This is a genomic window from Terriglobus sp. 2YAB30_2 (genome assembly GCF_052114765.1).
Lineage (GTDB): Bacteria > Acidobacteriota > Terriglobia > Terriglobales > Acidobacteriaceae > Terriglobus.
The window spans coordinates 1-57,671 of sequence record NZ_JBFRFJ010000013.1 but is presented as its reverse complement, the minus strand read 5'-3'; the positions used below and the strand labels follow the sequence as shown (position 1 = coordinate 57,671).

At 57.3% G+C, this 57,671-nt stretch carries 35 protein-coding genes (1 of these 35 running past the window's edge); 26 read left to right on the top strand and 9 right to left on the bottom strand.

The features are described from left to right. Positions 1-965, bottom strand: partial view of an alpha-L-fucosidase gene (locus AB4Y89_RS18130; RefSeq protein WP_442302348.1) — the 5' portion only. It extends 391 nt beyond the left edge of the window; 965 of the gene's 1,356 nt are visible here — the first part of the coding sequence; it begins with the start codon at positions 963-965; its stop codon lies beyond the left edge, outside the window. A 427-nt stretch (positions 966-1,392) separates the two neighbouring features. Here AB4Y89_RS18130 and AB4Y89_RS18125 point away from each other — a divergent pair, with 427 nt between their 5' ends. From AB4Y89_RS18125 to AB4Y89_RS18115, 3 genes are all read left to right on the top strand, one after another. Further along, on the top strand, positions 1,393-4,989 hold the full coding sequence (locus AB4Y89_RS18125; RefSeq protein ID WP_442302347.1) for a carboxypeptidase regulatory-like domain-containing protein: 3,597 nt from the start codon (positions 1,393-1,395) through the stop codon (positions 4,987-4,989). Between the two features lie 95 nt (positions 4,990-5,084). Further along, positions 5,085-6,275: a glycoside hydrolase family 27 protein gene (locus AB4Y89_RS18120; protein ID WP_442302346.1), complete on the top strand. Its 1,191-nt coding sequence runs from the start codon at positions 5,085-5,087 to the stop codon at positions 6,273-6,275. A gap of 136 nt (positions 6,276-6,411) precedes the next feature. Further along, complete coding sequence (locus AB4Y89_RS18115; RefSeq protein ID WP_442302345.1) at positions 6,412-8,016, top strand: rhamnogalacturonidase; 1,605 nt, start codon at positions 6,412-6,414, stop codon at positions 8,014-8,016. 53 nt (positions 8,017-8,069) lie between these two features. Here the strand turns inward: AB4Y89_RS18115 and AB4Y89_RS18110 are convergent, their stop codons facing one another. Then, the gene (locus AB4Y89_RS18110; protein ID WP_442302344.1) at positions 8,070-9,812 is read right to left on the bottom strand and encodes a glycoside hydrolase family 28 protein; all 1,743 of its coding nucleotides are present in this window, start codon (positions 9,810-9,812) and stop codon (positions 8,070-8,072) included. 133 nt (positions 9,813-9,945) lie between these two features. Here AB4Y89_RS18110 and AB4Y89_RS18105 point away from each other — a divergent pair, with 133 nt between their 5' ends. Both AB4Y89_RS18105 and AB4Y89_RS18100 read left to right on the top strand, forming a co-directional pair. Continuing rightward, positions 9,946-10,968 (top strand): LacI family DNA-binding transcriptional regulator, encoded by a 1,023-nt coding sequence (locus AB4Y89_RS18105; RefSeq protein WP_442302343.1) that lies wholly within the window; start codon positions 9,946-9,948, stop codon positions 10,966-10,968. Positions 10,969-11,266: 298 nt separating this feature from the next. Beyond that, entirely contained in the window at positions 11,267-14,449 is a 3,183-nt protein-coding gene (locus AB4Y89_RS18100) for a hypothetical protein (protein ID WP_442302342.1), read from the top strand. A gap of 41 nt (positions 14,450-14,490) precedes the next feature. Here the strand turns inward: AB4Y89_RS18100 and AB4Y89_RS18095 are convergent, their stop codons facing one another. Both AB4Y89_RS18095 and uxuA read right to left on the bottom strand, forming a co-directional pair. Further along, on the bottom strand, positions 14,491-15,240 hold the full coding sequence (locus AB4Y89_RS18095; RefSeq protein ID WP_442302341.1) for an SDR family NAD(P)-dependent oxidoreductase: 750 nt from the start codon (positions 15,238-15,240) through the stop codon (positions 14,491-14,493). 2 nt (positions 15,241-15,242) lie between these two features. Then, positions 15,243-16,448: a mannonate dehydratase gene (gene uxuA / locus AB4Y89_RS18090; protein WP_442302340.1), complete on the bottom strand. Its 1,206-nt coding sequence runs from the start codon at positions 16,446-16,448 to the stop codon at positions 15,243-15,245. Positions 16,449-16,735: 287 nt separating this feature from the next. Here uxuA and AB4Y89_RS18085 point away from each other — a divergent pair, with 287 nt between their 5' ends. The 5 genes from AB4Y89_RS18085 (at position 16,736) to AB4Y89_RS18065 (ending at position 27,652) form a co-directional block, all read left to right on the top strand. Next, positions 16,736-17,899 carry a substrate-binding domain-containing protein gene (locus AB4Y89_RS18085; RefSeq protein ID WP_442302339.1) on the top strand — a complete coding sequence of 388 codons (1,164 nt, stop codon included), beginning with the start codon at positions 16,736-16,738 and terminating at the stop codon, positions 17,897-17,899. Between the two features lie 310 nt (positions 17,900-18,209). Further along, on the top strand, positions 18,210-22,055 hold the full coding sequence (locus tag AB4Y89_RS18080; protein WP_442302338.1) for a carboxypeptidase regulatory-like domain-containing protein: 3,846 nt from the start codon (positions 18,210-18,212) through the stop codon (positions 22,053-22,055). 283 nt (positions 22,056-22,338) lie between these two features. Continuing rightward, the gene (locus tag AB4Y89_RS18075; RefSeq protein WP_442302337.1) at positions 22,339-24,615 is read left to right on the top strand and encodes a GH92 family glycosyl hydrolase; all 2,277 of its coding nucleotides are present in this window, start codon (positions 22,339-22,341) and stop codon (positions 24,613-24,615) included. A gap of 45 nt (positions 24,616-24,660) precedes the next feature. Beyond that, positions 24,661-25,860 carry a glycoside hydrolase family 27 protein gene (locus tag AB4Y89_RS18070; protein ID WP_442302336.1) on the top strand — a complete coding sequence of 400 codons (1,200 nt, stop codon included), beginning with the start codon at positions 24,661-24,663 and terminating at the stop codon, positions 25,858-25,860. A gap of 139 nt (positions 25,861-25,999) precedes the next feature. Next, positions 26,000-27,652 (top strand): alpha-L-fucosidase, encoded by a 1,653-nt coding sequence (locus tag AB4Y89_RS18065; RefSeq protein ID WP_442302335.1) that lies wholly within the window; start codon positions 26,000-26,002, stop codon positions 27,650-27,652. A 64-nt stretch (positions 27,653-27,716) separates the two neighbouring features. On the opposite strand, the gene AB4Y89_RS18060 is transcribed toward AB4Y89_RS18065, so the two are convergent. Continuing rightward, positions 27,717-31,037 (bottom strand): TonB-dependent receptor domain-containing protein, encoded by a 3,321-nt coding sequence (locus tag AB4Y89_RS18060; protein ID WP_442302334.1) that lies wholly within the window; start codon positions 31,035-31,037, stop codon positions 27,717-27,719. Positions 31,038-31,356: 319 nt separating this feature from the next. Between AB4Y89_RS18060 and AB4Y89_RS18055 the strand changes: the two genes are divergently transcribed. The 10 genes from AB4Y89_RS18055 (at position 31,357) to AB4Y89_RS18010 (ending at position 46,037) form a co-directional block, all read left to right on the top strand. Then, on the top strand, positions 31,357-32,796 hold the full coding sequence (locus tag AB4Y89_RS18055) for a sensor histidine kinase (RefSeq protein ID WP_442302333.1): 1,440 nt from the start codon (positions 31,357-31,359) through the stop codon (positions 32,794-32,796). Next, complete coding sequence (locus AB4Y89_RS18050; RefSeq protein WP_442302332.1) at positions 32,793-33,494, top strand: response regulator transcription factor; 702 nt, start codon at positions 32,793-32,795, stop codon at positions 33,492-33,494. Before AB4Y89_RS18055 ends, AB4Y89_RS18050 begins: the two co-directional genes overlap by 4 nt. A gap of 53 nt (positions 33,495-33,547) precedes the next feature. Further along, entirely contained in the window at positions 33,548-33,928 is a 381-nt protein-coding gene (locus tag AB4Y89_RS18045; protein ID WP_442302331.1) for a hypothetical protein, read from the top strand. Between the two features lie 92 nt (positions 33,929-34,020). After that, entirely contained in the window at positions 34,021-35,061 is a 1,041-nt protein-coding gene (locus AB4Y89_RS18040; protein ID WP_442302330.1) for a LacI family DNA-binding transcriptional regulator, read from the top strand. After that, positions 35,058-36,053 (top strand): carbohydrate kinase family protein, encoded by a 996-nt coding sequence (locus tag AB4Y89_RS18035; protein ID WP_442302329.1) that lies wholly within the window; start codon positions 35,058-35,060, stop codon positions 36,051-36,053. The genes AB4Y89_RS18040 and AB4Y89_RS18035 overlap by 4 nt, the downstream gene beginning before the upstream one ends. A gap of 146 nt (positions 36,054-36,199) precedes the next feature. Beyond that, positions 36,200-39,544 carry a carboxypeptidase regulatory-like domain-containing protein gene (locus AB4Y89_RS18030; RefSeq protein WP_442302328.1) on the top strand — a complete coding sequence of 1,115 codons (3,345 nt, stop codon included), beginning with the start codon at positions 36,200-36,202 and terminating at the stop codon, positions 39,542-39,544. A gap of 59 nt (positions 39,545-39,603) precedes the next feature. Continuing rightward, positions 39,604-42,402: a PIG-L family deacetylase gene (locus AB4Y89_RS18025; RefSeq protein ID WP_442302327.1), complete on the top strand. Its 2,799-nt coding sequence runs from the start codon at positions 39,604-39,606 to the stop codon at positions 42,400-42,402. 14 nt (positions 42,403-42,416) lie between these two features. After that, positions 42,417-43,769 carry an APC family permease gene (locus tag AB4Y89_RS18020; RefSeq protein WP_442302326.1) on the top strand — a complete coding sequence of 451 codons (1,353 nt, stop codon included), beginning with the start codon at positions 42,417-42,419 and terminating at the stop codon, positions 43,767-43,769. Beyond that, the gene (locus AB4Y89_RS18015) at positions 43,766-44,689 is read left to right on the top strand and encodes a carbohydrate kinase family protein (protein WP_442302325.1); all 924 of its coding nucleotides are present in this window, start codon (positions 43,766-43,768) and stop codon (positions 44,687-44,689) included. Before AB4Y89_RS18020 ends, AB4Y89_RS18015 begins: the two co-directional genes overlap by 4 nt. Continuing rightward, the gene (locus AB4Y89_RS18010) at positions 44,679-46,037 is read left to right on the top strand and encodes a family 4 glycosyl hydrolase (protein ID WP_442302324.1); all 1,359 of its coding nucleotides are present in this window, start codon (positions 44,679-44,681) and stop codon (positions 46,035-46,037) included. The genes AB4Y89_RS18015 and AB4Y89_RS18010 overlap by 11 nt, the downstream gene beginning before the upstream one ends. Before the next feature lie 313 nt (positions 46,038-46,350). Here the strand turns inward: AB4Y89_RS18010 and AB4Y89_RS18005 are convergent, their stop codons facing one another. The 4 genes from AB4Y89_RS18005 to AB4Y89_RS17990 form a co-directional block, all read right to left on the bottom strand. After that, positions 46,351-47,499: a glycoside hydrolase family 130 protein gene (locus tag AB4Y89_RS18005; protein WP_442302323.1), complete on the bottom strand. Its 1,149-nt coding sequence runs from the start codon at positions 47,497-47,499 to the stop codon at positions 46,351-46,353. A 117-nt stretch (positions 47,500-47,616) separates the two neighbouring features. Next, positions 47,617-48,474, bottom strand: a complete 858-nt coding sequence (locus AB4Y89_RS18000; RefSeq protein ID WP_442302322.1) for an inositol oxygenase family protein — start codon at positions 48,472-48,474, stop codon at positions 47,617-47,619. A 149-nt stretch (positions 48,475-48,623) separates the two neighbouring features. Further along, complete coding sequence (locus AB4Y89_RS17995) at positions 48,624-49,637, bottom strand: LacI family DNA-binding transcriptional regulator (RefSeq protein ID WP_442302321.1); 1,014 nt, start codon at positions 49,635-49,637, stop codon at positions 48,624-48,626. Between the two features lie 54 nt (positions 49,638-49,691). Continuing rightward, positions 49,692-50,594, bottom strand: coding sequence for a LysR family transcriptional regulator (locus AB4Y89_RS17990; protein ID WP_442302320.1), 903 nt, complete (start codon positions 50,592-50,594; stop codon positions 49,692-49,694). 119 nt (positions 50,595-50,713) lie between these two features. Here AB4Y89_RS17990 and kdgD point away from each other — a divergent pair, with 119 nt between their 5' ends. The 6 genes from kdgD to AB4Y89_RS17960 all read left to right on the top strand — a co-directional run. After that, entirely contained in the window at positions 50,714-51,628 is a 915-nt protein-coding gene (gene kdgD / locus AB4Y89_RS17985) for a 5-dehydro-4-deoxyglucarate dehydratase (protein WP_442302319.1), read from the top strand. 21 nt (positions 51,629-51,649) lie between these two features. Then, a complete protein-coding gene (locus AB4Y89_RS17980) occupies positions 51,650-52,993 on the top strand; it encodes an MFS transporter (RefSeq protein WP_442302318.1) in 1,344 nt (447 codons plus the stop codon). After that, positions 52,993-54,330, top strand: a complete 1,338-nt coding sequence (locus AB4Y89_RS17975) for an enolase C-terminal domain-like protein (protein ID WP_442302317.1) — start codon at positions 52,993-52,995, stop codon at positions 54,328-54,330. The genes AB4Y89_RS17980 and AB4Y89_RS17975 overlap by 1 nt, the downstream gene beginning before the upstream one ends. Before the next feature lie 18 nt (positions 54,331-54,348). Then, positions 54,349-55,929 (top strand): aldehyde dehydrogenase (NADP(+)), encoded by a 1,581-nt coding sequence (locus AB4Y89_RS17970; protein ID WP_442302316.1) that lies wholly within the window; start codon positions 54,349-54,351, stop codon positions 55,927-55,929. After that, positions 55,926-57,473, top strand: a complete 1,548-nt coding sequence (gene garD, locus AB4Y89_RS17965) for a galactarate dehydratase (RefSeq protein WP_442302315.1) — start codon at positions 55,926-55,928, stop codon at positions 57,471-57,473. The genes AB4Y89_RS17970 and garD overlap by 4 nt, the downstream gene beginning before the upstream one ends. Before the next feature lie 30 nt (positions 57,474-57,503). Next, positions 57,504-57,671 (top strand): hypothetical protein (locus AB4Y89_RS17960; RefSeq protein ID WP_442302421.1); only part of this gene is annotated, 168 nt, incomplete at its 3' end.

The following is a 57,671-nucleotide window of genomic DNA, read 5'->3' as shown; positions in this document are numbered from 1 at the left end:
GAGCCATCCGGCTTGGGGCCGATATTCAACAGGTAGTTTCCACCATCGCGGGCGCAAGTGATCAGGTTGCGGATGACGGTCTTGGAGGTCTTCCAGGCATCGTCGGCCCGCTGGTAGCCCCAGCTATCGTTCAAGGTCATGCACGACTCCCAGGCACGGCCACCGGTCTCCGCGACGATCTTCTGTTCCGGAGTGGAGAAGTCTCCATCGAGCTTGTTCCGGTTGTTGACCACGATCTCCGGCTGCAGTTTGAAGACCATCTCATTCATCCGCTTGGACTCCCATCCGTCAGCGTCCAGTGGCCAGGGAACGTCGTACCACAGGACGTCGATCTTCCCGTAGTTGGAGAGGATGTCATGGATGAGGCCGTGGGTATATTCCACGAACCGTTTACGGGCAGCCTCGTCGGTGGCGCAGTGGGCGCCGTCCGGATGGTGCCAGTCCATCAGCGAGTAGTAGAAGCCGACGCGGAGCCCTTCGGCCCGGGCTGCATCTACGTATTCCTTGACGATGTCGAAGCCGGGCCCTTGTTTGACCGCGTTGTAGTCCGTGAGCTTGGTATCGAAGTTGCAGAAGCCCTCATGGTGCTTCGTGGTCAGAACCATGTACTTCATGCCAGCGCGCTTTGCCAGTTTGGCCCACGCGCGAGGTCCGGTACGGGATGGCTTGAACGACTTCGCATGCGCCATGTACTCCTCGATCGGCGGGGCTTCGTTCTCCATGTTCCACTCGTGCCGCATGATGCTGCTGTAGACGCCGAAGTGGATGAACATGCCGAATTTTGCTTCGTGCCACCACTGCAGGCGCTGCGTGCGGGTTTCATCCCCGGGCTGCGTTTTTCCGGTGTAGGCCTGATTGGAGATGGTCTGCTGGGCGAAGCCGAATTTTGGAGCCGCGAGACCGGCGATCGAAGCAGCGGTCCCGAGCAGCGCCTGCCGGCGATCGAAAAGTTTCTTACTGAGCACGAAGGTTCCTCCTGAAGCAATGTAAGACGGTTAGCTGTGGGCGATTGGCGATTGTCAAATATGAAAAGCATTTTTCATGAACCATCGATCGATGGTCAACGAAATCCTTGTGCGGGGCAGATTTTTCTCAGGGGGAAGGAGGAAAGCCCCAAAAATGTATACGTGTGCAGGAAACAGTGTCAAGAAAGATTTGCTGCTTTCTGAGGGGCTGAAGGGCGTTCGGCATATCCTCCGGTAACCAGGCATTTCTGAGGCGATTCATTCCTGAAAGCCTGTTTTTACAGAGAAAATTTTCCATTGACAAAGGCTGAATAGATCACGCACGATGATGCCCGCTCCTCTGAATGCATAAATACGTTTCGCGAGTTGTATACGTATTCATACCCACTGGCTCTGACCGACATCTGGGGCGCGAAAGGAAGTTGTAATGATCAGATCGTTTTTGAGGCCATTTCTTCTGCTGGTGTTGCTCGCGACCACTGTCTCCATTTCCGCACAAAGCACCAGCGGCCAGATCAGCGGTCACGTTGTAGACCCATCTGGCGCCAACATTGTCGGAGCTACCGTACAGCTCCTTAACTTGCAAACCGGAGAGGTGCGCGAGGCTAAAACCGCCGAATCGGGCGATTTTGTCTTTCCCGCCGTCCAACCCGGTCAGTTCAAGGTCAGAATCGCCCTCATCGGATTCAAGGCCTACGAAAAAGAGAACCTGAACCTCAGCGCCAACGAGCGTCTCTCCGCCGGTAACATTACCCTGGCCGTCGGCGCACAGTCAGAGACGGTTGAGGTCCAGGCAGACCGGACGCCTGTGCAGACTGAGAGCGGCGAACGCTCGGCCCTGCTCGACTCGAAGGAGCTGTCCACCCTGATGACGGCGGGGCGCGACGTGACAGCGCTGCTTCGCGTTCTTCCCGGTGTGGTTAAGGATGGCGGCGGCGCAAGCCAGCTCGGAACACAGAGCGCGGGTACGATCAATGGCGTACGCGGCGACTACAACAGCCTGAGTATCGATGGAACCACGGGAAACACGCGTGGCGGTCCGAACCTTGACACACCGATGAACTATGACGCGATCGGCGAAGTAAAGGTGCTTCTGGGCAACTACCAGGCAGAGTACGGTCAGGCCGCCGGTTCAGTGGTACAGATTGTGACCAAGTCGGGTTCGAAAAGCTTTCACGGCTCGGCCTACTACTACAACCGTAATGAAGCCTTCAACGCCAACGACTACTTCAATAAGAACAAGACCTATGTGCCTCGCCCGATAAGCCGCTACAACACCATCGGCTATAACGTCGGCGGACCTTTCTTCATTCCCGGTCTTCTCAATGAGAGAAAAGACAAGATCTTCTTCTTCTTCTCGCAGGAGATCTGGCCCACCAAGAAGCCTGGAACACTACGCCAGTTCATGATGCCGACAGCGTTGGAGCGCCAGGGTGACTTCTCGCAGAGTGTCGATAAGAGCGGCAATCAGGTCTATATCAAGGACCCGACATCTTCGTCGACAACCTGCTCCAAGGCGAACACGTCGGGATGCTTTCCGGGCAATAAGATCCCAACCAGCCGCATCGACCCTGACACGCAGAAACTGATGAGCATTCTGCCTTTGCCGAACGCGAGCGGCACAATTGGTGGTGGCCTCTATAACTACGTCAATCAGGGCGTAACCAAGAACCCTGTAAACCAGCAAGTGCTGCGCGTTGACTACAACCCCTTCACCCAGTTGCACACCTACTTCCGCGGAACGCATATGACGACCACGAATGATGGTCCGAATGCGGCAGCGGTCAACGCGCTGATGCAGTGGGGAGTACCGTTCTTTTATTCCACGCCTTCGAGAAATGCGACCTTAAACGTCACCTATATTCCAACCCAGACACTGATCAACGAACTCAATGTCGGCTTTGCGAGCTGGAACGAGACAACAGGTCTTTCCAATTCTGCCGATATCGCCAAGTTCCAGAAGGACAAGCTGGGCATCAATCTTGGGCAGTACAATCCGGCCATCAATCCGCTGAAGCTGGTGCCGCGAGCGAGCTTTGCAGGCAGCACTGGATTCTCGATCGCCAACTCGCCGTCGATTCTGTTTGACAACCGGTTCCCGCTCTCGGACGATACACGTTCCTGGCAGGTAACGGACGGTATCACCAAAGTCTTCAACCGTCATACGCCGAAGGCAGGTATCTACTATCAGAAGGGCCTCTATATCCAACGGCACACGGGTGCGACCTTCGATGGACAGTTCTCTTTCGACACGAACTCCTCGAATCCGAACGACACCGGTTATGCCTACGCCAATGCCGTCGCCGGTTACTACAACTCCTACACAGAGGGGAGCAATACGACCGACTATGCTCCGACGTGGAAGGTGCTGGAGTGGTATCTGCAGGATAGCTGGAAGGTGGTTCCTAGCCTGACCCTGGAATATGGTGTCCGGTTCAGCTATGACCTGCCGACGACTCTGAAGCCGGGGAATGGCGCTGGTTACGTCCCCAGCCGGTACAACAGTGCAAAGGTGCCGAGACTCTATACGCCGTATCAGGACCCGAAGACCAAGACACGCTATGCTGTCGATCCTGGAGCCGGCACGCCCGGATCTTCCGGAAATCCTTTGTTGCCTGTTGTCTATATCGGACAGTTTGTGCCGAACTCCGGTGACTTCTTCAATGGCACAGTAGTGAACACCGACACCAGCTATCCGGCATCTCTGCGCAATAGTAATGGTCTACTGGTGGCTCCCCGTTTCGGTTTTGCATACAGCCCTTTCAACAACTCAAAGACCGTAATTCGCGGTGGAACCGGACTGTTCTACAACATGCGTGAAGGCGGCGGTACTGTTGGCGACTATTCATTGATAGGACCGATCGTCATCAACCCTGTGCAGAACTATGGGGATGCCCGTCAGTTTGCCAACAACTGCTCCGGCTCCGCGTGCAGCGGTGCTGGTATCTCGACGATCAGCCCGCAAGATACGCGAATTCTTCAGCCGAACAGGCCGCTGGAGACCATCTTCAATGGAACAATTGGCATACAGCAGGCCATCAACGGAGGCACGGTCATTGACGTTGCCTACGTCGGTACCTTCGGACGCCACCTGAGCGAGCAGTACAACACGAATCTGGTGCCGTATCTTTCGCACTTCCAAGCGAAGAACATCGACAATACGGTCGCCGCGACTACGGTGCTTGGCAACGTTTCACAGCCGGTTCCACTGAACGATAACTTCTTCCGTCCAACTCCGGGCTACGGCGCGATCAATCTTCGTTCATACTCGGGTACGTCCAACTATCACTCGCTGCAGGCACAGCTGACTCGCCGCTTTGCCAAGGGGCTGCAGTTCGGTGTGGTGTACACCTGGTCGAAGGCCATGACCGACGCGGATGCTGTGAACGGAACGGTGGCGACCTACCAGGACCGCCGTTTCTGGAATTACTCCCTGGCCAGTTATGACCGCACCAACAACTTTGTCGTTCACTGGCTGTGGGATCTTCCGAAGGGCAGTGCTCTGTGGTCAAACTGGGCTACGAAGGCCGTGCTGGATAACTGGCAGTACTCCGGTATCGCGGAGCTTGTCAGTGGAACTCCGTACGGTATCACGCTCAACACCTCTGGCATCGACCTGACCGGCGGCGGAGATGGTGCACGTGCTGTAGTAACTGCTAACCCTGTTCTTCCAAAGAACAAGAGGACAGTCACGCAGTATTTCGACACCAGCACCTTCGTTTTGCCGACGTATAAGGCGGTACCCGGACCCGACACGCCAGGTATTACACGTAATATCGTCTTCCGCGGGCCCGGAACGAACAACATGGATATGGCCCTCAACAAGAATGTTCCCATCCGCGAGGGCATTCTCTTCCAGCTCCGCTGCGAGGCCTATAACGTATTCAACCATGCATCGTTCAATGCCATCGATAACACGGCACGTTTCAATACGAACGGCACAACCAACTTTTCTACCTTCGGAAATCTGACCGGCGATCGCGGTCCACGCCAGTTGCAGCTCTCCGGACGCATCAACTTCTAGACGTTGGTTACCTCTTGGGTCACGGCTTCCGAACAGCCGTGACCCCCTTTTTTATCTATAGATCTCTTCGGCCGGAACCAATAAAGGGCTTTGTCATGTCTCTGTTGCATCGGATTTCTGTGTTCGGCGCTACTGCTCTGGCGCTTTGTTTTGCTTCATTCTGTGCGCATGCACAAAATAGTTCTAACCAGCTTGCCCAGCGGCCACCGATGGGGTGGAATAGCTGGAACCATTTTCGGAATAAGGTGGACGATGCCGTCATCCGCGCGCAGGCGGAGGCGATGGTCTCCAGCGGTATGCGCGATGCCGGCTACGTCTACATCAATATCGATGACACCTGGGAAGCGGGCCGGGACGCCAACGGCAACATCCAGACGAACAGCAAGTTTCCGGATATGAAGGCGCTTGCTGACTTCGTTCACAGCAAAGGTCTGAAGCTGGGCATCTACTCTTCGCCCGGAAGCCAGACGTGTGCGAAGTTTGAAGGTAGTCTCGGCCACGAGGAACAGGATGCGAAGGCCTATGCCGCCTGGGGAATCGACTATCTGAAGTATGATCTCTGCGGTTTGAAAGAGCAGATGAAGGCGGCAGCGAGTCCTGAAGAAGCTCACAAGATCATGATCGATGCCTATAAGAAGATGGACGTCGCGCTTCGCAACACAGGAAGGCCGATTGTTTATAGCCTCTGCCAGTATGGCCAGGACGCCGTGTGGCGTTGGGGCACTGAGGTCGGTGGCAACCTGTGGCGGACGACGGGCGACATCTCCGACAAGTACGCCAAGATGGCGGAGATCGGTTTCAGTCAGGCTGGGCTTGCGCGCTTTGCAGGACCCGGGCATTGGAATGATCCGGACATGCTGGAGATCGGCAACGGCGGCATGACGACGGACGAGTATCGGACCCATATGAGCCTTTGGGCGATTCTCGCGGCGCCGCTGCTCGCCGGGAACGATCTCTCCTCGATGACTCCGGAGACGCTAGCCCTGTTGACGAATAAGGAAGTCATCGCCGTCGATCAGGACGCGGCAGGGAAGCAGGGGGATCGAGTCAGCACCGAGGGGCCGATTGAGGTCTGGTCGCGCCACCTCGCCGATGGATCGCAGGCGGTGGGTATCTTCAATCGGCACCACACCGCTCTCACAACGACAGTCGACTTCCGCACCTTGGGCTTTACCGGCCCGGTAAAGGCGCGTGATCTGTGGAAGGGGGAACTCAAGAATCTGAATAGTTCCTTCCAGACTACCGTTCCTGCACACGGAGTCATTTTCTTGAAAGTATCGCAGTAGAGCATTTTTCCTGTAGGTGTAGTGTAGGGGGGCCGCATCTATGGGCGTTTTCCGTAATGAAAACGCCGCTGCACTCCTCTTTCGGAATACCCAGCAACAGGGAAAATGCTCTAGCAACCACAACAGGGAGCTCACGATGGATGCATTTCGCAGAGACTTTTTGAAGCTTGTGGGCACAGGTGTTGCCGGAGCATTAGCGCCAGCCGTCGTCGGAGCGCGAGCCATGGCGGCACCGGCTCCGACGACCACTGCAGGTTCACTCTTCGATGTCAGAAAATATGGAGCGAAAGGGGATGGTAAGACGATTGATTCGCCTGCCATCAATCGCGCCATCGAGGCAGCAGCTGCCGCGGGAGGTGGAACGGTCGTATTCCCGGCGGGTGTGTATGCCAGTTATTCGATTCGTTTGAAGAGCAATATCGTTCTGTACATCGAGCAAGGCGCAACCATTCTTGCAGCAAGTACACCGCTGGAAGGTGGGACGGATGGGTATGATCCTCCGGGTGAACGGCAATCCTGGGAGGAGTACCAGGACTACGGTCATAACCACTGGCACAACAGCCTGATCTGGGGCGAGGGGATTCATGACTTCGCGATCCTCGGTACCGGCCTGATCTGGGGTAAGGGACTCAGTCGCGGACTATCGGATAAGGATCGCCCTAAAGCCGACAAGCCAGGAGCGGGTAACAAGGCGATAGCACTCAAGAACTGCTTCAATGTTGTTCTTCGCGACTTCTCGATCCTTGAGGGAGGACACTTCGGCATCCTCGCCACAGGCGTCGATAACCTCACCATCGATAATCTGAAGATCGATACCAATCGCGACGGCATGGATATCGACTGCTGCCGCAACGTGCGTGTATCGAACTGCAGCGTTAACTCCCCGTGGGACGACGGTATCTGCCCCAAAAGCTCGTTCGCCCTGGGATATGCTCGTGCCACTGAGAATGTCACGATCACCAACTGCTATGTGACCGGCGGCTATCAGCTTGGGACGTTGCTGGATGGAACCTTCAAGCGGCATCCACCTGAGTTCAAGGTCGTTCCAACCGGCCGCATCAAGTGTGGAACGGAGTCGAATGGTGGTTTCAAGAACATCACCATCTCCAACTGCGTCTTTGAAAGCTGCCGCGGTTTTGCTCTCGAATCGGTCGATGGAGCGCTGCTGGAAGACATCACCTTCGTCGGCATTACGATGCGGGACATCCGTAACTCACCGATCTTCTTGCGGCTTGGCACCAGAATGCGTGGGCCGGTTGGAACCCCTGTAGGCACGCTCAAGCGCGTGATCATGAGCGGCATTACCTGTTATGGAGCGAATACGGAGCTGTCTTCTATCATCAGCGGTGTTCCTGGGCACTATATCGAAGATGTGAAGGTTAGCGACGTCTATATCCATCAGCGTGGTGGTGGCACTTCGGAGATGGCAGCGCTTCAGCCTGTAGAAAAGCCGAACGACTATCCGGAACCAAGAATGTTCGGCACGCTGCCGGCACATGGTTTCTTCGTACGCCACGTGAGGAACATCGATTTCAGCAATGTCGAGATCATCTCCGAGAAGGCGGATGCCAGGCCTGCCTTCTGGATGAATGATGTCGATGGTGTGGATTGCTTCCGTATCAAGACGAAGGCGCCGGAAGGATCAGCCTTTCATCTCCAGGATGTCAGTGATTTCCGCGTCTTTGGCTGCAAGTCGATCAAAGACGTTCGAGAGGAAAAGATCGACAAACGGGACATCTAAAAAGAGAAACGGCCCTCATGAGAGCATGAGGGCCGTTCACTTTTGGGTCTCGGTTAAGCCCGGACTTTTACCGTTCCGTCGCTTGCACTCGCAGCATACTTCACAAGTTTCGCCGAGGCAACATCGCCTCCGTCGAGTGTGATCTTCTCTGAGCCTGAACCTTCCACCTGAAGATATGTCTGCGGTGCACCCTTCATCCGTGGATCTGTCAGAAGGACTTCCTTGCTGTTGATGAAGCGTACAGCAGATTCCGTCTGGCTGTCGGCTTCGACATTCAAGCCGCGGATGGAAGCATCTACGACGCGATCAAAGATGACCGCCGGCCGCAGGTCCGACGAGGCCAGCCGGAACTTTACGTTCTCGACGGTCAAACCGTGGACTCCCCGGGCATAGAGCCCATAGGCAGGCATCGGCCCCATCATGAAGTACTCGCCGGCGATCTCAGGAAGGTCTCTGCGGGCAGCATCCTCTGCGGTTCCGCCACCACCGAAGGTGAGATTGATATTGGAGAGCGAGACGTTCTCCATCGTCGCGCCCCCACTGCAGGTGAGCGTGATGCAGGAGTGCTTCTCTCCGGGATTGTAGCCACTGGTGACTTTTGCCTCCGCAAGCTGCGGGGGATCGGTGGTTACTGTGCCTTGGATATTGCTGAAAGAGACATTGCGGAGGACGGCAGGTGCGCCTGATTCCTCACGAGGAGCAGTGGCCATATCGTCGGTGCGTGGCGCGTTGGCGCGAGGCTGCCGTGGACCAACACCGACGTGGATCGGACCGGTTACTTGATCGAGAGTGATATTGGAGAAGTTGATGTTTTCATAGCTGGAGCCCGGGTTTCCCTGGAACTTAATCGGGCATCCGTACACCTGCATCAGAACGCAATTGGAGACGGTGATATTACGCGGAGAACCGCCCCCGAAGCGGAAGACCGACCAGCGTGTACTGAAGATAGAGTTGGTGATCGCGACGTTGTGGCAGCTTCCGAAGAGAGCGCATGCATCGTCCTGGCAGAGAATGATGCAGTTATTAACGGTGACATACTGCGCACTGATGAAGTGAAAACCGTCGTTGTTGCCGTTCACCCGGTTATGAATATAGATGCCGTCCATGTGGACGCGCTTGCTCTGGATGACCCGGATGCTGTGGTACGCGCAGTCAAGGAGATCGATATCGCGTACGCGGAGGCCTTCACAACGATAAGCCAGGATATGGTATGGGCGGCTGTTTCCGCCCAAACCGCTGGGCGGCTTTTGGCCACGGACCGGGGAATGGAACTGGTAGCCCTGGCCATCGATCGTTCCCGGGCCTTCAACGGTGACGTTGGTGGCATTGACAGCATAGAGCAATGCCCAGTTGCCATCGATCAGTGTGGTATCTCCGCTAAGCGGAATGGCGTCAACGGCGTGATACTGCTTTCCGTCCGCCGATCCCAGCAGTTTGCCGGATGCCGCAATATGCAGCGTGACGTTGCTCTTCAGCTCCACGGTACCGATCTGGAAGGTGCCTGCTGGAACAAGAACCGTGCCCCCGCCATCGTGGTTGCACGCATCGATCGCCGCTTGCAGGGCTTTGGTGTCCAGCGCGACGCCGTCACCCTTCGCGCCATAGCTGCGAATGTTATAGACGCGGCTGCCAAGATCGATGTCGCTTCGCGACGGAGCTGCTGCATGAGCCTGCTTCGGAAGCATGTCGAAGGCAGCTCCCGCGGCAAGGGCTGTCAGAGGGGCTTTTTCGAGCCACTGACGGCGAGTGAGACGAGCAGGCGTACCTTGTGCGGAAGAAAGATAATTTTCAGGCATGGAATGGTGTCCGGATCGAAGAAATTCGAGGTGGGACAACGATAGATGTATTCGTATACATGAGTCAACCTATAAACTAGGTTCAGTCGGTGAATTTCGCCGTAATTTCCGCACTTTGGAGAGTGCCTTCCACATGGACATGCGAGACATTGCGAAGATCGCAGGCGTATCCAGCGCAACGGTCTCACGAGTCATCAATGGATCGTCCCTCGTTCGCCCTGAAACTGCAGAACGCGTGCAGCGGGTGATCGAGAAGACGAACTTTGTGCCGAATGGAAGTGCGACGACTCTGAAGTATGGCCGCAGCAGCACCTTCGGTCTCATCATTCCCGACATTACCAACCCGTTCTTCCCGGAACTGATTCGTTGCTTCGAAGCCATCCTGGTCTCTAACGATCAGGACATGCTGATGGCGACGACCGACTTTCAGCCGGCAAAGCTGCAGCGGACTATTCGCCGGATGCTGATCCGAAAGGTCGATGCGGTTGCCCTGCTTGCGGCAGAGATTGAAACGCAGCCGATCGAATCGCTCATCCATAATCGTGTCCCGCTTGTCACTCTCGACCGTCGCAGTATTGCGCGAGGCGTAAGTGATGTGGCCGTGGAATACCTAAGTGGCATGAAACAGGCAGTGGAGCATCTCAAGCGGTTGGGGCATCGCCGCATTGGATATATCGGTGGTTCGCTTGGGCTGACGATCTCAGAACATCGTGTCGAGGGCTTCCGCACTGCAATCGAAGAGGCCGGATTGAAGTACGATCCGAAGTTTGTTCTGCCGGGGAATTACCGGATCAGCGGCGGAGAAGCGGGCATGCGCGAGATCCTTGCGATGAAAACGCGTCCGACTGCCATTCTGGCGACGAACGATCTTACGGCGATTGGAGCCATGCGAGTGGCACGTGCACAGGGCGTTGGCATTCCCGAAGAGATCTCGATCATCGGATTTGACGACATTGAGCTGTGCGAGATCGTTTATCCCGCATTGACGACGCTGCGCCTGCCGCGGCAGGAACTGGCGCAGGCGCTCTTCCGGGCGCTCGATGTACTGGCGAAGCATCCCCATGGAAGAGGACATCAGTCCATGGTGAGTACCACGCTCGTGATCCGGGACTCCACGGGGCCGGCTCCTCGCGATCGAAAGCCGGCCGGCAAGTAGTTTGAACTCACTGCAGAGCTGATACTCCCGACTTGCCCGCTTATCGCGTTTCAGATCGTGAAACGATCCATGAGAAGAATGCTGTAATGCGGAATGTACCCATTCTTACCCGTACGGCGCATTCATGCGTGCGGAACGAATACATTCGTCATGCCCCCGATGCTGGCCGTCTCCTGGAAAATGAAACGCCGACGCCGGTTTCCTCGTGAAACTCGGATGTCTGATATGGAGTCATTATCGTATCTGCTGAGGGAAGATGGCCGTCGTGCGTATGTTGTATTGGTCTTGCAGAAGATGGATGAATTGCCGCGCCGGCGCGATTGCCGGTCTTGCTATATTCGCCTGGGCGCAATGCTCTCAGGCGCAGGGGACGTCTCCGGCGAAGTCACAGGGAATCTCTATCTCCTATGAGGCTCCCGAGGATGGTCTTCTGACACTGGTGCTTGAGGATGCGAAGGGCATTCGCGTCAAGAACCTCGTCGCCGACCAGCCTGTCCATCAAGGAAAGAACATTATCAGGTGGGATGGAACTTCGACAGACGGTGTGGCTCATCCCGGGAAGTACCATGTCCGCGGTCTTTTCCATCAGGCGATTACGCCACGTCTGCAGTACTCCATCTATTCTCCGGGTGATCCGCCGTGGCCCACATCCGATGGAACCGGAGCGTGGCTGGCAGATCATACAGCGCCGGCTTCTGCATTGTTTCTTCCGCAGGGTAGTCCTTGGCCAACGCACTCTACGCAACCACAGATTTTGCTTGGAGCGGATGCGGCGGAGGCCGGTCACGCCCTGATTTGGACTGATCTGAATGGCCACAAGCTTGGTGGCACGAAGATTCGCGGATGGAACGGTGGCATAGTGCTTGCGCGGGATATCGGCAGCGCCGGAAATCCTGACCATGTTGCTTACACCGTCTATGTTGTGAATCCGAGCCGAGACTTTGGCGTAAAGGATCCTGGCGCGCTGCAGGTCTATGCCATTACCAGGAATGGTCTGGCTCCGGTGGACAAGGTTGTTGGTGGTATCCAGGTACATGACGCCTTTCGTGAGCTGGTTGGACTGGCGGCATATAACGGTCTGCTGTTGCTCTCGAATCCGGCTGCGAACGAGATTGTTGCCTTTGACGTGCGGCATGCTACGCAGCCTGCGTTTGCAAGGGTTAAGCTCTCCGGGTTGGGTGCCCTAACCTTCGAGCCGGATGGCCATTTGCTGGTCACGACCACGGAAGGCATTACGCGATTCACCGTGAAGAACGACTGGCGTTCCGTGGAGTTGACAGGAGCGCAGGTGGTCGTCGCTTCAGAGGCGCTACAGGCGCCCAAGCAGATCATCGAATCAGATGGTGAGATCTATGTTGCAGACTGGGGAAGCAGTCACCAGGTGAAAGTGTTTTCTGCGACGGCAGGCAAGCTCGCGCGTGTGATCGGCCGTCCCGGAGGCCCACAGATCGGCGCATACGACGAACTACGCATGGCGCATCCTTTGGGAATGACGGTGGACTCCAACGGCGTGCTCTGGGTTGCCGAAGAAGATTATCTTCCCAAGCGAATCAGCCGGTGGAATGCGAAGACCGGTGCGTTTCTCAACGCATGGTATGGTCCTACACAATATGGCGGCGGAGGATTCGCCGATCCGCATGATCCCTATCGTGCTTACTATCCGTCGATCGGAAACCCAGGCAGTATGGGGCTGCTCGAATTCAAGGTAGATTCCGCAACCGGAGACTCCCATCTGACGGCAGTGCGATACCGTTATCCGGATCCGCTCAACGATGTGATTGCCTATGCTGGTCAGCCTGCGAAGCCGATCTTCTTTCCGAATGACATGATCCCGGTAGGCTCGCATGGAGGCATTACGCCGGCGCAGACCTTCTATCGAAACGGGCACCAATACTTCACCGACTCCTACAACACCTACTGGTATAACCAGACCGCCGTTAGCGATCTGTGGATCATGGAGGATGGTGTTTGCCGTCCCATTGCTTCGGCAGGTTGGCTCGAACCAGGTCCTCATTACTGGACGACTCTGGATAGGCCCGATATTAAGAGCAAGATGCCGCCAGGGAAACCGGAGGGCGTCTTCTTTGTCTGGACCGATCGCAATCATGACCACGCGGTTCAGGCCGACGAGGTAGAGTTCAGCCGTCCGGCGGTGCGCGGTTCAGCGGGTGTCGTGATACAGCCCGATCTTTCCGTTATCAGCGGAGGGCCTTACCGCCTTCCCGCGGCTTCGGTCGACAACGCCGGTGTTCCTGTCTATGACCTGAACCAGCTGACATTGCTCTCGCATACGCTTGCGGAAGGGGATGTGGCTCTAAGCCCCGATGGCTGGTTCCTTGCCGATATGAGTGGCTATAAAGATGGGCAGCTTCGGTGGACGATGTCGAGCCGTGGCATTGGAACGCCGCCAACAGGGCCGGGAGACATCCAGGAACCGAAGCGGATGCTCGGATATCCGGTCATGCCGGCCAAAGGCCAGGCGGGATACGTGGTTGCCCGCTACTCCTATATGGGAGAGATTTACATCTACACCACCGACGGTTTGCTGGTTACGACCCTTGGCGCCGATACACGCATGGCCCCTTTCTGGCCGTATCCGAAACAGAAGCCAGGTATGGCGGTCACGGGGCTCAGTTTCGATGCGGAACACTTCTGGCCGTTTATGTTTGGAGAAGACGACGGCAATGTCTACCTGGCTATCGGAAAGTGGCACACCTCGATCGTGCGTCTCGATGGCCTCGATTCAGTCCGGCGGGTTGATCTGGGATATATAGACGCCACGAAAGAGACAATTGCAGCTGCCGAACCGCTCCGCACGGAAACCGCATCGAGAGAAAAGCTGCGCGCTGAAGTTGAGGTCCATCGCGTCAGTGCAACTGAGAATAAGAAGTGGAGCGAGAAAGACTGGGCATCGATCGATGCTCAATCGTCCTTCCAACTCGGTACGGATGCTAAGAGTCTGATTGTTGCTTACAGGACGAGTCAACCGCAGCTTCTCCGCAACAGCGCCGCTGAATTCCCCTATGCGTTCACGCAGGGCGGCGGGCTGGACCTCATGATCCGAGCGGAGGGAGCAAGTGATAGCCGGCAAGTCCTTGTCGGTGATTCCCGGTTGTTCGTGACACAGAGAAATGGCAAGCTGCTGGCAGTTCTCTATCGGCAAAAGGCTGAGAGAGCGGGCAACCGTGTCACCTTCGCGTCGCCAGTGGGAGAGGTGACCTTCGATGATGTCCAGGATGTCAGCGATCGCGTCAAGCTTGCCGTGAATGGAGCCGCATATGAAATCTCAGTGCCCCTCGATCTACTGGGTATCGATCCATCACCGGGCAAAACATATCGCGGAGACGTAGGCATGGTGTTTAGCGACGGCGTACGAGCACGGGCTCGGGTCTACTGGCACAACAAGGCCGACTCTATGACGGCTGACGTTCCGAGTGAGGCTCGCCTGAATCCAAGTCAGTGGGGCATCTTCCGGTTCTGAAGGGGAACTGGAAGACCTGCACAATCTCAGTTGCCGGTACCTCATAGCCGGACCGGTAACTGAGACAGCAGACCTCCGTCGACGCGATAGGAAGCGCCGGTCATGAATGAGGCCGCGTCGCTGAGCAGGAACGCGATCACGCGCGCAATCTCGGAGGCATGGGCTACACGGCCCAACAGGTGATTGCCTCCCCACTGTTCTAATGTCTGCTCCAGCCCATCCCTTCCCCCGAAGCGCTCTGCGGAAGAACGAACCATTGGCGTGTCTACGGTGCCCGGAAGGACGGCGTTGACGCGGATCCTATCTTTTGCATGATCGACAGCCATGGCGCGGGTTAAGGCTTCGAGTGTTCCTTTACTTGCCGCATAGGCCGCAACGCCTTCCTGACATGCGAGTGCTTGTACGGAAGAGACCAGGACAATCGATCCACCACGCGTCATTGCTGGAATGGCGGACCGGCAGGCGAGAAAGGCCCCGCGAGCATTGACCTGCTGGACAAAGTCGTATTCTTCGACCGATGTATCGACAACCGACCCGTAGTGCTGAATCCCGGCACTATAAACCAGCCAGTCAAGCGGTCCACGCTCGATAGCTTTTTTGACCGCTTCGCAGACCTGGTTGGCATCGCGTACATCGCAGGCTATGTACCGCAGTCTTTCAGGCTCAGCCGGCCTTCGCAGATCGGCGATCGTAACCTCGGCCCCCTGATCCAATAATGTCTGTGACGTAGCCCATCCGATGCCTGAAGCCCCACCAAAGACGAGTGCATTTTTTCCTTGGGTGATCTGCATTCCTACTCCACTTCCATGATCAGTCGTTCAGCCATGGTGAAAGCGCCACGCAGCTCCGCGAGTCCTCGCAGACGTCCGATGGCGGGATATCCGGGAGCGGCATTTCGCTCGCGGTCATTGAGCAGCTCCTGGCCGTGGTCAGCCCGGAATGGTAAATGGAAATGATCTCCGGCAAACTCGCGACGACGCTTTTCTTTCACGAGTTCGACGATGATGCCAATCAGGTCAGCATCTCCTTCAAGATGAGCCGCCTCAAAAAACGTCTCGATACCGTTCGAGTAAACCGTCTGCCGTTGTGTCGAGCGCAGGTGAAGAAAGCCAATGCGAGGAGCGAAGCTCTGCACCATCGCGAGCAGGTCGTTGTTTGCTCTGACGCCCAGAGCTCCCGTGCAGAAGGTCAGCGAATTGGCCGCATGAGGATACTGCTGCAAAAGCCATTGCAGGTCATCCGCCGTGCTGACAACCCTGGGTAAACCCAATAACGGGCGCGGCGGGTCATCTGGATGGATGCAAAGCTTTACACCGCACTCCTCCGCTACCGGGCAAACCAGCGTGAGGAACTCCCGAAGCGAGAACCGAAGATCCTCCGTGGAGAGACCGGAGTACTCCTGTAACAGGTCGTTCGTCTTCTGCAGCGTGAGAGACCGATGCCCTCCAGGGAGCCCCTGGAGGATCGTCTGCTGCAGCAGGTCCTTCTCTTCCGGAGACAGACCTGAAAGATAGGCATACGCCGCCCGGCTCAGCTCTTCGCCCCAGTCGGTTTGCGCACCCTTCCGTTGCAGCAGATAGAGATCGAATGCAGCGAAGGCGAGCGTATCAAAACGCGTGGTATATCCACCGTTTGGCGCCGATTCGTGCAGATGAGTCCTCATCCAACTGAAGAGAGGCATCCAGTTGTAGGCGATGGTCCGTATGCCGCAGGCTGCCAGATTTCGAATCGATTGCGCGAAGTGCTCCACATCAGCGCGCCAACCGGGTGCCTGCATCTTGATGCGCTCTGTGACCTCGAGGCTTTCGACGACGGCCCATTCCATACCCGCGGACCGTATCTCGGCTTGACGCGCCTGGATGCTCTCGACCGGCCACATCTCCCCAGCCGAAAGTTCATGCAGAGCCGTTACAATTCCGGTCGCGCCGGCTTCTCTTGCGTCTCGCAAGGTGACACGGTCCAGCGGACCGAACCAGCGCCAGGTTTGCTCCAATAACATCCTTACCTTTCCCCAGGAAACTCCTACGGCGAGATGCCCAGAGTTGTTCCCTTTGCATTTTCAGCATGTATTGCGATAAGTTTCCTGTGCACGATGACGAACTCGCACGAAGTCAGCCCACCAGCGTTACGATCCTACGTTCCCAGCGGTATTGAGATGAATCTCACTTGGCGAGAAGGGAAGTTGTTTCACATCGTGAGATACATCGAGATCCATGATGACTCAAGCGAACGCAGCCCCTTCGAGTGACAGGCCACATGGACACAATGATTGGAAGAGAGCGCAAGATGAAGCATTTATCGAAACCAACTCCTGCAGAAGGCCCAAAGCGGGGATACACGATTCAGGCAGTTGTCCGCGCTGCCTCGATCATCAACGCATTTCAATCAACCTCCGAGGTATTGGATCTTCGAGTGGTAGCTGCGAGAACAGGGCTGCATAAGGCCACTACGTTTCGCCTGTTGGAAACACTCGTGGAGACGCGCATGCTGGAACGGGCGGGGAAGCAGGGGTATCGCTGTTGTGTCCAGACGGCGCGTGCTAAACGCTATCGGATTGGCTATGCCTCCCAAAGTAACCTCCTGCCATTTACAACGACCGTGAGTGACAGCCTGGGGGTCGCTGCAAATGCGGCGAATATCGATCTGCTGGTGCTGAACAATGGCTTCAGCCCGAGGGTGGCTCTGCAGAATGCCGAGACCTTCGTTGATGAGAAGGTCGACCTTGTCGTCGACTCCCAGATCAATGTGGCGGTCGCTGCACAGATTGCGGCGAAGTTTTCCGATGCCCGTATTCCTTTTATTGCTCTGGATATCCCGCATCCCGGCGCTATCTATTACGGCGCGGACAACTACAAGGCGGGGCGGATGGCCGGACGGCATCTCGCACGGTGGGCCGAGAAGAACTGGAAGAGCGGTCCTGAACAGATCATTTTGCTTGGTGTTGACGTGGCCGGCCCACTGCTCAATGCGAGGCTGACCGGAGTTCTGGACGGCATTAATGAAGTGGGACAGTACGCTCGCACCGTTCCGACGCATCACTATGACACCAAGGGGGGACAGTTTGAGGCCACCCTGGACATCGTCCGTCGTCATATCCGCCGCAGAAAACCGGAGCGTGCGTTGGTGGGAGCGGTCAACGACTCTACGGCTCTGGCTGCGCTGCAGGCCTTTCGTGAGGTTGGCCTTGAGCGCGCGTGTGCCATCGCAGGGCAGGATGGCAGCGTGGCCGCCCGTGAGGAGATGCGCCGTGCCTCAACACGGCTGGTCTGTTCAGTCGCCTACTTTCCGGAGATGTACGGCGAGCGGATCATCCAGTTGGCGCTGGATGTCTTGAAGCACAAACCCGTGGCTCCAGCCGTATTTGTGCAGCATGAACTCATCACACCGCAGAACGTAGACAAGATTTATCCAAACGATAGTTGGATGAAGGTGCGGCCCAATCGGGTCTAAACTGCTTCGATTTGTCTCACTAGGTGAGATATGTTGTGCAATTGCAAACGGACTTCTTTGGAGGCCGTCAGTTGGAAAAACTGGCGTCCATTCTTGATAGATAGCAAGATGTCCCGGAAATTGGCTACCGCCTGCGAGTGGCTCTGACCTGAAAGGCATTTCACAATGCAAAACGACTCAAAGTCGGGAGAGCCCCGTTGACATCGTTTTACGCCAACACTTACAACGCTGCTCGACCCGGTACATCAGCCATTCTGATCCCCCAACGAGATGGYTGGGCCGGCAATGAGTACGTTTCCCGGGAGGCTGCATGCAAGTTATCAACAAAAAAGAGATCAAGTGGCACCAACCGCTACGCAGAGTCTGGATGCGCCCATTCTTCTCTCTCGCACTTTCTTTTCCAGGCGTGGTTTCTTCCGCACTGGCCGTAACGCTGGTATCTGCCACCGCTGCCTTCGCGCAGACCGGGCAGGGTTCTATCAGCGGTACCATCCGTGACAGCCAGGGCGATCTGGTCCCGGGGGCGAGGATTGAGGTCATCAGCGATGCGACCAAGGTATCGCAGGTGGCGACCACCAATAACGCCGGTCTCTTTCAGATTCAGTCACTCAACCCAGGGGCCTACACGGTTGTCATCGCCAAAGAAGGGTTTGAGAAAACGACCGTCAAAGCGGTTAATGTCTCAGGTGTGGGAGCGACGCCTATTGATGTCATGTTGACATTGGGGGCGACCACGGAGACGGTTACCGTCAATTCTGACGCAGAACTGATCAGCAAGACCGACACTGATGTCGTCACGACGGTCGACAACGCACTCGTGCTGAACCTGCCATATCCCGAGCGCAGCTCCCTGGGGGCAGCGCTGCTGGTGCCAGGTGTCGAAGGCGATCCTCTGCAGCCGGGCGGTATCTCCACGGAGAACCCAGGTGCCTTCACTAGCTATGTCACGCCGGGTGCCGGAATCGTGATCGGCGGAGCACCTCCAGGCACAAGCTCCATCGTCGTGGACGGATCTGACGTGACGCAGGCAAGCCTCGCGCGTACGGGTGTTAACCTCTCCGGTCGCCAGGTACAGGAAGCGACGGTCATTGTTACGGGACTATCCGCGAAGTATGGCAGAACCGGCGGCGGTGTTATCGTGCAGAGCAGCGCGCCCGGCACCAGCAACTATCATGGAGCGATTTCGTGGCGGCATACCGACCCTTATTTCAACGCTTTTCCGGACGGTAACACCGCGCCAAGCGCCCTCCGTGAGAACTACTACGGCTTCTATGTCGGTGGCCCGATCTGGATTCCGAAGGTCTATCCTCACAAGGACAAGTCTTTCTTTTTCGTGGGTATTGAACCTGCCCGGATGCAGAACTCGTTTGGTTTCCGCGGTATCTTCCCAACTCCCGATGAACTTTCTGGAAAGCTTCACAACTCTCTTGCTTTGCTCAATCAGAGCATTTTGAAGAGCCAGGGATATGCAGCCGCGCTCTTAGCACCACGCATAGGAGCGATCAACTACCAGTCCACTGTCGATGCTAATGGCTTTCCGAATGGGCCCTATGATGCATCGCAGATCCACGCCGTTCCGAATGACGACGTCTCTGCGCAGTTGTCAAAGAACCAGTTGGCGCAATTCGTCTTGTCGCAGTTTCCTACCCCCAGCAATCCCGGGCCCTATATCAAGTTTGATAACGCTCAGGCTACCTCCCAGAATGATGGAACCAATGCGACGTACAAACGCGGTGTGATCAATAAGGACAACCGCTATTCCTTCCGTATCGATCATCACTTCAACGACCGAGATCAGTTGTTTGTCCGTTATACGGTGATTCCTGTTAACGCTGCCAGGTTCTTTGCCGTAGATCCGTCAAATCCGCTGACCATCGTTCCGACGGACGCTGCGAATACGCATGACATCGCGTTGGGATACTCTCACGTCTTCACAAACAATATCGCCACTAGCTTCCATTACTCGTTCATGCGCGTCAACCAGCAGCGTCTGGCCCCACCCAGCACGCGTTCCAAGGATTACGCAGGCGCGTATGGTCTTACTCCGGCATCCTTCGGATATGGTTTCCCAAGCCTTGGCAACCTGAATGCCAACGGAGTCGGGTACACCATGCAGATGGGCCTCTCCAACGCGGCCATCCAGGTGGACCAGAACTTCATCGCCGGGGATGACATTACCTGGACCCACGGTCGCCATGTCGTGGAGTTCGGCGCCGATATCCGCTGGCTGCAGTCGAGCCAGTACGATTTGGGCGGAGCCACTGGAGGACGGTATTCCTTCACGGCCAACAGCACCAACAACGGCTCGACCGGTGGCGCGCCTCTTGCCAGCTTTATTCTTGGAAGTATTGCGTCGTTTTCCAATACGCCGGTTGCGGTGCCTGGCTATTACCGCTGGCGCTACTACGCCGGCTACATTCAGGACAAATGGCGCATTACACCAAACTTTACGATCGATGCAGGTGTCCGCTATGAGCTTGAGACTCCTCGTATGGAGAAGTTCAACAATCAGGCGTACATCAATCTGAGTACGGCCGGAAATCTCAACGGCTTGCTCCCGACTACCTCAGCGTTCTGCTTTTCAGGCGCGTGCGGCAATCCGCAGTCGCTCTGGCCGATCAACTACAAGGGAATTGAGCCCCGTGTCGGCTTTGTCTATGCTCCCACGCCAAAGACGTCCATACGTGCTGCATACACACTGCAGCGGCTGCCGCTGACTGGATACGAAAACAACCCGGACCCCAACTTCAACGTAGCCTCTCAGGCGGTTGGAGGTCAGAGTGGCGGTGTGACGCCGAATTCAACGGTGAATTACATCACCAACCCAGTGGGGCCACTCACCTCTGCCTATACGGCCCTGGCAGGCAATCGTGGGCCAATTCTGTACTCTACGGGGCTGTCGCCTGTGTTTGTGAATCAGAGTAATGCTGTTCCTTATACCCAGACCTGGTCGTTCACGGTGCAGTATCAGCCGGCTGCGCGAACGGTCGTGCAGGCTACCTACAACGGTTCGAAGGGGACACATCTCATTGGCCCTTTCACGAATGCACTCAATATCCCGAGCTTCAGTACACTCGTAAACGCGATCCAGACGCATCAGAATCTGGGAGCTTCGGCGCCGAATAAGTATGGCATTATGCAGAATGGATCGCTGGTCAGCGAGAGCAACCTTCAACTCCTCAACCCCTACCAGAACTTCTACAACCAGCCACTCCCTGAGATTTATCCGCGTGGGGGAACCATGGAGTACAACGGGCTATATCTCAGCGTGAACCAGCGTTTTGGACATGGCCTTTCCGCGCTGGCGAACTATACCTGGTCAAAAATCATGGACAACATTCCGGATACCAACACGGGAGCGAATGGGGGAGGCTTCGGATTTGTGGCGCCGCAGGACCCGACCAATCCATACGCCGAATGGGCGGTAGCGAGCTTCGATCAGGCAAGCCGTCTGAAGATCGGCTATACGTACGATCTTCCTATCGGCTCTGGGCATTCTCTCAGCGCTCACAATCGCCTTCTGGATAACATCATCGGCAATATCTCGACGGCGGGTATCGCAACCTATGCCGATGGTCTGCCAAACTCGGTAATTCTGGGATCGGGAAATGCTGGTTACTTCGTTTCAGTGACGCCTTCCGGTACGAACGGATGCACCGCGAGCGGCTCCAATAAGTACTGCACGGCAAGTGCTCTTCCCGCGAACTACGGCTATACCTTGCGGCCGGACATCGTTCCCGGAGTTCCGCTGATAAACAAAGACTGGAAGAAGAACGCTCTAAACTCCAACTTTACGCCTTACCTCAACCCGGCGGCATTTGCAGTGCCCGGTTCCGTAAACAGTCCCCGGCTGGGAAATGCGCCTCGTACCCTGCCAGGCGCGCGCAGTCCTCGAGAGGCATTGTTCGATATGCGTTTCAATAAGGGCATCAAGTTCGAAAGCCGTTATGCCATCAATGTCAACGCAACTTTCAGCAATGTCTTCAATCACCCGGTCTACTATGGCGTGGGACGCTCTCTACTGAGCTCTACGACTGTCTCGAACATTACGGGAGCTGTGACACCGGTGAATGCGGCGAACTTTGGACAATTCAACCAGTCACAGACTGCGGGGATGTCCCGCGTGATTCGGATCGGAGCGGAATTTACCTTCTAAACGCAACAGAGATGTTCATCGAACAACCAACACACACCTTGTGCGATGAGATGGGTGCGGTAGAGGCTGCGATGCGGATCTCGCATCGCGAATCTGGCTCGCATCCATCTCCCTTTGTTGTTCCTGTGCGTAAATTGAAACGATGGAGCATTTTTCTCCGTGGGTGTCGTGTAGGGCTTCCGATGGGCGTTTTCCGCAATGAAAACACCGCCGGACGCTCTTCCGGGATACCCAGCAACAGGCAAGATGCTCTAGAACGGTGACGAGAGGGCGATACGATTCAATGATTGCTATCAAGATCCGGCAGGCAAATGCAGTCCTGCGTAGGTTGAGCTTTTTGGGCGTGCTTTCCGGCTTGGCGACAGGGGCGGCTGTAGGGCCACTCTTGTCGCAGCAGAAGACGTCCCATGTCGATCCATTTGCTCTGGTCGATCCGAGGATCGGTACCTCTAATGAAGGCCAGACCTACCCCGTGGTGGGTGTGCCTTTCGGTATGACCGGATGGACTCCGGAGACGCGGAGCACAGAAGCAAAATGTATCTCGCCCTACTATTACGACGACCCGAAGATTACCGGCTTCCGCGGGAGCCACTGGCTCAGTGGAAGTTGCACGCAGGACTATGGCACGGCAACATTGATGCCGACGGTAGGGCCGATCAAGGTTAGCCCGGAAGAGCGCGGTTCTTCCTACAAGCATGCCTCCGAGGTCATGTCCCCGGCCTACTATTCCGTTCATCTGGATGACTACGATCTAAAGGCTGAGCTGGCCGGAACGACGCGAGCGGGAATACTGCGGATTACCTATCCGGAAAACGGCAAACACAATCTGCTTGTCGAACCGAACGTCAGGCCGGGACAGGGCTTCGTTGAGGTCCGCCCCGAGAAGAAGGAGATTGTTGGCTACAACCCGGTAGTGCGCATCTACCAGGGCGCGGGAAAGCCGGCCGGTTTCAGCGGGTATTTCGTTATCAAGTTCCGCGAAGAGATACAGGACTTTGGAACCTGGTGCGGAAAGACGGTAACCCCGCATGGCCATACTCAGGGCTCTGGATGCGATCGCTTGGGTGGCTTCGTAACCTTCGCCGACAACGCGCCGAAGACCGTCGTTGCGAAGATTGGAACCTCATTTACCAGCCTTGAGGAAGCCGAGAAGAACCTCTCTGCCGAAGAGCCGGGATGGGAGCTTGAGCCCATCCGCCAGCAGGCAGAAGACGCATGGCGTGGTTATCTCGGGCGCATCGAGGTTACGGGTGGCACGGCAGAACAGCAAAAGATGTTCTACACCGCCTTGTTCCATGCCTCGCTCGCTCCTCGTATTGTGAGTGACGCAGACGGAACCTATAACGGATTCGGCCAGGAAGGGAAGCTGCATCACGCACCTCCCGGCACAGACTATTACGACGACTTCTCTTTGTGGGATAGCTTCCGTTCGCTACATCCGCTGCTCACGATCTTGGACCCAAAGCGCGATGGAGAGATGGTGCAGAGCCTGGTCGATAAGGGCGCCCAGGCCGGCTTTCTGCCGATCTTTCCTACATGGAATAGCTACACCTCAGAGATGATCGGGGATCACACCGTAGCTGTGATCTACGACGCCTACGCCAAGGGGATTCGCAACTTCGATGTTCCGGAGGCGTATCGCCTGGTGCGCCAAAATGCGTTCATCACACCCCCTCACGATGACTACGTGGAAGGGAAGGGGCGTCGGGCGCTAATCTCGTATGACAAGTATGGCTACATTCCGCTGGAAGATGAGGTTCTGGATGCGTTCCATCAACGCGAGCAGGTCTCTCGTACGTTGGAGTATGCCTACGATGATTACGTTGGCGCTCAGTTCGCTGCAGCCCTGGGACACAAGGAAGATGCTGAGCGTTTGTTCAAGCGTTCAGCCAATTGGAAGAATGTTCTCGATCCCGAGACCCGATTCGTTCGTGGACGGCACAAGGATGGTAGCTGGGTAACTCCATTCGCCCCCGATAAGCCGGCCACCTACATCACGGAGGGTCTGCCCTGGCAGTACACCTTCTTTGTCCCTCATGATATCGAGGGCTTGAGCAAGGCACTGGGTGGACATGAGGCGATGATCGCGAAGCTGGATGGCCTGTTCGATAAGAAACTCTATAACCAGGGAAACGAACCAAGCCACGGAATTGCGTATCTCTATAACTTCATCGGCGCACCATCAAAGACACAGCAGCGTGTGCGCGAGATTCTGAAGACAGACTTTGGACCAGGAGCAAATGGGCTTCCAGGAAACGATGATGCTGGGCAGATGTCTGCGTGGTATGTGCTCAGCGCGATGGGTTTTTATCCCTGGTGTCCAGGAACACCGAGCTATACCATCGGCTCTCCCCTGTTTTCCCACGTCGCGATTTATCTGCCGAACGGAAAGCGCTTCAGCATTGAGGCAAAAAATAACTCCGCCTCAAATCTTTATGTGCAATCAGTTCGGCTGAATGGAAAAGCATACTCCGGATGGACATTCTCCCATCAGGAGATGCTGCAAGGAACCTCGCTCACGTTGCAAATGAGTTCCGAGCCATCCGTTGAGAAGCACTAGCCGCAAGAATCTCCACATACTCAATCTCAGGGGGATTGAATCGTCATGCGTCGACTTGTTGTTCATTGCGTTGCTGCTGCGTTACTGGCTTCTGCTTCCTTTGCTTCCGCTCAGGCGGGGCTTGCTGCGACGCCCCTGATGGGCGCAACTCCTCCGATGGGATGGAATAGTTGGAACCATTTCTTTGAAAAGGTAACCGACGCGGATGTGCGCGCCTCGGCTGACGCCATGGTTGCCAATGGAATGCGGGACGCCGGCTATGTCTATGTCAATATCGACGATGGCTGGCAGGGAACGCGACGGGCTGACGGCTCCATTCAGTCGAACGATCGTTTTCCGGACATGAAGGCTCTGGCAGATTATGTTCATGCACGTGGACTGAAGCTTGGGATCTACTCGTCGCCAGGATCCAGGACTTGTGCGAAGTTCGAGGGAAGCTATGGACACGAAGAGCAGGACGCTCGTACCTATGCTGCCTGGGGTATCGACTATCTGAAGTATGACCTGTGCAGCTTCGGTGGAATGTTGAGCGAGGCCGGCAATGGCGATCAATCGGCGCCTGCGGCATTTGCTCTGCAGCAGGAGGCCTATCGCAAGATGCATGACGCTCTGGCTGCTACGGGACGGCCGATTGTCTTCAGCCTTTGCCAGTACGGTATGAGCAGCGTGTGGGAGTGGGGACCTCAGGTCGGAGGAAACCTCTGGCGCACGACTGGCGACATCAGTGACAAGTATGACCGGATGGCGCTCATCGGCTTTCAACAGGCGGGGCTGGCGCGTTACGCGAAGCCTGGCCAGTGGAACGATCCGGACATGCTGGAGATCGGTAACGGTGGCATGAATCTGGACGAGTACAAGACTCATATGAGTCTTTGGGCAATCCTGGCAGCGCCTCTGCTTGCCGGTAACGACCTCAGCAGGATGAGGCCGGAGCATCTGGCGATCCTGGTGAACAAAGACGCGATTGCGATCGATCAGGACTCTCTGGGCAAGCAGGGCGACCGCGTCTCTGCGATTGGACCCTATGAAGTTTGGAGCAAGCCGCTCGCACACGGTGGCATGGCGATAGCGCTCTTCAACCGCGGAGAGCTGGCGCATCCGGTCACTGCGAACCTGAAGGGGCTAGGCATTTCCCGAAAGGCAGACCTGCGAGATGTGTGGGCCGGCAAAGAGGTAGCCTATGCGGACACGTTTACTGCCACCGTTCCCAAACACGGTGTCGTGCTTCTATTGATCCGTCCTTAATGTAACAGTACGAAAAGTGCTATCAAGCCGCACGGGAAACGGCCCATGCGGCTTGCTTTTGTTGCTGGTCTCCTGATTCCTCTTGACCAAAGAGGGAGGAAGTTTGAGAGCATGGACTGGTCACAAGGAGCCGAACGCAATGGAACGTATCGATAGTCTTAGTCGCAGGAATCTGTTGAAACGTGGGGCGCTCGCACTCGCATCGGCGAGATTATCCCGCTTTGCGAAGGCACAGAATGCGCCGGCATCGGGACCGTATGGGCCGACCTGGGATTCCCTCAAACAGTGGCGAATGCCGGAATGGTTTCGCGATGCCAAGTTTGGCATCTGGGCGCACTGGAGCGCGCAGTGTGTGCCGGAGCAAGGTGACTGGTACGCACGCCGCATGTATCTGCAGGGAGACGCTTGCTACGACTACCACGTGAAGACATATGGGCATCCATCGAAGGTTGGCTTCAAAGAGATTGATCATCTGTGGAAGGCTGAGCGCTGGCAACCAGAACAGCTGATGGAGCTCTATGTGAAGGCCGGAGCGAAGTACTTCATGTCGCTCGCCTGTCATCATGACAATCTGGATTGCTTCGATTCCACACATCATCCGTGGAACACCACGCGGGTTGGTCCGGGAAAGGATATCGTCGGCACCTGGGAGAAGATCGCTCGCGCGCATGGAATGCGCTTCGGCGTCTCCAATCACGCTTCGCATGCCTGGCACTGGCTGCAAGCGGCCTATGGATATGATCCCGAGGGGCCGATGGCGGGAGTCCGCTATGACGCCTATCAGCTCAGCGCTAAGGACGGAAAGGGAACCTGGTGGGATGGACTGGATCCGCAGGAGCTCTACACCGGCCGGAATATCGTCATGCCCGATGGATTCAAAACCGTTGCCGAGGCCAACGCCTGGCACGAGAAGCATGACCGTGTCTGGGACGAGGCTCCACCTCCGGCGAACCCGGAGTTCGTCCGCACCTGGTATCTCCGTTGCAAAGATCTGATCGACAAGTACAAACCCGATCTTCTCTACTTCGATGACCGCGAATTGCCGCTCGGTCAGGCTGGTCTGGACATCACCGCGTACTATTACAACGCCAGCCTGTCGTGGCATGGAGGCCAGCAGCAGGCCGTTGTCGCGGCAAAGGAATATAGCCCCGAACATACGGGAGCGACGATGCTGGACATCGAACGCGGCCGTGCCCAGGGCATTCTGGAAGCTCCGTGGCAGACGGATACCTGTATCGGTGACTGGCACTATAAACGCTCGCTCTTTGAAAAACACCAGTACAAGACTCCGGAGTGGGTGGCGAAGTCGCTGGTGGACATCGTCAGCAAGAACGGCAACCTGATGTTGAATATTCCCGTTCGCGGTGACGGCAGTATCGATGAAGATGAGCACAAATTCCTTGCGGAGCTCGGACGCTGGATGTCAGTACACGGAGAGGCCATCTACGGCACGCGTCCCTTCAAAATCTATGGCGAAGGCGCACCGGATGTGAGCGGATCGCACAATTTCAACGAGACCAAGGCCCGAGCCTTTGACGCCAGCGATATCCGTTTCACTACCAAAGGCGATGTGTTATATGCATTCGTCCTGGGGTGGCCGGCAGATGGGAGGGTAAGCATCAAGTCGCTCGCCGTAAACAATGCGATGTATCCCCGCAAGATCGGTTCGGTGGAGATGCTGGGGGGACATGGTCGCCTGGAGTTTCGGCAGGAATCGGAGTCGTTGACGATCAAGCTTCCAGCAAAACCGCAAGACCATCTCGATGTCTATGCCTTCCGCATCCGTGCTTGAATGTAGTGACCAGAAACGGCAAGGGCAGAGCTGAGGCTCTGCCCTTGTGCATTGTTGAACCCCTCTAGAAATCGAGTCTCAGCGCCAGTTGCCCTGTTCGATTGCCGGAGTTCTCAGCCGTCTGCGTTGAGGTTATCTGTCCAAACGAATCAGGAGCAGACACATTCACCGCAGGCGGCGCAAAGTTGGGATGGTTGGGAAGGTTGGTGAAGGTCGCCTCGAAACGCATCCGGAGCGACTCTCGGAGCAGGAACGTCTTCGACAGGCCGCCTGCGACCGCGGTCGTGCCAGGTCCTACCAGGCTGCCGACGGAGCAGTTTCCGATGCGACCAGCGCCCGGAATCGGATTGAATGCGTTGATATTAAAGTAGTTGCTGAGCGAACGAATCGAAGGAATCGGATTCCCAATGCAGTCCGGCCGGAGTGCGGCTCCACGGAAGACCAGATTCAGATTCGCGGTATCGTAGCTCGGGCTGGTGGTCGGCGTAAGGTACGGTCCAGTCTGCCACATGGAGACGGTGCTGATCTCCCAGCCACCCAGCAAAGCATCCCCGAAGGAGTTCATATTGCTGAAGAACGTCCTCTTGCGGCCAAAGGGAAGCTGATAGATCGCGGAAGCGAGGAAGCGGTTACGGCGCGTGCCGACCACATTTCCTCGATTGGCCCGGAGGTTGAAGCGGTCTGCAACTGGAACACCGTAGTTGACCTCAGGTGCAAAGACCGACGGAGCATCGCCTGCAGCGTTGCTGAGGTTCTTCGCCCAGGTGTGATTCACCTGGAACAGCAGGCCATGGCTCGTGCGCTGATTGAGTTCTGTCTGCAGCGCCTGGTAGTTGGCTCCTCCGGCATTCTCGCTGGAGAGGATGCGGGCCCAGTTCGGATAGGGACGCTGGCTGTAGTCGTTCGCAGTGACGCTGGCGTGCTGCTGGTTCAGGTCGACGGTCTGCCCCATGCGATAGGAGTTCATGCCGACATAGCTGACACGAAGACCCATGGCGTCGGTGACCTGACGCTCGACGGTGAAGTTCCACTGCGCCGCCTGCGGATCGCGGAAGTGCAGATTGACGTTTTGATAGAAGTCGCCCGTACCTGCCGCCTCCTGTGGGGTAAGAGGAGCATTCACGTTCGGGAACTGGAAGGCCGGCTGCCCGTTCGCCTGCAGGTTTGCCGTCGTTTGTACGACACCGACGTTGATATTGGTGGTGTTGAATGAAAGCTGGCCAAGGCTGGTCATCGTAAAGATACCGAAGCCGGCCCGCAAGACAGTCTTGTTATCGCCGAAGGGGCGGTAGGCGATGCCCAGACGCGGCTGGAAGTTCTTTTTGTAGAACTCCCGCAGACCATTACCGACGCCCTTCTGGCTGGCCTTCTCGATCGGTGCGCAGGGAAGAGAGGCGTTCACACCTGGGCAGGCATTGATGGTGTACAGCATCTGCTGGCGAGCAGAACCATTGTTGGGGAGAATGAAGCCGCCATTCGAAGGGTCAAATGCTCCAAGGTTATTGTTCTCGCTTACAAAAGGAGGCAGCGCCTGCCAGCGGAGACCGGCGCTGAAGGTGATGTAGCGTGTTATATGCCACTCGTCCTGAGCATAGAGGCCAGTCTGATAGGCATGCAGTTTTGTATCGGGGCCGGATTGAGCGACGTAGCTCTTCGACGGAAGGCCGAGCAGCAGATCGGTAAACGCATTCCCGCTGAAAGTGGATGCATTGAAGATGAATGCACCGAAGTCGTCCGAGCCGCCGAAGCTCTCCAGATCGGTATAGCGAACACGGCGGAAGTCGACGCCGAACTTCAGAGTATGGCTACCCTTCACCCATGAGAGGTTGTCGGCAAACTGCAACGTCTGCGACCGTGTGGTGCCGGTCTTGTCTCTCCCAATCGGAGTGAAGTTTGTACCGTCACTGAAGTCGAAGGTTGGAAATGCATTGACGTTCGGTACATCGCCCAAGTTCAGGCCCTGCAGGCCGAGTTGCTGTACGGCAGATGCTCCACTCACGGGGAAGTCGACGACGGCGATGTAATAGGTCAAGCCAAAACGTGCCTCATTCAGAAGCGTGGGCCGGATGGTGTAGTTGTACGAGAGGATCAGGTTGCGATTCGATTCGCGATGCACTTCCGTGGGAAGCAGGTTATTCGTCACTGTGGAGTCGACGTTCTTCCAGCTCCAGCGTCCGTAGAGCTGCTGCTTATCGGAGAGCGTGCGGTCGATGCGGAGATCGTACCCGTTGATGTTGGCGGGGGTAGGTGCCTGGATGCGATAGTTGCCGGTTAGATTCGAACCATCGCCAGAGTTTGGAAGAGGCACGTAGTTGTTCAGCAGTGACTGCGAGACCGCGCTGAGCCGATTGAATGGGACCTGGTTATTGGCGAAGGGCAGTCCGGTCATAGGATCGACTGCAGCCGGGCCAGGAACGTTGTTCAGATTGCCAGAACGCATTGCGGCCGTAGGGACGCTGAGCACGAGGGGAGTCGTGAAGCGGCGGCGATTGCCTTCGTAGTCGGCGAAGAAGAACGTCTTGTCGGTTCCGGACTTTACGTGAGGAAAACGGAGTGGCCCGCTGAAGCTGCCGCCGAAGGTGTTGTAGGCCTTGTGCGCCTTGCTGTCGAATCCCCATGTCTTTGCATCGAAGGCGCTGTTTTGCAGATACTCAAAGGCGCTGCCATGAAAGCGATTCGATCCGGACTTCGTGATGATGGTGACGTCTGCCATCTGCGAAAACTCGGCATTGTTATTGAACTGGGTCACCTTCATCTCACTGATGAGCTCTGAAGAAGGGTTCATGTTGTTCAATGCGCCATTCTGGCGGATGTTGACGGTGGATGTGCCATCGACCGAGTACTGAATCTGCGCTGAAGTTCCTCCGCCAATGGAAACGTTGCCGCTGCTGTCCTGCTGGACTCCGGGTACGGCGACGAGGGCCGCCAAAGGACTATCGTTTCCACCGCGATAGTTCATGGGGAGCTGAACAACCTGGTTGAACTTCTTGGTATCGCCGATCGTGCCGCTTTCTGTGTTGACCGTTGTGGCATCGGCTTCCACGGACACGGTTTGCTGCGCATTATCGACCTGCAGCTTCACATCGACTCGCAATTGCTGCCGTGCGTCGAGAGTGATGTTGGTGATGGTTGTTGCGGCGAAACCATCGGAACTGGCGGTGACGGCATACGTCCCGGGATTCAGGTTGAGTACCTGAAATTCGCCCCCTGCATCCGCTGCCGTATCGCGAGTGGAATTGTCGTTCAGATTCTTGATATGGACAATTGCTCCAGGTAACACCGCTCCGGAAGGATCCTGTACAGAGCCGATAAGGCTGCCGAATGTCGACTGAGCAGTTGCCGGACGGATCATCAACACGCCTGTCAGAACCAACACTGCGAGCATGCGGGCCGTAACTGCTAGAGCATTTTCCCTATTACTGGGTATCCCGGAAGAGGGGTGAAGTGGCGTTTTCGTTGCGGAAAACGCCCATAGATGCAGAAGCCTTGCACTACACCTACAGGGAAAATGCCCCAGTCGCCCGGACAGAGTACGACCTCCAAAAATATTCATTGTTTTCTCCTGACCATTTGTCCCGGTCAGGATGATTGAAGCTTTGTTTCCATCAGGGAGGCATAAAGCTTCCGTCAGTGCGAATGCGAAATGCTCAACCTTTACGCATTTCTTATGCATCTCTGGCTAATCTCTGAGATGAAGGGTCCATGTGAAGGCACTTCGATCGAGATCGGTGATATGGACCGCGGGTACCTGCGGTGCCGTCGGATTGTTCGGTTTCGTCTTTGGCGATCAGGTGGAGCTTGCTTTTGCCTGCGTCATCTATCTGCTGCTGACGATTATTGTGGCCTGGCAGGCAAGATTCCGCGCCGCGGTGGTCACGGCTATCTATGCAACATTATGTCTCGACTACTTCTTTACCGAGCCCAGGAGAACACTTCGATTTGTCTCGATTGCCGATTTCGCATCAGTGGCTACATTTGCTTCAGTAGCGCTGCTCGTGAGTCATCTCTCAAATCGCGTCCGGCTGCAGGCGGAAGATCTGGTGCTGCAGCGGGAGCAACAAAGAGCGCTGCATGAGCTTTCCGCGGCTGCGCTGCTTCTCGATTGGCGAGAGGCCTATGGCGAGCATTTGGCATGGTTGGTGGAGCGGACGCTCAAGACGGAAGGTGTATCGATCTGGACCGCGCGTGAAGAACGAACATGGGTGGCGGGAGACATTGATATTCCGGCAGATTCGCTGCGCGCGACATTCATGGCTGGAAAGGAATATGACCTTGCGCGGAATGGAGTTGCGATTCGCCTGCTCAAATCAGGAACTCGGAATATCGGTGTTCTCTGCATCAAGTCTGAACAAGTAGATGCCCTTACAGTCGACTCGGTAGCGTCGATCATCTCGTCTTCGCTGGAACGTGTACGGGCGCTAAGGAACGAGGTAACCGCTCAATCAGAACGCCTTTCGGAGCAACTTCGTACGTCTGTGCTCGATGGCCTGGCCCATGCATTCAAGACGCCCTTGACGACAATCTCTGTTGCCAGCGCGGGATTGGCTGAGGTAGCGGAGCTTCCTGAAGAGCAGCGCGGTGAACTGCTGGGTCTGATCCGCAAGGAAGCAGAGCGGCTCAACCTGATCACCGAGCAGGTTCTGCGAACTGCACGTCTGGAATGGGACAAAGTTCTGACGCTCACCTGCGTGAATCTTAGAGTCCTTCTGGAAGAGACGATCTCTGTCCTTGGAGAGCGGGCAGCTGGCAAGATCGGGATCGTTCAGCAAACGGAACGTATGACGATCGAGGCCGATCGGGCGGTTCTCAAAATTGCATTCGAACAGATTCTTGAAAATGCGCTGAAGTACGGAGATCCAGGAGTGCGTGTGACAGTGTTGGTCGCGGTCCAGGGAAGCACGGCGACGATCTCGATTCATAATCACGGTTCTTATATCTCGCCGAAAGAACAGCAACTCGTCTTCACAAAGTTTTATCGCAGTCCGACGGTCGTACATCGCGCCAACGGTACTGGGATCGGCCTCTCGGTAGCCCAACATGCCGTGACCGCACACGGAGGAACGATCACGATCAGGAGCGATAAAGGTGAAGGCACGACTTTTGTTATTACGTTGCCGATCACGGAAGAGGAAGGGGAATCATGAAGAGATCCATCATGATTGTGGAGGATGATGAGTCGTTACGGCTGAGTCTGTCGAAGACGCTTTCGGCGATGGGGCTGGAAGTTATCCAGACTTCGAGTGGCGAACAGGCCCTCGAGTATCTCAGCGATCATCCGCATGCGTGTGACGTCGTTCTTTTGGATCTGAATATGCCGGGGTTGGGCGGTGTGGCGACATGCCGCCGGATAAGAGAGTCATATCCCTTGCTTGGGATTATTGTTCTAACTGTTCGGGACCGGGAAGAAGACAAGATTATCGCTCTTGATGCGGGAGCGGATGACTACGTGACAAAGCCATTTCCCCTGGGAGAGTTATTTGCGCGCATCCGCGCCGCATTTCGCCGGGCAAAGCTGATTGAGACGGACCGCGAGGCTTCGATTGAGAGTGCTGAGATTCTGATTGATCCGATTCAGCATCGCGTCCTGAAACGCGGAGAACCTGTCCACCTTACGCCCAAGGAGTTCGATCTTCTCCACCTGTTGATGCGCCACCTAGGCCGCCCGCTTTCGCATCATGCCCTGCTTACGTCCGTCTGGGGGCCTGAGTATGGCAATGAGCGTGAGTATCTGCGGACGTATGTGAACCAGCTTCGTCGGAAGATCGAAGATGAGCCGGCCCGCCCCAGGTATATCTTGACGGAGAACTACATCGGCTACCGCTTTAACGATCTTACCGGGTGAGTCCTTATGCCTTCTTCATCGCTCTCTTGAGAGGCTGGTAGAAGGAGATTTGTATGTTCGTACGGTTCCCGGTTCTGGCTGTTATAGCGTGTGTTTTTCTTGCAGGGAGCGAAGGCAATACGCAACAGCTAGATAATCTTTCATCCCGGCAGGCTAAGCTCCTCACACAGACCGCACATACGAGCGCGGATTTTGAAAAGCTGGCGGACTACTTCCACGCTCGATCCCTCCATTTCCACAAGCATGCCGCCGACGAAGACGCGATTATGCGTCAGGAGGCGACGCATGCGTCCGGGGTAAAGTACCCATCCAGCTATGAGACGGCACATCGTTTGCGTGACTACTACCAGCGGCGCTCCGAAGACGCCGGCACGAAGGCGGTTGCATACGAGCGGAAGAGTCAATCTTCCAGCGTCGGCAGCGCGTCACGCTGAGCGAAGGCTGTACCAAAATGAGGTTATCTGCATACGTTTGCGTGCATCTCGGTTAGGATGGAGGCAATTCTTTCCTTATCCGGGGCTGGTGCATGGCGATCCGTCTTCAGGACATCGCAGACGATCTGAAATTGTCGAAGATGACGATCTCGAAGGTCCTTCGGGGCCAGACAGACGTCAGCGAAGAGACCAAGGCGCGTGTTCTGAAGCGCGTGCAGGAGCTCAACTACCGGCCTAATATCTCGGCACGCGGTCTGCGGACCGGCCAGACCTTTACCATTGGCTTGGCGCTGCCATCGTTGCAGGATCCCTCCGCGGCTCAGATAGTCGCCGGCGTGAACGAGGGGGTGCGTCCCCACGGCTATAGCGTCGTGATCACATCCGCCGACGGCGATGCGGAACGGGAAGAGCGTGAGGTCGAGCTGCATCTTTCCAGGCAGGTGGACGCATTGCTGCTCTGCCTGCGGGGTGATGCTTCCGATCTGCCCCAGGTGCTGGAATCAGCAACTGTTCCCGTTGTATTGATGGGGTATCCGCCCTCGCGCTTCAACGGGATCAGCGTTGCGATCCGGGAGACAGAGGTTGGGCAGATCGCCGTACAGCACCTGTTGGAGCACCGATGTCGGCGCATCGCCTATCTGCGCGGACCGCGCACTCCAATTGGGGATATGCGATTCACCGGCTTTCTGGAAGAGATGCGAAGTGCGGAGCTTGCCGTAAAGCAGGAGTGGATTCTGGAGCCCCAGCCGGGAGATACCGGCTATCGCAGCGGCTACGAAGCCATGCAGCGGCTCATGGCGGCAAAGACGATTCCTGATGGAGTGATGACCTACAGCGACCTGCAGGCGATGGGTGTAAGAGACGCGGCACTGGTAGCAGGCCTGGAGATTCCACGACAGTTACGCATTCTGGGCTGCGGCAATACGCTGCCTCTTTGCGAAACGGGACTTACTCTCTCAAGCATTGATCTTGCTTGCCGCGAGCTTGGAAAACGGGCGGCCAAGACTGCCCTGCGCGGCATTGGGGAAAAGGGAAATGCGACGGCACAGCGCTCAGTCTCTCTGTCTCCGCGAATAGTGCCAAGGAGCTCCACGGGTGAGTGGGCCGCGACGGAAAGGAAAAAGACGAAATGAGCAATATCGGCAGAAAGACGCGCACTGGCGCTGCCAAGAAGTTCGACCTGGTGATCTTTGGCGAGTTCTTTTCCGACATGATCTTCTACCAGTTGCGCAACCAGCCGCGTTTTGGCGAAGAGGTAAAGACCGATAGCTTCCTGATCGCTCCCGGCGGTGGCTTGGCCCGCGCAGCGATCGCTGCCAGCAGATTGGGGTCTGCCACCGGAATCGTAACTCGGGTTGGAACGGACGCCGCGAGTCTGCCCACATGGAATGCCCTGATGGCGGAAGGACTGGATGTCAGCGCCTGTGAGATCAACAAGGATTATGCGACGGCGTTGACGGTTTCGATGGCCTACCGTTCCAACCGGATGATGGTGACGCACGATCCGATCAATCAGCGGTTGGAGGACTTGCTTTCCAATCCAGCGGTACAACAGAAGCTGCATCGCGCGCGGCATGTACACTTCGCCTGCGCTCTACGTCGTCCGAAGCAGTGGATCCCGGTGTTGAAGCAGCTGCGGGAAGCCGGCATTACGGTATCCGCCGACTTCGGCTGGAATCCTGATCTGTCTCCTTCGCAGATCCACTCCATCGTGCGCCACTGCGAATTCATCTTTCCCAACGAGAACGAAGCGAAGGCCATCACCGGGGCCAGTGATGCTGTGCGGGCCTTGGAGAAGCTGCAGGAGTGGGTCCGCGTGCCTGTCGTTAAACTTGGCCGCCGCGGCGCCATGCTGATGGCCGATGGCAAGATCTATCGGGAACCGGCACTGCCCATCGCAGTAGTGGATGCAACCGGTGCCGGAGATGCATTCGATGGCGGTTTCCTGCATGCCTTTCTCCACGGATCGGACTGGGCCGATTGCCTGCGGGCGGGAAATATCTGCGGAAGCCTGTCGGCGGCCTATCCGGGCGGCTCACACGGTTTGCCCGATCCGAAGGAGTTTCGCCACTATATGGCTCAGGGAAGCGGCCGTTCAGCGCGGATAAGAGCGCAAAGCCGATAAAAAATCCATAAAATTTTGTTGACAGAGAAAGTTTGGCGGCTTTACGTTACCGATAACGATACCGATATCGGAACACCGGAAGCTTGGTTCCGTCACCCTTGCTGCAGGGGCCGCTTCCGGTTAATCCGCTCCTTAGGAGGCAGTCGATGAGCTCGTTTGTCACTGTGGTCCCCGCATTCTCCAACATCTTTCAACGGACGGTTCTGATTCGCCTCCTTCTTCCTCTGTGTCTTCTTCTCGGAGCCGTCCACGCACATGCGCAGCTCGACAATGGATCCATTACCGGCACGGCGCGCGACGTCAGCGGCGCCGTCATCGCCGGGGCTTCCGTAACCATCCGCAACGTAGCTACCGGCGTTACCACGACGCTGACAACCAATCAGGACGGCGTGTATCAGGCGCTTGCTCTGATTCCGGGAACGTATGAGGTGGAGGTGGCCTCTCCCGGCTTCGGCACCTCGAAGCAGACGGGCGTCGAAGTGCACGTCAAGACACGTGCGCAAGTTGATTTTGAGCTGAAGGCGGGCAGTCAGAACGATACGGTGGAGGTCAGCGCCGAGGTCCTGGGCCTGCAGACGCAGTCGGCTGATGTAGGCAACGTCGTCAGTACAACCCAGATCAACGATCTTCCTCTGAACGCCCGCCGTTATGCCGATCTGGCGCTGCTGGAACCAGGCATCTTCAAGAATCCGGCGGTGGCCAACAGTGCGCCAGACCGCTTCAGCTCCAACGGCAACCTGGAAACGCAAAACTACTTTGCTCTGGATGGCGTAGATAACAACTCCGGATCGACGAACCTGCAGGAGGGGTCTGTACAGAATGTGCAGCCTCCACCGGATGCGATCCAGGAGTTCCGCCTGCAGACACGTACCTACTCGGTGGAGTTCGGCACCTCCGCCGGAGCGGTGGTGAATGCTTCCACCAAGAGCGGTACGAATGCCTTCCATGGCAGTGCATGGGAGTACGCCCGCAACAGCGTCTTCGACGCCAATAGCTGGGCCAACAATCATGCGACGCCCAAGGTTGCGAAGGGCAACTTCAGCCAGAACCAGTTCGGTGGAACCTTCGGTGGCCCGATTCGCCACGATCGTCTGTTCTTCTTCGGAGACTACCAGGGGCTACGCAGCACCCAGCAGACGACCGTGTACTCGGTCGTGCCCTCGGCGGCGATGAAATCGGGTGATTTGAGTGAGGTTGCGGCCTACAATCCGACGGGGACACTTCCGGGACAAATAGGTTGCATCGTTCTCAAAGTGGTAAATCCTAACTGCATTGATCCTGTAGCACGCCGCGTTCTTGCATTACTCCCCGATCCGAATAACATCCAGAGCCTGAATAACAAATGGGACGGTTCGAGCAACTACAGGTTTAGCTATCAGCTTCCCCAGCAGGTGAACTCGTTCGACACGCGCATTGATCAGAAGATCAGCGAGCGTCACTCGATCTTTGGCCGCTACAGCTTTTTGGACCAGCACCGCCAGGATCCGCCGTGGACGTCAAACCCGACGGTCGGCAATGGCGGGTTCGCAACCGACTACAAGATCCGCAACCAGGGGCTTGCACTGGGATGGACAACCGTCTTCTCGTCCTCTGCTGTAAATCAGGCGCGTTTTGGATGGAGCCGCGACAGTGCGCATAGCGATCCCATTGGACTCACCTTGGGAGCATCGGCTGCAGGCGATGTCGGACTCTCTGGCGTTCCAGTTTCTTCCTACTCCGCCGGCCTGCCGCCCATGAGTATCTCCGGCGGTTTTCGAAGGATTGGCGTGGATCTGTACCGTCCACAGTTTCAGGCAGCGCAGGTGTATCAGTTCCTGGATACCTTTACTAAGTTGAAGGGGAATCACAGTCTGATGCTTGGCTATGAGTATCACCGCAACACGTCGACCTTCCTCGATCTGCAGGCTCCGCAGGGCTATATGGGTTTCTCTGGTCTGTTCACCAATAGCAATGGATTTGGTTTTGCGGACTTCCTGTTGGGCAATGTGAATCAGACCATCTACAACAGCGCACTGGTCGTCCATAACTTCCTGTATGGCAACTCCTTTTTCGGGCAGGACACCTGGCGTGCAACGCGGAACCTGACCATTACGTATGGAACCCGCTATGAGCTGTATTCGCCTATGCTGAACCGGACCAATCAGCTCTCGAACTTCAATACTGCTAATGGCGGATCACTGACGGTGGCGAGTAGTGGCGGATGGGCGCAACGAGCTCTCATCAATCCGGACAAGAACAACTTTGCTCCGCGCGTCGGCTTCAGCTATCAGGCGACGGATAAGATCGTTCTACGTGGTGGATACGGTGTCTTTTACCAGTACATTAACCGTATCGGGTCTGAGTCGCAGTTGGCTCAGAATCAACCCTTCCTGAAATTCGTGAACGACTCCCGCACCATCGCAGGCAGCACCCCTGTCTTCTTCCTGCAGAACGGCTTCCCGGGAGCGACGTATGCCAATGCGACAACACCGCTCTATATCCAGAAGTCAAACTGGCAGGACTCGAATCAGCGTACCAGCTACGTTCAACAGATGAGTTTTGGACCGCAGATTCAGTTGCCCAGCAACATGGTGCTTGAGACCATCTGGGTAGGGAACTTCGGACACAAGATGAACCGCCTGCGGAACGCCAACCAGGGGTTGATTACCGGCTATACGGGCTCAACGCCGAACGTGATCTTTCCCTATGCCAATCTGAACTCCGGCACTCTGCATGCCTTCCTCGAGCAGGCGACTAACGACGGCAACACCAACTATCACGGCCTGGTAGCCAGTCTGCGCCGGCCCATGAAGAATGGCCTCGCGTACCAGTTCAGCTATACGTGGGCGCATGCCTTCAGCGACTACGCGGATAATCTCACCGCAGGTTCCACCCCACAAAATGCCTATGACTATGCACACGAGTACTCGCAATCGCCCTTCGATCAGCGCCATCGCTTTGTGGCGAATGCGCAGTGGAGGCTGCCGATCGGCCGCAACGGCCTGGTACTGAATAATGGCTCGACGGCATCGAAGCTGGTCGGTGGCTGGCAGGTCAATGCCATCGTTACGATGGAGGCGGGAAATCCATTCAACGTGACAGCTACCGACCTGACGCAGACCGGTTCAAGCCATGCGATGTACGCTAACTGCCTCTCAGACGGCTTTGCCGGAGCGACGCGTGATCGCCTGGCGGTTACGACCCAGTCGGCGACGGGCCGTTATATCAATCCGGCGGCATTCTCTCAGCCGGCGACAGGCGCCTTTGGGAGCTGCCGGCCGCGTCCTTATGCTGCACCAGGACGTCACAATGAGGACCTTAGCCTCTTCAAACAGTTCGAGTTCACCGATGTCCGAAAGCTGGAGCTTCGTTTTGAGTTCTTCAACGCATTGAACCATCCCAACCTGGCGGCTCCGGCTTCCAGCATTGCAACCCCCGGCACGTTTGGAAAGATCAGCAGCGTAGTTAACAACGCACGCCAGGTACAGATGGCTGCCAAGTTCTACTTCTGATATCGAGTCAATATGAGCGGCCGGATCGCGGTCCGGCCGCAAGGAGATGAAAGATCTTTATGCTGTTTGTCAGAAAGTTCACTGTACTGGCGCTGACTCCCGTGTTGTTTGCGGGACCGATCCCGGCCGCACATGCCTTTCAGGCGCGCCCGCAGGCCGACGCAAGGCCGATCGCCGCGGATGAAGGGGCCGCCGCGCTGTGGCAGTCGTTGAAGCGCCTGCAGACACGCGCCAGTCTGATGATGATTGTGGCGCATCCGGATGACGAGGACGGAGCGACCCTGGCCTACCATAGCCGCGGTGTCGGTGCGCGCGTGGCGCTGCTGACGTTGGACCGCGGTGAAGGCGGAGCAAACGTGATGTCCTCCGATTACTGGGATGCCCTCGGTCTGGTCCGTACAGAGGAGCTGTTGCAGGCCGGCCGCTACTACGGTCTGGATGCCCAGTACTTCACCTCGATGACCGACTACGGCTTTTCGAAGTCTCTTGATGAAGCGTTGGGACAATGGGGACATGACAAGGTGCTGGAGCAGGCGGTGCGCGTCGTCCGCACCGTACGTCCACTCGTCGTGTGTTCTGTCTTTGTGGGAGGGCCTACGGACGGGCATGGACAACACGCAACCGCGGGTCTGATGGCACAGGAGGTCTTTAAAGCCGCAGGTGATCCAACAAAGTTCCCGGAGCAGATCAAGGAAGGTCTGCTGCCATGGTCCCCCATAAAGGCATACGCCCGCGCTCCCTTCTTCCGCGTTTCAGAGAAGGGAATGTACGACTATGCCAACCACACCTGGGGTCCGGTGGGAGTGACGAACCACATTACCGGGAAGTGGGAGGAAGGCAAGCCATCCGTAACGGTCAGCATTCCCGCCGGAAGCTTCGATCCGGTGATCGGAGAGACTTACTCCCAGGTATCTCGGGAGGGTCTTGGATATCAGCGCTCGCAGAATGGCGGACAGAGCGTGCCGTTGCCGGGCGGACAGATGAGCGACTACCACCGCTTCGGATCGTCACTCAACTCTCCTGCTAAGGAAGAGACCTTCTTCGACGGCATCGACGTCTCGCTGACTGGCATTGCCGATCTCGCAGGGCCGAAGCCCCCGTCATCTCTGAAGCCAGGATTAGAGGAGGTCGCATCGCAGATCGAACAGGCGATGAAGAGCTTCTCCGTACAGAAGCCTGCGGCGGTGGCCTCTTCGCTGGCGAAGGGCAAGCTTAAGGTTGAGTCTCTGATCGCCGAGACTGAGAAGAGCGATCTCTCCGCAGAGGCGAAGTACAACGTCCTGCATGAGCTGCGGGTGAAGCAGCATCAGTTCAATGATGCTCTGGTGGCCGCTCTGCAGTTGAAGCTGAATGCCGATGTCATTCCTGCAGGGCAGGAGGACGGCATGATGGCCGCAATGCGAGGCGCAGCCTCCACCTTCCAGATGGCAACACCCGGCCTTGCATTCCCCGTAAAGGTTCATCTCTACCAGCCCACGATCCCATCGTTGACGGTGAAGAGCGTGAAGCTGGTGGGCACATCCCGCAAAGACTGGAGCATCTCAAGTCCCGCCCCTCCCGCAGCGTTGACTTCTGAAAAAGCAGCAGACCTGACCTTCAAAGTTAAGGTCCCTGATGACGAGCCGTACACGCGGCCATACTTTACCCGTGCCGGGCTTCAGAATGCGGTGTATGAGGTCGCGTCCAGTGCGTCCAGGAATACACCGCTCGCTCCTTACCCATTACAAGCTGTGGCCCAGGTGGAATACGAAGGTGCAAACGTAGAGCTAGCAAGCGTGGTGCAGGTCGTCAGCAAAGTGAACGGCCCAGGTACGTTGCGATATCCCATGCCGGTTGGTCCCGCACTCTCGGTAGCGATGTCGCCATCGGCCGGAGTCGTGCCTCTCGGCAGTAAGTCGATCAACGTGAGCGTCCGCGTGCATAACAACGTGAAGCCCGCGGCCTCGCCATCCGTGAGTCTGTCGCTTCCAGAAGGATGGACGGCTACTCCGAAATCCATTCCGGTAAAGTTCTCGCAGGAAGGCGAGGAGCAGACCGTGGCCTTCACCGTGACTCCCAAGGTTGCTGAAGGAAAGGAATACACGGTCACTGCGGTCGCAGAACTTGATGGCAAGTCCTATTCGGAAGGCTATGTGACGATCGGTTACACCGGGCTGCGGCCATACTTCCTTTACTCGCAAGCGAAGTATGTCACCACGGGAACTGATGTGAAGATGGCTCCGGATGTCCCGGTTGCCTATGTCGAAGGTAGCGGCGACGATGTTCCGGCCGCGCTAGAGCAGATCGGTGTGCACGTCTCGTATCTCTCGGCGCAGGACCTGGCAAATGCCGAACTGCAGAAGTACAGCGCAATCGTGCTCGGTGTTCGAGCGTATGCCGTGCGCCCCGATCTCATCGCCAATAATGCGCGTCTGTTGCAGTACGTGGAGAAGGGAGGCACCGTTATCGTGCAATACAATACGCCTGAGTTCGACCACAACTTTGGACCCTATCCTTATGTGATGAGCAATGACCCGGAAGAGGTGACAGACGAGAAGTCAGTCGTGAAGATCCTCGATCCGAAGAATCCTGTCTTCAACTGGCCAAATAAGATCACGGAGAAGGACTTCGACGGCTGGATCGAAGAGCGCGGATCGAAGTTTCTGCAGGCGTGGGATCCGAAGTACACCGCACTGCTGGAGACACATGATGCCGGCCAGCCGGAGCAGAAGGGCGGCCTGGTGTATGCGCGCTATGGCAAGGGCGTCTACATCTACAACGCATATGCTTTTTATCGTCAACTCCCGCTGGGAGTTCCAGGGGCCTTTCGTTTGTTTGCCAATATGCTGAGCCTGCCGAAGAATCCGGAGATCAAGTAGTCGGGATTATCTCCATGGCGAACGCAGGACAACAACTCGGGCATCTGGATCGCGGAATCGGTCTGTGGGGGGCGCTGTCGGCCAATGTGCTGAACATGGTCGGCGTAGGCCCCTTTCTGACAATTCCCCTGGCGCTGGCAGCGATGGGCGGCCCGCAGGCGATGCTAGGCTGGATCCTGGGAGCCCTGCTGGCGCTATGCGATGGCATGGTATGGGCCGAGCTAGGCTCCAGGATTCCCAGCTCCGGCGGTTCCTATCACTACCTGCTGACGGCCTTCGGTCCAAAGACGCTCGGACGCTTGATGGCCTTTCTCTTCCTTTGGCAATCGCTGCTGGTGGGGCCTATCTCCATCGCCTCCGGCGCAGTAGGCTTCGCGGACTACGCCAGCGTCTTTCATCCCATGTCGGCTACCCAGTTGAAGCTGATCGCGATGGTCTTGTGCCTGGTCAACATGGCCGTGCTCTATCGCTCGATCCGCTCCATCGGAGTTCTTTCGGTTGTTGTTACCGTGATTGTGCTGGCGACCTGTTGTTGGATCATCCTGAGCGGCATTACACACTTCCATCCAGCTACCGCCTTCGACTTTCCTCCCCACGCTTTCCATCTCTCCCATACATTCTGGCTAGGACTCGGCTCTGCGACTCTGATCGCAACCTACGATTACGGCGGCTATAACAATGTCTGCCTGTTGGGCGGAGAGGTCAGAAATCCAACCAAAAATATTCCGCGCGTTGTGCTGCTCTCGATTGTGCTGGTTGCGGTCATGTACCTGGCGATGAATATCTCGATCCTGGGTACGTTGCCCTGGCGTGAGGCGCAGCATTCGAAGGTGATCGTCTCCGACTTTATGTGGGCGGTGTATGGAGCATGGGCCGCCAAGGCCGTTTCCATCCTGATCCTGATCGCAAGCTGGGGATCGGCCTTTGCCATTCTGCTTGGGTATTCGCGCATTCCCTATGCGGCCGCGACCAATGGAGAGTTTCCCGCGGTCTTCGCCAGGGTGCACCCGAAGGATCACTTTCCAACCGTCTCGCTGATCTACATGGGCATTGCTTCCATGGCGATGTGTTTCTTCTCGCTGGCTGATCTGATTGCAGGGTTGATCGTGATTCAGACTATGCTGCAGTTTCTTGGACAGTGCATCGCGGTCATGCTGCTGCGGCGGCAGTCACCACCTGCACCCGGCAGATTCCGCATGCCGCTCTATCCGTTGCCCGCCTTGGTCGCATTGGCGGGATGGCTCTACATCGTTGGCACCAGCCAACTAAAACACGTCATCGTAGGCGCGAGCCTGATCGTCGCCGGTGTGGTGGTCTTCTTATTTCAGGCAAACCGGGCGCAGGAGTGGCCATTTCAGCAGGCATGAAATACGACGTCACAGTCATCGGTGAGATTTATCTGGACCACGTCTTCAGCGGGTTTGTGGACTGGCCCGTTCCTGGGTCTGAGGTCTTTACCGACGAGTACACCTGGGAACTTGGTGGCGGGGCCATCACGACGGCCTGTGCGCTCTCACTGCTGGGAGCAAAGGTGCGTCTCGCAGGCGTTGTAGGAGAAGGAGACTATAAGGCCATCGCTGATCGCCTGGAAGAGTTTGGCGTCTCGGCTGACAACCTGATCGTTGAAAAAGGACGCAGCGGTGTAACCGTCAGTATCTCCACCGCCCATGACCGCACATTCTTTACCTATCGCGGTGTGAATGACCGTCTCGCAACGTATCTGGAGCAGCATCCTGAGGTGGCGGAGGAAGCTGCGCACGCCAGGCACGTCCATCTCGCGCTTCCGTTAGAGGTGGGAGCAGGCGCCAGAATCGTGAAGGCGCTGAAAGGCCATGGAGCTACCGTCTCCATCGACGTCGGACATCATGTGGAGTGGTTGCGGAACCAGGAGAACTGGACGTTGATGCGCATGATTGACTACGTCATGCCTAACGAGAAAGAGTCAATGATGCTTGCCGGCAGTCCTGAGGCATATCTGCGGCTCTGTCGTCAGCACGGTGTAGAGCATGCACTGGTGAAGCTTGGGCCTGCGGGTGCGATGATGCTGTCGAACGGCAAGGAGTACTGGGCTGCCCCTCCTTTGGTGGATCTGGTCGACACAACCGGCGCCGGCGATGCCTTCGATGCCGGCTTTATCCACGCGCTGCTGGAAGGCCTCTCGCCACAGCAGTGCCTGCAGCACGGCTGCGTCTGCGGAGCTCTTTCGACTCGCGCCGCCGGCGCTCTGCGCGCGCTTCCTACCCGTAATGAGGTAGAGGCCGCCCTTGAGGAGTTCTATGCCACGTAAGATTGCGTTTCTCGGCGGTGGCGGTGTCCGTACGCCGCTGGTTGTCTTCGGTATCAATGAGTCAGCCCAAACGCTCGATGCCGAAGAGCTGATGTTGTACGACGTCGACCAGCACCGCGCAGAAATGATCGCTCGGCTGGGGCGAGAGGTCGTGCGGCGCGAGTCCGGCACGCTGAAGATCTCGGTCGCAAAGTCTCCTGAAGAAGCTGTCGATGGTGCAAGTTTCGTGCTGAACAGCGTTCGTGTTGGAGGCATTGGGACGCGTGCTCATGATGAGCGTGCGGCGATGCAGTGTGGCTATCCCGGCCAGGAGACAACCGGTCCCGGTGGTGTGGCCATGGGACAGCGCACGATTCCGGTTGCGATCGAACAAGCAAAGCTGGTGGAACGGCTTGCGCCCTCCGCATGGATCATCAACTTCACCAATCCAGCCGGACTTATTACCCAGGCGATTGCACATCACAGCGGAGCAAAGGTAATCGGCATCTGTGATACTCCGACGGAATTGCTGCACCGCATCCAGACAGCATTGCAGGCTCCGGCGAAGGATGTCGTTTGTGAATATGTCGGTCTGAACCATCTGGGATGGGTGCGCCGTGTCACGCTACGCGGCGAAGACGTGACCTCGCGCATCCTGCAGGACGATGCAATCCTCTCGCAGCTTTACTCCGCGCCGCTCTTCGATCATGAGCTGATCCGGGCAATCGGCCTGATTCCGACCGAATATCTTTTCTTCTATTACTCCCGTCGCCGTGCGCTTGAGAATCAGCGCAAACAGGGCGCAACGCGTGGAGAGCAGATTGCAGCGATGAACGAGTCTCTGATGCAGCGGTTGATCGAGCTGCTGACGGCCGGTGAGGATGCCGCTGCACTGCAAGCCTATGTGGACTACCTGAATCTGCGTTCCGGTTCTTATATGAAGCTGGAAGGGGAAGGGAAGTCGGCATTCGACGATGCTGCGCCGCAGGAGGATCCCTTCCGTGCAGCGAGCGGCTACCATCGCATCGCGTTGCAGGTGATGAATGCGCTGAGCAGTGAGAGACCAGAGAGCGTGATCGTCAATCTCCGCAACGGCAATACGATTCCGGAGATTGCGCCGGGAGACATCATCGAAGCCGCGACACAGATTAGCCGGACCCAGCTTGCTCCCATTTCGGTGGGCCCGCTGCCAGAGGCGGTACGGGGCCTGGTGTTGGCGGTAAAAGCGTATGAGCGCGCAGCGATTGCGGCGGCTGTCAGTGGCTCGGAGCGAGATCTTCGCAAGGCGATGCTGCTCTATCCAAGCATCGGCGAATGGGAGCCTTCAGAGGAACTATTAAAAACAATGAGGTGGAGTAGTAAGGCTTAGCAATAGAGCATTTCTCCTGTAGGTGTAGTGTAGGGATTCGTTATCTATGGGCGTTTTCCATAATGAAAACGCCGCTGCACTCCACTTCCGGGCTACCCAGCAACAGGAGAAATGCTCTAGCCCATGCGCTGGGTGCCCCATGTCCCGCGGGGACATGGGCCTTCGAGCAAAGCTCGAACGGTTTTTTGGTGGGGCCTGGAATCGCAATGATGGAACCAGCAATAAAGCAGGGGCCTTCGCTCCGTCACCCCAGCGAACAAGTTCGCCGGGGACCCGGTCGCTCAGGATGACAGCAAAAAAGCAATCGCGCGGTCTATTTTGTTCCAGACACAGCGACTCCAACCAGCGAGTCCGCACAGCCATAGTAAAGAAACCAGCTGTTCTTGAAGTACACCAGCCCTTCTGCGAAGGTCGTTCCAGTGACGTATTGCCCCGTCTTCTCAAACGGCAATTCCGGCTTGAGGAAAGGCTCCGTGGTTCTCTCCAGCAGTTTTGAGGGTTCCATCGCAGAGAACAACGCTTGTCCAACTGAGTACGCGCCAGGATCAAGGCCAGGCGCTCCATCACTGGCTCCATTCTTTCCGTTATAGAGAACCACGATCCCTCGTTCCGTCAGCACTGGCGGAGGACCAACTTCAGGAAATGCGCTGTCGAAGAGTTTGGCCCGCTGTTTAAGCACCGTCACCGGAGTGCCGTCGGCATTCTCCACTGGGGTCCAGTGGACCAGATCAGGAGAGGTCGCCAGGTGTACCTCCACCTCACCCCAGTACATCCAGTATTTGCCATGGATCTTTGTAGCGATCAGGCGACCGTTGCTAAGCCGCGTAACGATCCCGCCAGACTTATAGCTGTGATAGGCGCCTGAATCTTTCCCCGGGAACATGGGGCCATGCTTGGTCCAATGGACAAGATCTTTTGAGGTCGCAATGCCGATGCCGGTGCTCTTGCGGTTCCACTGGGTATAGGTCAGCACGTAGACGCCGTCCTCGCCTTCGACTAACCGCGGGTCCTCCGTGCCTCCAGGCCACTCGCGATCTTTCTGAGCATCGTCTGCCGGATAGAAAACCGGTCCAGGCTCGCGGGTGAAGTGAACACCATCGTCACTGGAGGCCAACCCCAGGCGCGAGGTATGCATGCCGATCTTCATCTCGCCGGAGTCATCCTCCGCGCGATACAGCACGTAGACCTTGCCGTTGCGCACTACTGCTGCAGGGTTGAAGGCGCTGGTCGACTCCCAGTGAACGGTCTGCCGGCTGAGAGGATCGGTGAAAGAAGATGCCGGTCTGGGAGAGAGGATCGGAGCGGAGACTGGCCGCGTGAATGGCCCGATGGTCCAGTTCTGAGCAGAGTTCTTTTGCGCAAAACTTATGGCTGGCAGCAGAGCTGCCAGCCATAAGAGGCGACGTATCGTCGATGTCGTATACCGCAAAGCCATAGGGATCAACCCTGGAGCGTGTTTCATAAATCCGATTCGCTGGAATCAGGCACGTATGAAACCCGGCAACGAGCCGGATTTCAGGAATCCCGCGTTCGAAAGGCGGCATATCATGAAACACGTTCTACAAAGCTGCGAGCGAAATTACCAGTCCAGTTTCTCCGGCAGGAACTCCGCAAACAGGTCGTCGTAGTAGGGCTTCAGTTCCTTCATGTTGGGCTTGGTGTGGCCCTTCGAATAGAGGTCATACGGATTGAACTTCCGCACCCACTCCAGCATGGCCTCATCCTTCTTGTTCATCAGATGCGTGTAGGCGCCATGGCGGTGCCATGCATAGAACGAGTGGAAGCGCAGCATGTACAGCGCCTCGTCCGGAAGATACGGCTTCATCACCTCGGCGATGTAGCCGTCATGGCCGAAGGACATGTGCACGTTCTCGAGGCCGCAGTTCGGTTCATAGATACCGTACTTGGTCTGATACTTGGCCACCAGGCGATCCGGGTTGGCGGCGAAGTACTCGGGGAAGACGATCTGATCGGACCACGCGCAGCCTACCGGGAAGGTGTCGCCCACAACACCCCATTGCGGCTCGCCGTAGAGGCAGAGGCACTTGCCCAGGTCATGGATGAAGCCCACCAGAACCATCCAGCGAGGCTGGCCGTCGCGGCGCATGGCTTCAGAGGTCTGCAACAGGTGCTCAATCTGGGTGAGGTCAGTATCCGGGTCGCTGTCATCGACCAGCGTATTCAGGAACTCAGCCGCTTCCCATACGGTCTTCTTACCACGCGTCAGACCGAAGTAGTCCTTCTCCTTGCCCAGGACATAATCAACAGTCTGATACTGATGGTTCAGGCGATAGAACTCGGCCACGCCGGGCTGCGCCTCGGCGTCGTACTGACGGAACTCGGTCTCAGACTTTCCTGCCTTGTAACGGCCTTCCAGGAAGTCTTCCCACTGATCGAGATCGTGGAGGGGGGTAGCATTGGCGGGTGTGGCGGACATTGGGGCGGCTCCTTGGTATACGGATCGTACGCGATAGCCGATCCTCGCCAGAGGCCACCTGCGTAATCGATTACGTAAAACTATAGACACGCTCTGTCGGCGTTGACAATAGAGATTCAAGGAAAATTTACAATCCGTTCCGGTATCGGTTACGCCGGTTTCCAACTGCTCGCGCGGATACGGAGATGCGGCTGGATCAGGGTGCTGCGTGCGGGGGATTCCGGATCGTCCAGCAGGCGAATCACCTCTTCTCCCGCCGTCCGGCCGATCTGGTCCGTCGACTGGTCGACAGAGGTGAGCGGCACCCGTAAGTACTGGGCATAGCGGAAGTTACCGCAGCCAACGATAGCGACGTCCTCCGGTACACGGAGACCTGCCTCCAGAACCGCCTCAATGGCGCCGATGGCGGTGAGGTCGTTGTAGCAGAAGACGGCGTCTGGCCGGGGATTGAGCTTCAGTAGCTCCTGCATGGCCTTCTGGCCGGCGGTGATACCCGTCTCTTCGAAGCGCTCGTGCATCAGAACGTACTCTGGTGGCACCGTGGTGCGGTGCCGCTGCAGGGTTTCTGAGTAACCGCGCATACGCTCATGGCCGGTACTCAAGTGCGAAGCGCCGATGTGCGCAATGCACTTCCGTCCGGTCTCCAGAAGATGTTCGGTAGCAATCTCGCCAATCTTGAAATCGTCTGACCCGACATAATGGGCATCCAGGAGAGGGAAATTGCGGTCTACCAGGAGGATGGGCGTCTGCTTTTCGCCGACCTTGAAGATGTTCTGCAACTTGCGTTGGCAGGAGGAGATCAGCAGCATATCGACCCCGCGGGTGAGCAGGGCACGGATCTCGCGCTGTTCGATCTCTGGATCGTCCTCAGAGGAGGCCAGCAAAAGTGCCCGGTCATGTTCGCGAAGCACCGCACCCAGGCTCTTGGCGACCTCGCCGAAGTAGGGATGCAGCAGGTCCGGCACCACGAGGCCAACGTTAGCCGTGCGTCCGCTAATGAGGGCCCGGGCGATGAGGTTGGGCTTGTACTGCAGCTCCTCCATCCGCTTCAACACGCGCTGGCGGGTCTTCTCACCGACGTCTTTACGGTTGCGGAGCACCTTGGAAACCGTAACGGTCGAAACACCAAGGTCGCGAGCAATGTCCTTCAGGCGGACAGCCATCCAATCTCCTTTTTATTCAGTGTAAGTGTAGAAGAAAGATCCGCTCTGCGGATATCAGTTGCGTGTCGACGCCGGACGAGTCCGCTTGCGGATGAGCTGCACGAAGGTTTTCACCGCCGGGTTCGTGTTGGATTTCTTCCAGACGAGGTACAGGTCGGCATGAACCGGGGGCATTTTGACGCGGCGAAGCGCCACGCTGTCGAAATGCAGCGCCTCAGCTGTCTCCGGTACCAGGGCTACCCCCAGCCCGGCACTGACCAGCGCCAGCATGGAATGGATCTGGCTGACGTGCTGCACGTAGGTCGGCTGCAGATTATGGCGGCGGAAGATACTGTCGATCAGAGCATAGAAGTAGAAGCCGTCTTTGGGAGAGAAGGTAATGATGGGCTCTGAGCGCAGATCGTCCAGGGTAACCGTAGTTTTACGAGCAAGTGAATGCTCCGACGGCACAGCGAGGAGCAACTGCTCGCGGGCGATACACAGCCCATCCAGATCGGGCTGCTTTGGCTGCTGGCGGCCTAGGCCGAGGTCAATCTGGTTGGCCTGCAGGGCTTCAACCTGCTGTACGGTGACCATCTCTTCCAGCACGATCTCCAGATCTTTGAGCTCGCGGCTGGAATAGGCCAGTAGACGAGGAAGATGGCGATAGCTGGAGCCGGCAGTGAAGCCCATGCGCAGACGTCCGGCCTGTCCCTGCGAGTGACGCCGGGCAACAGAGACTGCATTTTCGGCGAGCGAAAGAAGCTGCCGCGCCTCTGCACGAAACGCATGTCCAGCCGGGGTGAGTTGCACACTGCGGTTGTTACGCTTGAAGAGCGGAAACTGCAGTGTGTGTTCCAGCATCTGGATCTGGCGGCTGAGCGGCGACTGCGTCATATGCAGCCGTTTCGCCGCGCGGCCAAAGTGGAGCTCGTCGGCCAGGACCAGAAAATAATGCAGTTGTTTGAGCTCGAACATTAAGTCCTTTTCTGCATGATTTGATGCTCACTATGATTCCACAAAGCATCGTTCGGCGGACTATAGTTTTACCTGCCGCGCGGCGCCCGATCGCCGCGGGCTGGAGAAGAAGAGACAGAATGCCCCAGATGCTTCCCGCAGACCTGGCAAAGACGATCGGCAGCGGCCTGCTGTCGTTTCCGGTAACGCACTTCACCGCTAAAAACACCTTTGATGAGAGCGCCTATCGCACTCATATCGGCTGGCTGATCGAGCACAATCCCGCCGGCCTGTTCGCCGCTGGTGGCACGGGCGAGTTCTTCTCGCTTACCCTTTCGGAGTTCTCCCATGTCGTACGCGCCGCGGTAGAAGAGACTGCCGGGCGTGTTCCCGTACTCGCGGGTTGCGGATACGGCACGGCCATGGCCATCGAGTTCGCGAAAGCCGCCGAGGCCGCCGGAGCCGACGGCCTGCTGCTATTGCCTCCGTATCTAGTCGGCGCGGAGCAGGCCGGCCTGATCGCGCATGCTGAAGCCGTATGTGGCGCCACGAAGCTTGGCGTGATCCTCTACAACCGCGATAACTTCGTCATCAACGAAGACAGCCTCGAAGCTCTTTGTGCTCGTTGCCCGAACCTGATCGGTTTCAAGGATGGCTATGGCGATATCGAGCTGATGACCCGCATCTTTACCCGTATGGGAGAGCGGCTGACCTACGTGGGCGGCCTGCCGACGGCGGAAACCTTTGCGCTGCCGTACCTGGAGATGGGCGTCACCACGTACTCCTCGGCGATCTTCAACTTCCTGCCTAACTTCGCGAATGAGTTCTATGCCGCGGTCCGTCGTCGCGACCACGAAACCATCTACAAGGGCTTGAAAGAATTTGTGCTGCCCTACAGCACCATTCGCAATCGCCGCAAGGGTTATGCGGTTTCGATTGTGAAGGCCGGCCTGAAAGTTGTGGGTCGTCCCGCGGGTTCAGTGCGCACGCCGTTGCTGGATCTCACGCCGCAGGAGCTGGAAGAGCTGAAGGCATTGATCGGCAACCGTTCGTAGAAAGCAAAAGGTTGATGCAGGATGGCAGGGAAAGAACAGTCGCATATCCGCTTTCTCATCGTGTTGATGCTCTTCACCGCAAGCTGCTGCAGCTACGGTGACCGTGTTGTTCTCTCCATCGTGGGAGTCGACATCTCGCATCAGCTTGGTCTCAATCCACTGAAGCTCGGATATCTCTTCTCCGGCTTCAGCTGGGCCTATGTCGTTGCCCAGTTGCCGGCGGGCGGTTTGCTGGATCGTTATGGGTCCAAGCGCATCTACGGCCTGAGCATCGTCGCCTGGTCGATCCTGGCGCTGATCGCAGGCTTCATCGGCTTTCTTCCGGCCGCGATGGGATTTGGGCTTCTGTTCGCTGTACGGCTACTCTCTGGCCTGGCGCAGTCGCCCGTCTTTCCGGGTAACGGACGCATCGTGGCGGCATGGTTTCCAACGGCGGAACGCGGCCGTGCTTCCGCGATCTTCAATTCATCACAGTATTTCGCCCTGGTGATCTTTGGGCCGGTGATGGGATGGCTGGTGCAGCGCTACGGCTGGAAGGCCTGCTTCTGGCTCGGAGGCGTTGTCAGCCTGCTGCTCAGCGTCGTCTGGTTCCGTGTCATTCATAGCGTGAAGTCGCATCCTCATATCTCCGATGCAGAGATCAGCTACATCGAGGAGGGGGGCGGTCTCGCAAACATGGATCAGAACCTCAGGAAGGGTGCGAACCCGAACCAGTTGACCTGGTCGGCTGTGCGCATGCTTCTGAGCAACCGGATGCTGGTCGGCATCTATATCGGTCAGTACTGCATTACGACGCTGACCTGGTTCTTCCTGACCTGGTTCCCGGTGTATCTCAACCAGGCTCGGCACATCGCGATTGCGAAGGCCGGGTTGCTGGCTGCGGTGCCCGCGCTGTGCGGATCCATCGGCGGAGTCTTCGGTGGTATTGTCTCCGACCATCTGCTGAAGAGCGGTAACTCGCTAACGGTGGCGCGCAAGGTACCGATCGTCGCAGGTATGGCTCTCTCGATGACCATGATCGGTTGCAACTATGTTTCAGGCCAGGTGGCAGTCATCCTGCTGATGTCGCTGGCCTTCTTCGGCAAAGGCTTCGGCGCTCTCGGCTGGACGGTGATCTCGGATGTTTCACCGCGGAACTTGATCGGTATCAACGGCGGTCTCTTCAATCTGATTGGGAACATCGCCGGCATTACCACGCCGATCATTATCGGCTGGATCGTGCAGCGGACAGGATCATTCAATCTGGCTCTGGTCTTTGTCGGTGTTACGGCATTGGCCGCTATCGTTGCCTACCTTCCGTTGGTGGGCAGAATTCATCGTGTGGAGTTTGGTAGTAAGGAGCAGGCAAAGGAGCAGGCAGCATAATGTCGAGTCCGAAGATTGCATCCATGCGCGCTATCCCGGTCGCAGGACAGGACAGCATGCTGTTGAACCTGAGCGGAGCGCACGCGCCGTACTTTACCCGGAACCTGTTGATCCTTACAGACAGCGACGGCAAGACCGGAGTGGGTGAAGTCCCGGGTGGGGAGAAGATCAGGTCTGTTCTGGAGCAGGCCGCGCCGCTGGTGATCGGACGCTCCATCGCCCACTACCAGAGCGTACTGCAGCAGGTGCAGTCGGCGTTTGCCGAACTGGATAAAGGAGGCCGCGGCCTGCAGACCTTCGACCTCCGCACCACCGTACACGCGGTGACCGCGATTGAAGCCGCCATGCTCGACCTGCTGGGTCAGTTTGTCGGCTTGCCGGTAGCGGCGCTGCTCGGCGAAGGGCAACAGCGTGAGAAAGTCGAGGCCCTGGGCTACCTGTTCTTTATCGGTGACCGCAAGCGCAGCGATGCCGGGTACCGCAGCGAAGAGAACGCGGACGATGCATGGTTCCGTCTGCGCAACGAAGAAGCACTGACGCCGGAGTCGATCGTGCGGTTGGCCGAGGCGGCTCATGCACGTTATGGGTTCAATGACTTCAAGCTGAAGGGTGGCGTGCTTGCGGGTGCGGCGGAGATGGAAGCCATTGAAGCCTTGGCCGCGCGTTTCCCAAAGGCTCGCATCACGCTCGACCCAAATGGCGCATGGTCACTGGACGAAGCGGTGCGGCTCTGCACCGGCAAGCACGGCGTGTTGGCGTATGCGGAAGATCCCTGTGGCGCGGAGAAGGGCTTCTCCGGCCGCGAGATCATGGCGGAGTTTCGTACCGCCACCGGCTTGCCCACAGCCACCAATATGATCGCCACGGATTGGCGCCAGCTTCGGCATGCGGCGCAGCTCAAGTCCGTGGATATCCCGCTGGCCGACCCGCACTTCTGGACAATGCAGGGATCGGTGCGGGTGGCGCAGTTCTGCCGCGACTGGGACCTGACCTGGGGTTCGCACTCGAACAACCACTTTGATGTCTCGCTGGCGATGTTCACCCATGTAGCTGCGGCAGCTCCTGGACGCGTGACCGCAATCGACACGCATTGGATCTGGCAAGATGGCCAGCGGCTGACGCAGGATCCCTTCCGGATTGTGAATGGAGAAATAAAAGTGCCATCGACACCAGGCCTGGGCGTCGTGCTGGACTGGGGGCAGGTGGAAGCCGCGCACGAGGTTTATAAGAGCCTGGGACTGGGTGGACGCGACGACGCCCTGGGGATGCAATGCCTGATGCCGGGCTGGACCTTCGACCCGAAACTCCCCTGCATGCTGCCTCGCGTGGCACCATAAAGGAGACGGGAGAACTGAATGCAGATTACAGGCGAGATTCTGATCGGCGGAAAAGCGGTTGCAGGCAAGGGTGAGTCTTTCACGGGCTGGAACCCATCAACGGGCCAGGCTCTGGAGCCGACTTTTTACGGAGCGACTACGGAACAGGTGGACCAGGCCTGCGCATTAGCGGCAGAAGCCTTCGATGCATTCCGCGGCACCACGCTGGAAGAGCGCGCGAAGTTTCTCGAGGCCGTAGCGCAGGCGATTCTCGATCTGGGCGATGAACTGATCGAGCGCACCATGGCTGAGAGCGGCCTGCCGCGTCCCCGGATTGAAGGCGAACGCGGCCGGACGGTCGGGCAGTTGCGTCTGTTCGCGCAGGTGGTGCGGCAGGGGCTATGGCTTTCTCCGGTTCTGGATTCAGCGCTGCCGGACCGTACGCCGCTTCCGCGGCCCGACCTGCGGCTGCGCAAGATTCCGATCGGCCCGGTCGTGGTCTTTGGCGCGAGCAACTTCCCGCTGGCATTTTCGGTAGCCGGTGGCGATACAGCATCGGCCTTTGCGGCCGGTTGCCCGGTGGTTGCCAAGGCGCATCCATCGCACCCTGGCACGTCGGAGCTGGTAGGCCGGGCGATTCAAAAGGCAGTTGCCGCCAGCAATCTGCCTGCCGGTGTCTTCGCGATGGTTGGAGGACGCGACAACGGCGTCGGCGGAGCCCTTGCATCGCATCCTGCAATCGCTGCCATTGCCTTTACGGGTAGCCGCGCTGGCGGCCTGGCGCTGGCCGGAATCGCCGCGAAGCGGCCGGTGCCAGTGCCGGTGTATGCCGAGATGAGCAGTGTTAACCCGATGTTTCTGCTGCCGGGCGCGCTCCAGGGTGATGTAGCTGCTCTCGCTCAGGGCTTTGCCGACTCCGCCACCCTGGGTACGGGACAGTTCTGTACCCAGCCTGGCCTGGTTCTGGGCTTGACCGGCCCGGAGTTCGACAGCTTTGCTCAGGTTGCCGCCGAGAAGATGTGCGCCAAAACGGCGACGACGATGTTGAACAAGGGAATCCACGATGCCTATGAAAAAGGCGTGAAAACTGTCGAAGCACATGCCTCTGTACAGACAGTAGCTCGCGGCCAGGCAGGCAGCTCGGCCTGGGGCGGTGTGCCTGCGCTCTTCCAGACCAAGGCAAGTGAGATTCTGAAGGACCGCCATCTCTCGGAAGAGGTCTTCGGTCCGTCGTCCATTCTGATCGCGTGCGAGAACAAGGAAGAAATGCTGGCGATTGCCGCATCGCTCGAAGGCCAGCTCACGGCGACACTGCATATGACCGCAGCGGATACCGAGCTGGCGCGGGAGCTTGTTCCCGTTCTTGAGAAGAAGGCCGGCCGCATCCTGGTGAACGGATTCCCGACCGGTGTTGAGGTCTCCTACGCCATGGTGCATGGTGGACCCTTCCCGGCGACCAGCAACGATCACTATACGTCGGTAGGCGCCACGGCGATCGATCGTTTCCTTCGCCCTGTCTGCTACCAGAACTTTCCGGCGGCGCTTCTGCCGGCGGAGCTGGACGATGCCAACTCGCTCGGCCTGTGGCGGCTGCGCGATGGCAAGGTGGAACAGAAATGAGAGCGGAAAACGAACCACGGTATATCCAGCTTCATCCTCAGGACAACGTCGCCATCATCGTGAATCCTGGGGGGCTGCCTGCTGGAACGCAGTTTCCCTCGGGGCTTGTCCTGCAGGAAGCCGTTCCCGAGGCGCATAAGGTTGCCCTCGTGGCGCTTCAGCCTGGCGATGCTGTGATTCGCTACGGTTCGGTGATCGGTTATGCTGCGCGTGCGATTCTGCAGGGTGGATGGGTGGCCGAGGATGCATTGACCTCGCCACCTCCTCCGGCACTCGATGCCTTGCCGTTAGCGACCGAGACGCCCGCGGCACTCGCGCCGCTTGAGGGCTACACCTTCCAGGGCTACCGGAATCCCGACGGTACAGTGGGTACGCGCAACATCCTGGGCATCAGCACGACGGTGCAGTGCGTCGCAGGCACGGTAGATTATGCAGTTCGCCGCATCAAGCAGGAGCTTCTGCCGAAGTATCCGAACGTCGACGATGTCATTGCAATCACGCACAACTACGGCTGCGGTGTGGCTATCAACGCGCCCGGCGCCGAAATTCCTATCCGCACGTTGCGGAACCTGAGCCTGAACCCCAATCTCGGCGGAGCGCCGATGGTGGTCAGTCTCGGCTGCGAGAAGATGCAGCCCTCGCAGATGCTGCCTGTCAGCACGCTGCCCGTCCTGAGCGAAGAACCCTACGTGGTTCGTCTGCAGGACGAAGAGCATTACGGCTTTGAAGAGATGGTCTCGGCCCTGATGGAGATGGCCGAAAAGCGTCTGGAGCGTCTGAATCAGCGTAAGCGCGTTACCTGTCCGGCCTCTGATCTTGTTGTCGGTCTTCAGTGTGGCGGAAGCGATGCCTTCTCCGGCGTTACTGCGAATCCTGCCGTGGGCTTCGCCGCGGACCTTCTGGTCCGTGCCGGTGCGACGGTGATGTTCTCTGAAGTGACTGAGGTGCGCGATGCCGTCCATCTGCTGACGGCGCGTGCCGTCAACGAGCAGGTGGCTCGGGATCTGGTGCGCGAGATGGCCTGGTACGACGAGTATCTGGCACACGCTAACGTCGACCGCAGCGCAAACCCTTCGCCCGGCAACAAGAAGGGCGGTCTGGCTAACATCGTAGAGAAGGCTCTGGGTTCTGTCGCGAAGGCTGGTACAAGTCCGCTTACCGCTGTTACAGGTCCTGGAGAGCGTGTCACGGCGAAAGGGCTTGTCTTCGCCGCCACACCCGCGAGCGATTTCATCTGTGGCACATTGCAGCTTGCCGCCGCGATGAACATGCATGTCTTTACCACCGGCCGCGGAACACCGTATGGTCTGGCGATGGCGCCCGTCATCAAGGTAGCCACACGCAGCTCGCTCGCAAAGCGGTGGTTCGACCTCATCGATGTGGACGCCGGAAAGATCGCTACCGGTGAAGCAACCATTGAGGATATCGGTTGGGAGATCTTTCGTCTTATCCTTAAGGTCGCGAGCGGTGAGCAGCAGACATGGGCAGACCGTTGGGGTCTGCACAACGAATACGCCCTCTTCAATCCGGGGCCCGTCACCTAAGCAGCGCCGCCACGCAGATCGCGAGGAACGATGCAGCAGCACACGACTGAGCTTCCGACGACGAACCGTCACCTTATCCGTTGGGTAGAGAAGATGGCGGATCTATGCCAGCCGTCGGCGATTCACTGGGTAGACGGCTCGCAGGAAGAGTACGACCGGTTATGCGATCAACTGGTTTCGGCCGGAACCTTTCAGCGT

Coding starts and splice junctions, on each gene's coding strand:
- AB4Y89_RS17990 (WP_442302320.1), bottom strand. CDS start 50,594: ATGTTCGAGCTCAAACAACTGCATTATTTTCTGGTCCTGGCCGACGAG.
- AB4Y89_RS18030 (WP_442302328.1), top strand. CDS start 36,200: ATGAGCTCGTTTGTCACTGTGGTCCCCGCATTCTCCAACATCTTTCAA.
- AB4Y89_RS18025 (WP_442302327.1), top strand. CDS start 39,604: ATGCTGTTTGTCAGAAAGTTCACTGTACTGGCGCTGACTCCCGTGTTG.
- AB4Y89_RS18020 (WP_442302326.1), top strand. CDS start 42,417: ATGGCGAACGCAGGACAACAACTCGGGCATCTGGATCGCGGAATCGGT.
- AB4Y89_RS17995 (WP_442302321.1), bottom strand. CDS start 49,637: ATGGCTGTCCGCCTGAAGGACATTGCTCGCGACCTTGGTGTTTCGACC.
- uxuA (WP_442302340.1), bottom strand. CDS start 16,448: ATGTTATTGGAGCAAACCTGGCGCTGGTTCGGTCCGCTGGACCGTGTC.
- AB4Y89_RS18110 (WP_442302344.1), bottom strand. CDS start 9,812: ATGCCTGAAAATTATCTTTCTTCCGCACAAGGTACGCCTGCTCGTCTC.
- AB4Y89_RS18095 (WP_442302341.1), bottom strand. CDS start 15,240: ATGCAGATCACCCAAGGAAAAAATGCACTCGTCTTTGGTGGGGCTTCA.
- AB4Y89_RS17975 (WP_442302317.1), top strand. CDS start 52,993: ATGTCGAGTCCGAAGATTGCATCCATGCGCGCTATCCCGGTCGCAGGA.
- AB4Y89_RS18040 (WP_442302330.1), top strand. CDS start 34,021: ATGGCGATCCGTCTTCAGGACATCGCAGACGATCTGAAATTGTCGAAG.
- AB4Y89_RS18120 (WP_442302346.1), top strand. CDS start 5,085: ATGTCTCTGTTGCATCGGATTTCTGTGTTCGGCGCTACTGCTCTGGCG.
- AB4Y89_RS18000 (WP_442302322.1), bottom strand. CDS start 48,474: ATGTCCGCCACACCCGCCAATGCTACCCCCCTCCACGATCTCGATCAG.
- AB4Y89_RS18010 (WP_442302324.1), top strand. CDS start 44,679: ATGCCACGTAAGATTGCGTTTCTCGGCGGTGGCGGTGTCCGTACGCCG.
- AB4Y89_RS17980 (WP_442302318.1), top strand. CDS start 51,650: ATGGCAGGGAAAGAACAGTCGCATATCCGCTTTCTCATCGTGTTGATG.
- AB4Y89_RS18035 (WP_442302329.1), top strand. CDS start 35,058: ATGAGCAATATCGGCAGAAAGACGCGCACTGGCGCTGCCAAGAAGTTC.
- AB4Y89_RS18085 (WP_442302339.1), top strand. CDS start 16,736: ATGAAGCATTTATCGAAACCAACTCCTGCAGAAGGCCCAAAGCGGGGA.
- AB4Y89_RS18005 (WP_442302323.1), bottom strand. CDS start 47,499: ATGAAACACGCTCCAGGGTTGATCCCTATGGCTTTGCGGTATACGACA.
- AB4Y89_RS18070 (WP_442302336.1), top strand. CDS start 24,661: ATGCGTCGACTTGTTGTTCATTGCGTTGCTGCTGCGTTACTGGCTTCT.
- AB4Y89_RS18050 (WP_442302332.1), top strand. CDS start 32,793: ATGAAGAGATCCATCATGATTGTGGAGGATGATGAGTCGTTACGGCTG.
- AB4Y89_RS18015 (WP_442302325.1), top strand. CDS start 43,766: ATGAAATACGACGTCACAGTCATCGGTGAGATTTATCTGGACCACGTC.
- kdgD (WP_442302319.1), top strand. CDS start 50,714: ATGCCCCAGATGCTTCCCGCAGACCTGGCAAAGACGATCGGCAGCGGC.
- AB4Y89_RS18060 (WP_442302334.1), bottom strand. CDS start 31,037: ATGCTCGCAGTGTTGGTTCTGACAGGCGTGTTGATGATCCGTCCGGCA.
- garD (WP_442302315.1), top strand. CDS start 55,926: ATGAGAGCGGAAAACGAACCACGGTATATCCAGCTTCATCCTCAGGAC.
- AB4Y89_RS18045 (WP_442302331.1), top strand. CDS start 33,548: ATGTTCGTACGGTTCCCGGTTCTGGCTGTTATAGCGTGTGTTTTTCTT.
- AB4Y89_RS18080 (WP_442302338.1), top strand. CDS start 18,210: ATGCAAGTTATCAACAAAAAAGAGATCAAGTGGCACCAACCGCTACGC.
- AB4Y89_RS18065 (WP_442302335.1), top strand. CDS start 26,000: ATGGAACGTATCGATAGTCTTAGTCGCAGGAATCTGTTGAAACGTGGG.
- AB4Y89_RS18075 (WP_442302337.1), top strand. CDS start 22,339: ATGATTGCTATCAAGATCCGGCAGGCAAATGCAGTCCTGCGTAGGTTG.
- AB4Y89_RS18125 (WP_442302347.1), top strand. CDS start 1,393: ATGATCAGATCGTTTTTGAGGCCATTTCTTCTGCTGGTGTTGCTCGCG.
- AB4Y89_RS17970 (WP_442302316.1), top strand. CDS start 54,349: ATGCAGATTACAGGCGAGATTCTGATCGGCGGAAAAGCGGTTGCAGGC.
- AB4Y89_RS18105 (WP_442302343.1), top strand. CDS start 9,946: ATGGACATGCGAGACATTGCGAAGATCGCAGGCGTATCCAGCGCAACG.
- AB4Y89_RS18115 (WP_442302345.1), top strand. CDS start 6,412: ATGGATGCATTTCGCAGAGACTTTTTGAAGCTTGTGGGCACAGGTGTT.
- AB4Y89_RS18100 (WP_442302342.1), top strand. CDS start 11,267: ATGAATTGCCGCGCCGGCGCGATTGCCGGTCTTGCTATATTCGCCTGG.